Origin of the sequence: Synechococcus sp. WH 7805 (genome assembly GCF_000153285.1) — a bacterium.
Lineage (GTDB): Bacteria > Cyanobacteriota > Cyanobacteriia > PCC-6307 > Cyanobiaceae > Synechococcus_C.
This window is the reverse complement of record NZ_CH724168.1, coordinates 920,586-974,831: the sequence shown is the minus strand read 5'-3', so window position 1 is coordinate 974,831 and position 54,246 is coordinate 920,586. Positions and strand designations below refer to the sequence as shown.

Sequence of the window (54,246 nt, the reverse complement as noted above, 5' to 3'; positions counted from 1 at the left end):
TGGAGCGCATGCAGCGCTTCCCCTTCCTGTCCATCTATGAGAATCACACTCCATGAGGACAAGTTTTTTACGATTGCTCATCAATGTGCTTGAGCCATTATTGTGGTTTTTGGCTTGGTGACGTATGTCAATTGCCTTCGAAAATTCTAACGTTGAGTTGTCCGGTAATTAATTGAGTTCTTCCCGGATTCCAATTTGAGTCGGTCGGGAAGTGGCGAGAGCATCTGGCCGGCGACGTTTGTTATCGCTATGAATGCAGCGAACTTAATGATACCGTTTGATGATTGTTAGTATCCGTATTTTTGATGTCAAGGTTATGAGTATTGTGGGAATGCATTGTCTTGAAGATTAGGGAGTCCACTGCACATCGGTGATTCACAGCTTTGCTCTCCAAGAGGCGAACGATCACCGCCTTGACATCCCATGAGAAGTATCCTTGTTGAAGGTTCCAGAATGGTTTTGAGCCTCTGGTAACTCTTGAGCCTGTCAAGAATCCGGTGTGATGTCTGCTTCCACTTCTCCTGAATCGTCTTGGCGTCCAGTGCCTGATCAGGAGTGGAACAGCAGAACAAGCCCCACGCTGACCTGGTGAAATTCTCTTTCTTCGCGACTGAGGTCCAGTCCGACTTCCAATCCCTCTTTCAACGCATCTTCAAAAGGGGGCGTCAGAGGCTGAACGTTGGATTGCCAGACCGCGGCGATGCCCACAGGTGTGGCATGCCATCGAAAGTGGCCGGTTTCCCCGATTGAGGGCTCCTCGAGGGACTCCTCGAGCAGGCTGTTGAGAGAAGTGCTGGTCATTGGCATGACCCAAGCTTCGGGACGGGACGCGCAGTCGGCAATTTCCTGAGAAACTTCGTGATGAAGCTGTCGCGCTGTGAGACGCCTTGATGCTGGTAAAGCGTTGCAGCATTCGCTCTGTGCCGTTGCAGTTACTGGCACTTCAGCGCTGACGGATCGCCTGCACTACGGTTGATTGGGATGAGACACAGGGGACAGGGATTGCTCAGCGCATCAGGGCGATCTGTCTTGAAGTCTTCGGCCTCAGGGCTCAGGCGTCGCGCATCGCGACGGCATCTTCAGCTGATTGCCGCTCCTCCCTCAAGCCTGACGGCGCTTACCCTCGTTCGCCGGCAAAGCCGAGTCGGGCGAACCATCAAGCGCAGTGGTGATGTTTTGTTTTCACTGGCTGTTCTCACGTTGGGTGCCCCGCTGTTCGGATTGTTGGCAGCACTCGTGAAACTCAGCTCTCCTGGGCCTGTGTTTTACGTGCAGAAACGTGTTGGTCGGGGATACCGGCGCTTCGGCTGCATCAAATTCCGCACCATGCGGGCTGATGCGGACTCCGTGTTGGCTCAGGTGTTGGAGCGATCGCCAGCCATGCGTGCTGAATTTGAGCGTGATTTCAAGCTGCGGGACGATCCGCGGATTACTCCGATTGGTCGTTTCCTCAGGCGATCAAGTCTTGATGAACTTCCACAGTTTCTCAATGTGTTGCGTGGAGAGATGAGCGTGGTGGGTCCTAGGCCGATTGTGGACAAGGAAATTGAGCGCTACTCCGACTACATGGATGAGGTGCTGGCCGTTCGCCCAGGATTGACTGGGCTTTGGCAAGTGAGTGGTCGCAATAATCTCAGCTACGCCAAAAGGGTTCGATTGGACCTGGCCTATGCCAGAGGCCGTTCATTCCGGCTTGATTTCGCCATCATCCTGCGCACGTTTGGAGTTCTTCTGCTGCCGATGGACCGGGGGGCTTATTGATCCTTCTCCGTTCAGTCATTGCTGCGTGAGCAGGCTCAGTCCCCCCGCTGCAACCAGCCACCCCCATTGAAGTCGTGCCGACAGGCTCAGGATGGTTCTTACTCCGTGCGGGTTGGCTTCATTCCCTCCAGCCTTAAGGAGTGGTTTTGTGATCCAGGTGTCTCCATAACGGTTTCTGCCTCCCAACTGAACCCCGGCGCAATGGGCGTAGATCGCTTCAGACCGTCCCGCATTGGGTGAAGGATCCAGAGCTCCATCTCGTTCTGCTGCCAGCACTAGAGCAAGCCATAATCGCCAGCTGCGGCTGATCAGCGGCAGTGTCAACATCACCAGCCGGCATGGCACCCAGGTGAGGGCATCGTCCAAACGGGCGCCTGCTGTTCCTAACCAGCGCAACCTCCCGCGTTTGTAGCCCAGCATTGAGTCAAGGGTGCTGCTGGCCTTGAATCCCCAGGCCAGTGCGAGAGGGCCAGGACTTTGGAGCAAGCCTGCGCTCCATAGAACAACGCCAACGAGCATCCAGAACAAGGGCGCGAAAACGCCATCAACGGCATTTTCACTGGCTGTTTCCGCAGCTGCTCGCAGAATTTCCTCGCGGCTCAGCTGCTTCGTATCGCGGCCCACAATCCAGCTGAGACGTTCTCGTGCAAGGGACGGCTCTTCATCGTCCTTGGCTGGGAGGGCTTTGACGACGGCCATGACACCATCGTGGAGGCTGCGTGCTGCAAGAGCACTCGCTAGCGCCACAACCAGGAGCAGACCAGCGGCCCACCGCCAATGTCCGCTGGACTGCAGCCAAAGGCGCTCAATCAGCCAACCAGCGGCAACGCTGGTTAAAACCAGCACAGAGGTGATCAGATAACCGCTCAACCGGAGTTCCCTGGGACGGTCTCCTGCCCAGTGTTCCATCTGTTGCCTGAGACGTTCGATGCCCAGGCCCATCCCAACAACGGGATGGGGAGACCAGAGGGGATCGCCGATCAACCAGTCGAGACCGGCAGCGGCGATCACCAGGACAACGGGCTGAATGGTCCTGAGCTCAGGAGGCCTTCAACCAGCTGAACATCGACCGCAGACCCTTGCCCACTTCTTCAATTTTGTGGCCACGGTCCTTCTCGCGGATCTTGTTCATCTCGGGCTTGCCGGCCTCGCATTCAGCGACAAAGTTTTTGGCGAAGGTTCCGTCTTGGATGTCGCTGAGGATGCGCTTCATCTCCGCTTTGGTGTCGTCGGTGATCAGGCGTGGACCACTGACGTAGTCACCGTATTCGGCGGTGTTGGAGATGGAGTCACGCATCGCCGACAGACCACCCTTCACCATCAGATCCACAATCAGTTTCACTTCGTGCAGGCATTCGAAATAGGCCAACTCGGGTTGATAGCCAGCTTCCACCAGGGTTTCGAAACCAGCCTTCACCAGTTCGGAGAGGCCGCCGCAGAGTACGGCCTGTTCACCGAACAGATCAGTCTCGGTTTCCTCCTTGAAGTTGGTCTCCAGAATTCCTGCTCGGGTGCCACCGATCCCTTTTGCGTAGGCCATGGCAAGGCCTCTGGCTTGGCCTGAAGCGTCCTGCTCGATGGCGAAGAGAGCAGGAACACCTTGACCGTTCTGATACTCCCAACGCACGGTATGCCCTGGGCCCTTGGGGGCGATCATCACCACATCAACGTCGGCAGGCGGCTGGATCAGACCGAAGCGGATGTTGAAGCCATGGGCAAAGCTCAGCACCTTGCCGGCTTTCAGATGCGGTGCAATCTCCTTGGCATAAACGTCTTTCTGGAATTCATCGGGCAAGAGCACCATGATCCAGTCGGCTTTTTCGGCAGCTTCCGCCACAGAGAGAACCTCGAGACCGTCGGCCTTGGCTTTCTCAGCGGAGCGGCTGCCTTCGTACAGACCCACCACCACGTCAACGCCACTGTCCTTGAGATTGAGGGCATGGGCATGGCCCTGGGAGCCATAGCCGATGATGGCTACCGTCTTGCCGCTGAGTAGCGAGAGATCGGCATCGGTGTCGTAGAAAAGCTGAGCCATCCGGACGGTGGTTGTGGAGCTTGGTAACGACTGAGCTTACGCAAGCACCGTGTTTAAACCTTTGAGGGAGCGTCGGGACTTGTCTGACGCGCAACGTTTGAAGCCCTAGTTTTGGTTTTAATTGCGATCGTTATGGATCCTGTCCTTAGTTGCCTGGATCCCGCCGCTGCGGCTGCTTCATCTCTGTTCGATGCACATATGCGTGCAGAAATGGACTCGGACCTTGACGGGACCATGGCAACGATGGTGAAACATCCCCATCTGCTCAACTTGGGTTCAGGGACTGGTGGACAGGGTGCTGAGGCAGTCCGACGTTTTTATGCCGAGCAGCTGATCGGTCAGTTTTTTCCGCCGGATGCTGAATTCATTCCGATCTCGCGCACGACCGATGCGAACCGTTTGGTGGATGAAGTGGTGATCCGCTTCACCCATTCTCAAATCATCAGTCATCTGCTGCCAGGGGTCCAGCCAACAGGACGACGAGTAACCCTTGCTTTAGTGGTTGTGGTTGGGTTGTCCGAGGGCAAAGTGTCGTTCGAACACATTTACTGGGATCAAGCCGGACTGTTGGTTCAGCTCGGATTGCTCGATGGGACCGGATTGCCCATTGATCCCAGTACAGGCGAGCGCCTGCTTGCGCTCATGAATGACAGCTCACTCAGGCCTCGTTCGGATGAGCGATCACACGATCGATGAGGCCGTAATCCATGGCTTCCTGGCTGCTGAGGAAATAATCACGATCAGTGTCCTTTTCGATTTTCTCAAAGCTCTGGCCGCTCATCTCCGCCATGGAGCGGTTGAGCATCTCCTTCATGCGCAGGATTTCCCGGGCTTCGATTTCGATGTCGCTGGCCTGCCGTTGCGCTGTCCCGCCTAGGGGCTGGTGGATCATGATTCGGCTGTGAGGGAGAGCCAATCGCTTGCCCTTGGTACCCGCTGCAAGAAGAAAAGCGCCCATGGAGGCGGCGAGGCCGACGCAGATCGTGACAACGTCACTCTTCACGTACTGAATGGTGTCGTAGATGGCTAAGCCAGCCGTTACCGAGCCACCTGGAGAATTGATGTAGAGGTAGATCGGCTTGCCGCTGTCTTCAGAGTCGAGGTACAGCATCTGAGCCACCAAGCTATTGGCGACGGCGTCATTGACTTCTGAGCCAAGAAACAAAATCCTCTCAACTCCCAGACGGGTGTAGATGTCGACCCAGCGCTCCATTTGGCTGCCGGGAAGGCGGTAAGGGACGCTCGGGGTTCCGATGGGCATGGATCCTGGGGGATGAAGAGTGGGAAGAGTGGAGGAAGAAGGGTGTTAGGCCGCGGGAACCGGAGATGGAAGATCTTTGCGACTGGTAAGAACCCGGTCGATCAGTCCATAGTCCTTGGCTTGATCCGGAGTGAGGTAGCTCATGCGGTCGGAATCCTTTGAGAGTTCTTCCACAGAACGCCCTGTGTTGGCGGCGAGGATTTCAAGCATGGCGCGCTTGTTGTGAAGAACCTCTTTCGCTCGGATCTGAATGTCCGTGGCTTGGCCGCGGGCACCGCTACGAGGTTGGTGCAACACGATCGAGGAATGCGGAAGCGCTGCGCGCTGCCCTTTGGTACCGGCAGAAAGGATCACGGCCGCTGTGCCCATGGCCTGACCGATGCAGATGGTGTGGACAGGAGGTTTTACGTAGCGGAGGGTGTCGCAGATCGCGAACGCTTCTGTTTCGAAGCCGATGGCATCTCCGGTGTACCAGGTCGTTCCTGTGGAATTGATGTAGAAATAAATTGGCTTGTCGGGATCATCAAATTCCAGATAAAGGAGCTGGGCGATGATCAGCTCAGTGACATCGATACCCACTTGACGCTTGGTGTCATCGTCGGAAAAGAGTGGAAGACCCAGATAGACGATTCGCTCCTTCAGTAGCAATGAAGGAAGATCCGGCGGTGGTGTTCTCATCACCGACGAGTCTCCGTAATAAGGGGCTGATGTGGTCATCCGCTTCTCATCAACTGTCGTGAGAGGGAGCTTAGCGGGATTCCGGTGTCGGACGTTCGTTGTTTTTGCTCTTGCGTGCTGGCTGAGCGTTTCGGCTCTCTTTGCCTCCACCCACCGGCGCACTGTCCTTGTTTAAACGGGCAAAAACCATGCGACCACTTGGGTTCTGTAGGGCGCCAGTAATCACGATCGGACGGCGTTCTCCAATCGCCGAACGGGCGTTTTCCACGACCACCATCGTGCCGTCCTCGAGGTAGGCCACGCCCTGGTGATCCTCCTTTCCCTCACGCACGATTTTCAGATTGAGTTCATCCCCAGGTTGTACTTCTGGACGCAGCGCAATGACCAGTTCGCTGAGGTTCATCACCTTCAGGCTCTTCAGCCGTGCCACCTGGGCCAAATTGAAGTCAGCGGTCACCAGGGTGCCACCGGTGTCCTCGGTCAACTGGAGTAGACGATCATCAGTTCCGGCACCGTCGTAGCGGGTGGTGTTGATGACCAAGCGGCGCTCATAGGCTTCGCGCAGTTCATTGAGCAGCTTGAGTCCACGACGCCCTTTGCCGCGTTTTTCGAGGTTGTTGGAGTCTGAAAGCTGCTGCATCTCATCGATCACGGTCTGCGCCACGATGACTTTCCCTTCGAGCAGGCCGCAGCCGATCATTCCGCGGATACGACCATCGATGATCACGCTGGTATCAAGAATCTTGGCTGTCGCCGGTGTGAGAACTCCGTCGGCCACCAACAGTGCTTCCGTTGAGGTTGGATTGAAGAGCCGAAGCAGGGTGCGTCCGTGCACTTCGGCCAGGTTGTACCCAAGCACGCCGAAGAATCCGTTGCTGAGAATGGCTGCGAGGGGTTTCACCAGGGAGCTAGCCCCTGCCAGGGGGAGCAACAGGATTGGTGCCAGCAGCAAGTTGGCCACCAGAAGCCCCAGGATGAGGCCAACAGCTCGGCTTACGAGCAGGTCGGTCGGCATGGTCCGCACTTGCTGCATCAGCTGTTGACGCAGTCTCCGGAACACCAGGCCGGCCACGATGCCAATGCCCGCGCCCGTGGCTGTGAGCCCGAGACGCACCCACTGGGCATTCACGTCATCGAGTAGCTCCTGTGGCAGGAGGTGGACCCCCATCCAGCCTGTGGCTGAACCGGAGATCAGAAACAGAATGAGAATGAGCGCTTCCACCATCGTGTTGGATCCCGGCTGCTCACCCCGTTTGAAGGCAGCATGCATCATCGTCGATCGTTTGGCCCGGGATGATGTCCGCACTTGCGCCCAGAAGTGCGTATCTCCATATTCCCTTCTGCCATCGCCGCTGCTTTTACTGCGATTTCGCAGTGGTTCCTCTTGGCGATCGCGTCAATGCCCAGAACGGTCCCGGCAGTCTCACCATCAAGGCTTATCTGGAGCTGATTCTTAAGGAGATCCGCTCGTCGCCACCAGGTCCTCCCTTGGCGACGATCTACATCGGCGGCGGCACGCCATCTCTGCTCACGCCTGATCAGGTGCGATGTTTGCTCGACGCTCTCGCTGATCGGTTTGGCGTGCAGAGAGGGGCTGAAATCACGTTGGAGATGGATCCAGCCAGCTTCTCTCTTGAGGAACTCAGGGCGCTGGTCCGCCACGGCGTGAATCGGGTGAGCCTTGGTGGGCAGAGCTTTGATGACGTTGTTCTCGCTGGGCTGGGACGCCGGCATCGCCGCAAGGATGTGCTTGAGGCCTGCCACTGGATGCAGCGGTTTCTGCAAGACGGACGTCTTCGGAGCTGGAGCCTTGATCTGATTCGAAATCTCCCGAATCAAGATGATGAGGCCTGGGCTGATGTGCTGACGCAGGCTGTGGAGCTGCAGCCTCCGCATTTATCCATTTACGACCTCAGCGTTGAACCCGGCACCGTGTTTGCCAGGCGCGAGCAGCAGGGGGTGCTCATGCTTCCCGATGAGGACGGTGCGGCCGATCGGATCGCTTTCACGACGCAGTATCTCTCTGACGCGGGCTATTGCCGCTACGAGATTTCCAATTTCTCCAGACCGGGGCACGCCTCCCGCCATAACCGTGTGTACTGGAGCGGTGCCGGATGGTGGGCTTTTGGCCTTGGCGCTACCAGTGCACCCTGGGGAGAGCGTTTCGCCAGGCCGCGCACCCGGGAGGCTTATGCCGAGTGGCTTAACCGGCAAGAACTGGATGGGCCCCATTCCTCTCTGTTGTCACAGAGTGCCACTCCGCTCTCGTTGGAAGACCGACTATTGGTGGGGCTGCGTTGCCGAGAAGGGGTGGATCTGCAGCAGCAGGCTCAACACTGTGGGTGGACTGCCCATCGCTGTTCTTTGCATCTTCCCCAGCTGGCAGAACGCTGGGAGCAGTTCCTGAACCAGGGCTTGATGGAGAGACGAGGGGGACGCTGGCGACTCACAGACCCCCTTGGCATGGCCCTCAGCAATCAGATCCTGGTGGAGGTGGTGCAGTGGTGGGAGTCGTTGCCGATCCACGCTGACCCTCCAACCAGGACCGGAGTGCTTCGACGCCCAGAGTCCTCCCCTCCAGGAGTGCAGGGCTGAAGGGTGGCTGCGTTGGAGTCAGCCCCAGCAGATCAGCTGTCACGCTCACCTGGCCATCGCAGTCCTGCCCAGCGCCGATTCCAATCACAGGGATTTGAAGGTTTCGCCGCACCTGACCCGCCAGCCCTTCCGGAATGTGTTCCAGAACCAACGCAAAGCAGCCGGCCGTCTCGAGGTGGCTGGCGTGGCGCAGTAAGCGCTCCTGGCTAACTGGATCCTTCGCTTGGCGGCGGTACCCCAGCTGATGCACTGATTGGGGTGTCAGTCCTAAGTGGCCCATGACTGGAATGCCCATGCGCACCAGCCGCTCGATCACTTTCACCACCTCCGGTTCGGCGCCTTCCAGCTTCACGCCGGCTGCAGAGGAGTGCTTCAGCAGGTGCCCTGCAGCAGCCACGGCACGATCAAGACCGCACTGGTAGCTCAGAAAGGGCAGATCCGTAATTACCAAAGGTTGATCGGATGGAGGCTTGCGCAACCCTCTGCAGACCGCCTGGGTGTGCTGCAGCATCTGCTCAAGGGTCACAGGCAACGTGGTGGCGTGACCAAGGCTCACCATGGCTAGGGAGTCCCCGACCAGCACGATGTCAGCTCCTGCTTCTTCAACGACAGAGGCACTGAGGGCATCCCAAGCCGTGAGCATGGCGATGGTGCGACCGGATTGTTTGAAGCGGATCAGATCAGAGGTTCGCAACCCCTTCCTCGGTTCAGGAGAAGTCCATTGCTAACATCTTGAACGACTCGGACCCATGCGGTTCAGACGCCCAAACCTGGTCAGATCCGGAAGGCAGCAGCCACACGGGATGCTCGGGACAGGCGTGGATTCCGGGTCACCCCTTATAAAGCCGACGGCATCGTGGGACGCTCACAGGGATGCCCGCATCATTCTGATTGATCAGTGCGGGATTGACGCTGACGCAAAAACTCGGGAATCCTTGCTCCAGCATCCATGGGTTCAGGGGACACATAAGGCATGGCTGCCGGTTTTGGAATGCTTCGCTCACTGCGATAGGGCTGGCCGCTTTCAAAACCCGTGGCAATCACAGTGACGTGAATTTCCCCTTCGAGAGCTTCGTCCACCACGGCTCCCACGATGATGTTCGCTTCAGGATCCACCACGTCGTAGATCACTTCTGAAGCGCTGGTCATGTCTTCGAGGGTCATGTCACGACCACCACTGATGTTGATCACACATCCCTTGGCACCATCGATCCGAGCCGCCTCGAGGAGTGGACTGTTGATCGCAGTCTGAGCCGCTTCGATGGCACGAGAGCGACCGGATCCGACGCCGATACCAAGCAGAGCTGTACCGGCTTCGGTCATCACCGAACGCACGTCGGCAAAATCAACATTGACAAGGCCTGGGCAAGTGATGATGTCGCAAATTCCCTTCACACCCATTCGCAACACGTCATCGGCACTGCGGAATGCTTCCTGAAGAGGAGCTGCTGCAATGGCATCTCTGAGCCTGTCATTGGGAATCACGATCAGCGTGTCCACATGTTCAGCAAGACGTGCGATCCCTTCATCGGCTTGACGCATCCGGCGGCGACCTTCAAATCCAAAGGGTTTGGTGACGATGCCGACTGTGAGCGCACCACTTTCCTTGGCGACCTCAGCGACAACGGGGGCTGCGCCAGTTCCGGTTCCGCCGCCCATGCCTGCGGCGATAAAGACCAGATCAGAACCCTGAATGGCTTGCTGAAGATCAGCTCTGGATTCTTCTGCTGCTTTCTGGCCGATGCTGGGATTGCCACCAGCGCCGAGCCCCCGGGTGAGGGTTTGACCGAGTTGAACACGATGAACGGCCGCGGACTGGATCAGGGCTTGGGCATCGGTGTTCAGCACCCGATAGGTCACTCCCTCGAGATCGCTGATGATCATGCGATTGACAGCATTGCTTCCACCACCACCAACGCCGATGACTTCAATGCGCGCTGACTGACTTGGAAGAATTCCTTCTTCAGCTGGAGACGACGACTGCTGACCGTTCACTATCTCCATCGTTACTTTTGAGCCGTTGTGCTGCGTTTGCATTATGTCCCTGCGAGTGACGATCGCCGACAGTGCCGACACACTCGGTTTTCTTCAGGAAGAGCGCAACCGGTGGTCAGGATTTGCTCGCTTTCTTCGGGGGAGGTGGAGGCAACTGCAGTTCAGGTTTGCTGGGATCCGATAAATCAATTGTGCTGTTGTTCTGACCTCGCAGCTGTGGAGGCAGGCTGCGTGTCAGCTCAATCACGGTGTTGATCTGCTGGTCCAGCAAGGCCGCGTTAGACCCGAGTTTCACGAGGCCGAGAGAGGCCATGCGCACACTGAGATCTCCATCGGGAGCCACAAGAACCACCTGCAGAGGGCTGCCAAGTTGATCCCGTTTCTCGAGGAGTTTTGCGATGGTTGCGCGACGAGTCAAAGTCCAGCCCTGAACGCGGACATCGCTTTCAGGGGTTTCTTCTGCAAGGGCTGCTGTCATAGGCATCCAAAACCCTTCACGATCGACCATCCCTCTCTCGATGCCGCCAGCTGCGTTTCGCGTGGCTGCCGCGATCGGACGTCGATCCATCAGTTTGATCTCCAGGCCAGGTGGCAGGAGCCGGCGATGGATAGAGACAGACTGCACCGGCAGTTCGTCCATCAAGAGTCGCTCGAGGTTGCCCGGCTGGAGTGACAGAAGTGGTATTGGGAAACGTAGGTCCCCTGCTTCGACAACGCTCTCCGCCCCCACCCGGTCGCTTCCGCTGACTCGAATTTGATCGATTGAGCGGAGGTTCCAGCCGGAACTCAGCAAAATCCAGGCCAGCGCAGTGGTTGAACCGGCAAAGAACAGGATCCGCCATGCCTGAATGATCCGTTCGCGCAGTTTCTCTTGCCGAAGCCTTCGGCGGCGCTCGATGTTTGGAGGCAGTGGGGCCGAAGGGTTCGGCGTTGGAGAGGGTGTTGACGGGGTCTGAATGCTGGCCATCACAGGTCACATCGGGCCTTGGTCATCAGCTGCTCCATCCAGCGACGGGCCCGTTCCGCATCCGAGAAGGGCACGTCCATCTGCTGTCCCTCGCCGATCAGTCGAAGACGGCACTGTCCCTGGGATTCCTCAGACAGTGGGGTGTCTCCAGAGGCAAGGGACATCAGCTCAACGAGCTCCAGGGTCTTAATCACAAATCGACCCTCTTCTCGGAAACTCCCGGCATGAAAACTGCTCCAAGTGAGTTCCCCATCCTTCAAACGAGCCGCCCCACACCCGTCGAGTTTGGCGAGTTCGGCCGACAGACTCCACTGCCTGAAGAGGTTCTGTCTGCGCCGCTCGAGCCAACCGAGTGCTGCAAGCAGCACAAACATTAGGAGCAGTGGTAGCCAGAGAAGTCCGTGCATCATTGCCGCTTTCCCTGAATCACTCGACTCATTCTCGCGCTGTGTCTACCAGCTGCGCCACCAATTGCGGTAATGGGATACCTGTGGCCTCCCAGAGTGTGGGATACATGCTTTGGGAGGTGAAGCCTGGGAGGGTGTTGATTTCATTGAGCCAGATCTGGCCCGATGTTTCGTCGTAGAACACATCCACGCGCGCCTGGCCATAGGCATGGACGGCCTGGCAAGCCCGGATCGCCATGGCTTGAATCTGCTGGCTCACTGATGCTGGAAGTGGAGCGGGAATCAGCGTTTGACTGCGCCCCTCGGTGTACTTGGTTTCGTAGTCATACCAGTCGGCGTCAAAGCGGATCTCACCCACCACAGAGGCCCGCAAATGACGACGCCCTAATACGGCGCATTCGAGCTCTCTGGCTTTGACACCTTGCTCCACAAGCAATCTGGTGTCGAGCACAGCAGCCTGGTGCAAGCCATCCAGTAGCTCATCTCTCGTTCGGGCCTTCGTGATGCCCACAGATGACCCAAGGTTGGCGGGTTTAACGAAACAGGGGTATCCCAACTCCTTCTCCAACCTGGTCAGAAGCTGCTCAAGCCGCTCCGGTTCCTCCAGGTCGATCGCATTCAATCCCAGATAGGGAACCTGGGAGAGTCCTGCTGCCGCGAATGCGGCTTTCATCGCGAGTTTGTCCATTCCCACTGCGGATCCGAGCACCCCGGAGCCCACGAAGGGTTTGTTCATCAGCGTGAACAGACCTTGCACCGTGCCGTCTTCACCGTTGGGACCATGCAAAACCGGATACCAGATGTCCACCGTGTCGGGATCCACCGGCCACTGACGCAGCCCTGGAGCGGGCAGAGGTTGGGGCAGGTCTTCGGAGTTGATGGCGTGGTTCTGGTCGAGAACGCGCTGGGCCACTGTCGGGCCCCACCAGCGACCCTCGCGATCGATGTAAACCGGAATCACCTCGAACCGATCTTGATTGTCCGGGGCGATTAATGCCTTGATCACCGTGAGGGCCGATTGGATCGATACGGCATGCTCTCCGGACTCACCTCCGAACACCACGCCAACGCGGAGAAGGGAAGTCGGCATGGGCTCGGAGTTGGCAGTTCGGGTTAACCCGCAACGTATCAGCTGTTCAGAGGAGTGCCACTAAGCGAGAAGGATCGAACGGCATCGATGCGCACCTGAACCAGATCACCGGCACTGAAGCGGCGGCCATTCCCATTCTCAGAACGGAAAAATGTCAATCTGTTGGTGCGGGTGCGCCCCATCAACTGGGACGGATCCTTGGGATTGATGCCTTCAGCCAGCACCTCTTCCACGCGGCCGGAGTAGCGCTCGTTGCGTTCCCGCGCGCAGCGCTCCACCAGCGCATTGATTTCTCTGAGTCGCTCCACTTTGGTGTCTTCAGAAAGCTGGTTGTCCCAGTTGGCGGCTGGGGTGTTCGGGCGTGGTGAGTAAGCGGCTGTGTTCACCTGGTCGAAACCGATCTCCTCGATCAGCGCCAGGGTGCGCCGGTATTGGGCATCGGTCTCACCCGGGAAGGCCACGATCACATCTGCACTCAGAGAGGCATCGGGCATTCGATCCCGAATTCTGTCGATGATGCGCCTGTAGCGCTCCACGGTGTAGCCCCGAGCCATGGCCCGCAGCACGTCGTTGTCACCGCTTTGGAACGGGATGTGGAAGTGCTCGCAGAGTTTGGGAAGGTCGGCGCAGGCATCAATCAGGCGCTCGGTGAAATAGCGGGGGTGACTGGTGGCGAAGCGGATCCGCTCAAGGCCCTCCACGGAGTGGACGTGATGGAGCAGATCGGTGAGGGTGTGCTGCCGGCGGCCCTCGGGCGTGATTCCCGGCAGGTCACGTCCGTAGGCGTCGATGTTCTGCCCCAGCAGGGTGATCTCTTTGAAGCCTTGGGCCGCGAGTCCCTCCATCTCAAGCCTGATGGCATCCGGGAGCCGTGACTGCTCCTTGCCCCGTACCGAGGGAACCACACAATAGGTGCAGCGCTCGTTGCAGCCGTAAATCACATTCACCCAGCCGCAGATGCTGCTGTCGCGTCTGGCGGTGGTGATGTCTTCAAGGATGTGGTGCTCTTCGGTGGCAACCACTTGCTGCCCGCTGTCCACCTGCTGAAGCAGCGTTTCGAGCCGGTTGGCGTGCTGAGGTCCCATCACCAGGTCGAGCTCCGGCACCCGTCGCAACAAGGATTCGCCTTCCTGCTGCGCCACACAGCCCGCCACTACCAAGGTGAGATTTGGGTTCGTGCGTTTGCGTTGGGCCTGACGTCCCAAATAGCTATAAACCTTTTGCTCTGCGTTATCGCGAATGGTGCAGGTGTTGTAGAGCACTAGATCGGCATCCAGTTCGCCGCTCGCTTCCCGATAGCCCATGGATTCGAGAATCCCCGCCATGCGCTCGGAGTCGGCCTTGTTCATCTGGCAGCCGAACGTGGTGATCCAGTAGCTGCCACGCTCCCGGTTCGGCAGCATTTCGGTGGTAGGTGAAGCGGTTACGGTCAAGGCAAAGAGCCGTCCGAGGGATCGGCGGCGTCGAACGCTGCTTTCAGTGTCGGATACGGCGGTGCTGTGCCAGCTTGTGGACTGGTGCTCGCGGGCCATGGGTTGGAGTCTGCGTCGATTTCCGCTCACGAAGGCGGTGCCTCTGGCAATCAGCAGGGGAACCACGTCCGTTGTGGAACGCCTGGAACTTCGCCTGGACCATGGCGGGACTGTGGGGTTAGGGGAAACCGGCGGGCTGGATACGGGCCATCGCGCCTATGCGCTGGAGGGCATCGAGGCTGAACTCCAGGCCCTGTTGCCGACTTTGGAGTGCCTGAATCCTCAGGACCGTCATGGCCTGGCACCGTGGCTGGCCACCCTGTCTCCGCCGGCTCGGTGTGCGGTGGATCTGGCCCTCTGGGACTGGTGGGGGCGGCAGCTGGGGCAACCGATCTGGAGGCTGTTGGCGTTGGATGGAACCAGCGAGGTGGCCACGAGCGTCACCTTGGGTCTCGCCTCTGTTGAGAAGGTTCTTGAGCGTCTTGATCGCTGGTGGAGGCAGATGCCAGCCACCCGCATCAAGCTCAAACTCGGCAGTCCCGAGGGACTGGATCATGACCGTGCCCTGTTGCAGGCGGTGGCTATCGCCCTTCAGGAGCGCTCCCAGCGAATGGCGGTGGCGCATGAACTTCAGGTGGATGCCAACGGCGGCTGGACTCTCGAGCAAGCCAAGGCGATGCAAGCACCGTTGGAGCAGGCGGGGGTGGTGTTGCTGGAGCAGCCGCTGCCCGCTCGCGTTGATCTGGAGGAGGATCTGGAGGGATTTGCAGCGCTACGCCCAGATTGCAATCTGCCCTTGGTGGCTGATGAGAGCTGTTGGGATCTGAAGGACCTACTCAGGCTTGCGCCACACGTGGACGGCGTGAATCTCAAGCTGCTGAAGACTGGAGGTCTGACTGAGGCCTGGCTGATGGCCCAGGTAGCTGAGCGGCTTGACCTAGATCTGATGGTGGGCTGCTATTCCGACAGCACACTGCTTAATGCGGCAGCGGCTCAATTGCTGTCTCTGATCCGCTGGCCTGACTTGGACAGCCACCTCAATTTGGTGGACGATCCTTACAAGGGTTTGCCGCTCAAAGGGGATCAACTTCTGCCACCGCAGGGAAGCGGCTTGGGCGTTACGCCGGTGGAGGCCTCCTGATGCTTGCTGACCAGGATCCTGTGGTGCTTCTTCAGCACGGTGGGCTGGACAATCTCATGGGCAAGACCGGCCTGGCGATGTTGCGTCATCGGCGTGGGCCGATCGTGGCTGTGATTGACCCTGAGCATGCCGGTCGAACGCTGGAGAGCATCACGGGTATTCCCAGGCCTGTGCCTGTCGTCAAGGATCTGGACGATGCGCTTCCCTATCGACCGTCCGTGGCCGTGGTCGGCCTTGCTCCATCTGGTGGTGTGCTGCCTGCGGCCCTGCGCTCGGATGTGTTGTCTGCACTCCGTGCGGGGCTGTCGGTGGCCAGTGGTCTTCACACCCATCTGGCGGATGATCCGGAGCTCAGCGCGGCGGTTCAGCCTGGATGCTGGATCTGGGATCTCCGCTGCGAGCCCGAGGGACTCAGGGTTGGCCAGGCCAGGGCTGCCGCTCTGCCTTGCAAGCGCGTTCTGGCTGTCGGAACCGATATGGCTGTCGGCAAAATGAGTGCCTGTCTGGCCATTCAGGACTCAGCCCGCTGCCTTGATGTGCCGGCCGTTTTTGTGGGGACAGGACAGGCGGGAATCCTCATCAGTGGCCAGGGAGTGCCCCTGGATGCGGTGCGGGTTGATTACGCCGCTGGTGCTGTAGAGGCGGCTGTGCTCAGCGCAGCGTCTTCAGTACCTGGAGATGCTCTTCTTCTCGTGGAGGGACAGGGATCGCTTTGCCATCCAGGCTCGACAGCCACACTGCCCTTGATGCGCGGCAGCCAGCCAACGGCGTTGCTGATGGTTCATCGTGCCCGGCAGACGCAGATCCATCGCTTGCCCGATATTGCTCTGCCACCACTTGAGGATGTGATTCAGCTGTGTGAAGGACTTGCCTCCATCGGCCGACCGCGAGGAGCCGGCCCGCCACCTCTGGTGAAAGCTGTGGCGCTGAACACCGCAGGCCTGACTGATGAGGAATGCGAGCGCGAAACAGCAGAACTCAGCCAAAAACTTTCCCTCCCCTGCTCTGATCCGATCAGACAAGGTGCAGATTCCCTCACGAGGGGATTGATCGCTCCGTGAATCTCACAAAGAAAGATGTGTAGGGCGAGCGAGGGGATTCGAACCCCCGAATAGCGGCGCCACAAGCCGCTGCCTTAACCACTTGGCGACGCCCGCCGCGTCGGTAAGAATCTACCAATCCGCCCTCCAGGCCCTGCGTACGTCACCTGCACATTGGCGCTGGCCTCCGGCGACAGCGATCGCCATGTCGCTCCTGCTCGGAGGGAGTGTCGCCGCTCTCGTGATCACCAATCCCACCAAGGAGGACTACACCGCCCATGCCGGAACACAACTTGTGAGCCTGGCCACGAACGAGCTCTGCTACCAGCGCACACTGCCTCTGGTGTTGCAGATCTGGATTAAGGATTGTCCCCGCCTGATCGCGGACCAGGAAGTGACGCTTGCCTCTCTCGCCAGCCAGTTCACACGACGGTGGAATTTAGGATTGGCCAGTATTTACCTGACCACTGTGGGGGGGCAGGATCTGCTCCCTACCTTGCGTCTCCCCCGCTACTCCGTCACCACCTTGGGGGTTGCGGGTCGATTTTTGGTCCTGAAAACCCAGTCCGATGCCGGTCGGATGGAATGAAGCCGAAGGGTGCGGGATCTTTGCGAAGCCGATGCCCGGCGAGCCTTCTGGAGTTGCCTTCAGGGGTTGCGCTGGAGCCATCTGCAGATGGCTTGCTCTCCGTTGAGCTGCGTTGGAAAGATGGCGAGCTCACGTCCGTGTTACCTGCTGAGGACGCCCAGGGCCTGGTGATGCCGCGGTTGGCCGAGCCCCATGCTCACCTTGATAAAGCCTTCTCTTGGCCAGACCACCCCAATCTTTCGGGGACCTACGCCGGAGCGATGGAGGCCAACATGCGAGAACATCGCACCCGCACCGCAGATCGGGTGCATGAACGCAGTGAGCGAGCTCTGGAACTGGCCTGGCGCCACGGAGTGCGAGCCGTTCGATCGCATATTGACAGTCTTGGACCAGGGGCTGCCTGCAGCTGGGAGGTGTTGACGGAGACCCGTCAGCGCTGGCGGGAGCGCCTCGAACTCCAGTTGGTAGCTCTCGTGCCAGTCGAGCATTGGTCCACTCCTGAGGGAAAGCATCTGGCGGCCCAGGTAGCAGCGGCCGAAGGGGTGATCGGTGGCGTGATCGAACCTCCTTGTCCTGGGCGGGCTCCACGTCGAGCGTTGCGACGCCTGCTGGAGCTGGCGGAGGACCTCGGATGCTCGGTTGATCTGCACATCGATGAGGCGTCGGAGCATCCTGCTGCCGGGGTTCGCCAACTGCTCAGGGTTCTCAGCACGATGACCGTGTCGGTGCCGATCACCTGCAGCCATGCCAGCAGCCTTTCGCTGCTGAATTCAGCCTCGCTACGGCGACTGGGGGAGCGGATGGCGGAGCACCAGCTGCAGGTGGTGGCTTTGCCTCTCACCAACGGATGGCTGCTGGGGCGTCGAGGGCAGGCCACGCCGGTGCAACGACCTCTTGCACCGATCCGACAGCTGCAGGACTGCGGTGTATGTGTTGCTGTGGGGGGAGACAACGTGCAGGATCCTTGGTTCCCTGGCGGAAACCTGGATCCCCTGGCTCTGATGGCGATGAGCATCCCACTGGCTCAGCTCGCTCCCTGGGATGAGGCGGGGATCGCACCATTCAGCAAGGATGCCGCTCGTTTGCTGGGCCTTGCTTGGGATGGGGTGCTGCGCCTTGGTGCTCCCGCAGATCTGATCCATCTGCACAATGGCGGCTGGCCCGAGCTGTTGTCGGCCCCTCCGCGCCGCAAGGTGCTGGTTGGTGGCGTCTGGGTTCAGGATTGAAAGGTTGTCCTGATCGTGGCTCCCGTGGTTCTTGAGACGTTGCGTGAGGAACTCGAGGCGGTGCCTGACCTCACCGTGCTGGAACGTCCGGAGGATCTTGATCGGTACTCGAAGGATGCCTACGACTACTCACCGGTGTTGCGGGAGCGTTTGAGGTTCTGTCGGGCAGCGCTGGTGGTGCGTCCGGAAACGGTGGATGCCGTGGCCTGTGTGGCTGCGGCCTGCTGCCGTCATGGCATTGCGCTCACCCTGCGGGGCGCAGGGACGGGCAATTACGGACAGAGCGTCCCCCTTGATGGAGGGGTGGTGATGCTGATGGGTCGCCTGCGTGCCGTTCGCACGATCGAGGCGACCACCGGTGTCGTCACGGTTGAATGCGGTTGCCTTCTGAAAGATCTCGATCAGGTGCTGCGTGGCCACGGTCGTCAGCTGCGCCTGCTGCCCAGTACGTGGCGCAGCGCCACGATCGGCGGCTTCATTGCCGGCGGCTCCGGTGGCATCGGTTCGGTGCGCTGGGGCTTTCTGCGCGATCCGGGCCATCTTCTCGGTCTTGAGGTGGTCACGATGGAGCCGGAGCCAAAGCGGCTCCAGTTGGAGGCCTCTGACGCGGAGGCGCTGAATCATGCCTACGGGACCAACGGGATCATCACCGCATTGACGCTCGCCACAGCGCCAACAGTGGATTGGCAGGAAGTGGTGATCGACTGCGTTGACTGGCCATCCGCTGTCGAGCTGGCGCGACGCTGCTGCGGATCGGCGTTGGACCTGCATCTCTGCACTGTGCTGGAGGCCGAAGTGGTGGCTCAGTTACCGGTCTGGGACTTCCCGGACACAAAGGCTGACCGTGTGCTTTTGCTGTCGGCCCCCGATGCGGTCAGCACGTTGGAGCGGTTGGCGGCCGACTGCGGTGCTGACGTGGTGTATCGCGGTGAGGAGATGCACCATGCCGGCCATGGCTTGCGTGAACTGACCTGGAACCACACCACCCTGCATCTGCGCCAGCACGACCCTGAATGGACGTACTTGCAGATGCTGCTTCCGCAACCTGAACTGGACTGCCTGCAAGCGCTGAAGCAGACCTGGGGCGGGGATGTGCTCATTCACCTGGAAGCCGTGCGCCAGCAGGGTGTACAGCGGCTTGCAGCCTTGCCGCTCGTACGCTGGCGCGGGGCTGAAGAGCTGGAGCGTTTGATGCAGCAGTGTCGCGAACTCGGGGCTCTGATCTTTAACCCTCATGTGTTGACCGTTGAGGGCGGAGGACTTGGCGTCGTGGATGGTGATCAGGTGGCCGCCAAGCGGCGTTTGGACCCGGCTGGTCTGCTGAACCCCGGGAAGCTTGGCGGTTTCAGCAGCTGAGGCTGTCGCGGGTCAGCACTCCAGTGGTGGGGTTCAGGCCTTCGGCCTCCTGGCAGAGTTTGCGCTGGTCATCTCGGTCCAGCAGGGCATCGCTGAAATCGGCGCCATCCACCTGAGCCCTGGCGAAGCTGCTTCCGGAGGCGATCACGCCGATCAAAACGGCGTCCCGCAGATCCGTTCCTGTGAAATCTGCACGATCCATGAGGGCATCACTGAGGTCGGCGCCCCGGAAGTTGGCATCGGCAAACGCACCCTGCGTGAAGATCGCCCCTTGCAGATTGGCCCCGCTGAAATCAGCTCCTTTGGCCGCCGCGCCGGCAAAGGAGGTGTTGCTGAGGGCCTGATCATGAAAATCAGCGCCGTTTTGATTGGTCAAGGTGTAATCCACCCGTTCCTGAAACAAGGCCCTGTCCTGGAGGCCCACCCCTGCCGAGGTGTCGAGTGCAACGGCGGGATCACATAGGAAGCCGATCACCAGGGTGATGGCGGTGATGACTTTCAGCAGCGGAGGCATGAACGACGGGCACAGCATCGAATCACTCTGCCTGCAACTGATGCGTCTCCAGCAGATGACCGATCAGATACAACGAACCGGCCACGACGGGGGCTGCCTGCGGCCATCCGTTGTTCTCGAGCTGGTTGAGCGCCTCAGCTGCATCTCCGGCGCCCCTGAGCTGGTGGGCGAACTCCGGCGCGTCATGCTGCAGTTGCTCCACGCTCCAGCTGCGGTGCTCTGGAACGGGAATGATCCAGGCCAGATCGTTGGGCTGCAGCAGGTGCTTCAGCATGGCCGGAGCCTGTTTATGCGCCTGGATCGCCAGCACCCAAATCTGCGGTTGATCGGCGGCCATCCAGCGACAACGTTCGTTGGCTAATGCCTCTGCAGCCGGTGGGTTGTGGGCTCCATCAACGCGCACGCGTCGTCCTTCCCACTGCATCCACTGCAGCCGGCCTGGCCAGCGGGCTGCCGCAAAGCCATCGCGCATGGCATCGACCGTGATTTCTTTGCCGTCGCGAGCCATCCATTCCAGGGCAGCTCTGGCCACGCCTGCATTGCTTCGCTGCAGATCTCCGGTTAAGCCGAGCGTCCAATCATTGGCAAGCGGTTCCACCCAGCGAAGGCTGGCGTCCATGGCTGAAACAGCGCGCTCCAGCACCCGCTGCACCTCCGGAAGCTGCGCCCCACTCACCACATGGCTCCCTGGTGGAATGGCCGCGGCTTTCTCAGTGGCAATCGCTTCCAGGGTCGCCCCGAGATGTTCCCGGTGGTCCAGGCCGATCGAGCCCACCGCAATCAGCCGTCGACGTGGATGGGCTGTGGTGGCGTCCAACCGGCCTCCCAAGCCAGCCTCCAGGACTAACCAGTCGGGGCGCTGGGCCTCAAAATGCACCAGGGCTGCACAGATCAGCTGCTCGAATGGGGTGAGCCGGTAGGTGGTCACCACCGACTGCAGGGTCTGGAGCAGGCAGCGAAGCTCTTCGATCGTGATCAGACGCTCGTTCACGCGGATGCGCTCGCACCAGCTCACGAGGTGGGGCGAGATGGTGAGGCCGGAGCGCAGTCCCGCGGCCATCAGTGCATGGTGAATGAAGCAGGCGATGGATCCCTTGCCATTGGTCCCCACCACCTGCACCGCGGGGATCGTGGCAGCCGGCTGCTGCAGTTCCCCCAGGGCCTCCTGCACGCGATCGAGGGAGAGGTCCATCCCCCTGAGATCGAAGCGCGGCAGCAGATCACTCAGATCATCTCTGCCGGATCCAGAGGGGAGGGGATTCACATCAGGTGCTGCAGAGCCCGATCCAGTCGGGTGAGCAGGGTTTGGATTTCCCGGGGACCAATCACCAGGGGAGGCACCATGCGCACCACCGCAGCGCCGGCAGGCACCAGCAGCAGCTGCTCTTCAAGGGCGGCCTTCACAACATCAGCAGCTGAAAATCCGCAGTTGTCTTGGAGAACCAGACCCTGCAGTAGTCCCCAGCCGCGGCTCCCCGCTAGGTGGTCGGGATAGCGCTCCACGAGGTGGGTCAGTCCTTTATGCAATTGCTTTCCCCGCGTCTGGACGTTTTTGAGTAGATCGCGTCGCAGCAATTCGTTGGCCACGGTGAGCCCCGCACGGCAGGCGAAGGGATTGCCGCCGAAGGTGCTGGCGTGATCACCAGGTTCAAACACGTCGGCGTGCTGACTGACTAGCAGGGCTCCGATCACGTGGCCTCCTCCAAGGCCTTTGGCCAGGGTGATGGCATCCGGTGTGACGCCGAGTTGTTGATATCCCCAGAGCGTGCCCGTGCGGCCCATGCCCACCTGGACTTCATCAAAGATCAGCAGGATGTCGCGCTCGCTGCAGAGCTTGCGGATGCGCTGCATCACAGCGGGATCGCCAGGATTCACACCGCCTTCGCCCTGAAGCGGTTCAATCAGAACAGCAGCCACCCTGGGGCCGTTCTGTTCCAGCTGTATCAGCAGCTGCTCGAAAGCGTCGCCGTCGTTGTAAGGAAAGAATTCGAATCCTTCCACCATGGGCTCGAACCCTTGGTGGTATCGCGGTTGACCGGTGGCACTCACCGCTGCCAGCGTCCGGCCATGAAAACTGGCTGCGGCCGTGATGATGACCGGGCGTTCGATCCCACGGCGCCTGTGGCCATGCTTTCGTGCCAGTTTGATCGCGGCTTCGTTGGCTTCAGCTCCTGAATTGCAGAAGAACACGCTGTCAGCGCAGCTGTTGACCACCAGCCATTGAGCGAGTTGTTCTTGTTCGGGGATTTTGTAAAGGTTGGAAACGTGCTGAAGCGTTTTCAACTGGCGGGAAAGGGCTCGCCGCAGGATGCGATCGCTGTGCCCGAGGGTGCAGGTGGCGATTCCTGCAACGGCGTCAAGGTGTCGTCGGTTCTGGTCATCCCACACCCAGCAACCGCGACCCCTCACAAGCGTCAAAGGAAAGCGGTTGTAGGTGCCCATCACCGCTGAGGACATTGAATCAGCCTTGGGCTCCACCATGACGCTGTGGCATTGATACTCCCTAGGGGAGCGTTAACGGGTCAGTGTTTTAGGGGTTAATAGAGAGTCTTCGCCAGCTGACGTGCATTCACTGGCTGGGTACTCACACGCTGGAAGTGAAGTAGGAGCGGTGGGACTTGAACCCACATGCCCGAAGGCGCTCGATTTTGAGTCGAGTCCGTCTACCAATTCCGGCACGCTCCCCTAGTGATTGATCCTAAGCGACCAACCCCAAACCCCCGCTCAGGAGAGGAGCCTTTCAAGCACGGCACCACAGGCGCGCAGTTTGGCTTCGATACCGGCGTAGCCCCGATCCAGATGGTTGAGGCCACGCACCTGGCTGCTGCCTCGGGCGACGAGGCCAGCAAGCACCATGGCGGCTGCAGCTCTCAAATCAGTTCCGTTCACAGGGGCGGCACTGAGGTTTGAAACACCTTCAACGACAGCGGTGTTTCCCTGGATGCGGATGGATGCGCCCATTCTCTGGAGCTCAGCCACATGTTGCATTCTGTTTTCGTAGATCTTCTCCGTAATGACGCTCGTGCCATTGGCTGTGGCCAGCAGAGCCATGAACGGAGCTTGCAGATCGGTCGGGAAGCCAGGAAATGGCTGGGTGGTGATGTCGACGCCCTTGATTTCTCCTGGGGTGATCGTGATGCCCTCCTCGTCGATCTCGAGCGCACAGCCGCAATCCCGCAGTTTTTGAAGCACGGCACTCAGGTGGTCGGGAACGACCGGTGCAACACGGAGGCGAGAGCGAGTGATGGCCGCCGCAAGCAGAAAGGTTCCAGCTTCAATTCGATCCGGAATCACTGAGTACTCACACCCGTGCAAGGTTTCCACTCCTTCGATCGTGATCGTGGGGCCACCGGCGCCGGTAATCCGGGCCCCCATGGCGTTGAGCAGGTTGGCAAGATCCTGAACCTCGGGTTCTTGAGCAGCGTTTTCAATCACGCTGATGCCTTCCGCCAGGGTTGCTGCCATCAGGATCGTTTCCGTGGCGCCCACGCTCGGGCAGTCCAACACGATGGAGGCCCCTTTCAGTCGCTTGCTCTCACCGGGGACTGCCGCTGTCACGACCCCGTGTTCCACAGTCACCAAAGCACCCAAGGCTTTCAATCCCCGGATATGCTCGACCACTGGTCGTGCACCGATGCGGCATCCGCCAGGAAGGGGTACTTTGGCGTAACCCATTCTGGCGAGGATGGAGCCGATGGCAAAAAAGCTGGCTCTCAATCCATTCACCAGTTCATAAGGAGGTTCAGCGCTCGTGAGACTGGACGCTTGAAGCTCAATGGTTTCCGAACGACGTCGAACCTTCACTCCGAGAGACACAAGGATGCTTTCCATCCCATCGATGTCGGTCAGGGGTGGAACGTTATGGAGGGTGAGACGCTCTGAGGTGAGTAGTGATGCTGTCATCAGCACCAGAGCCGAATTTTTAGCTCCGCTGACCCTCAGTTCACCTTGAAGCTTGTGTCCCCCAGCGATGGCGAGATGCGGCTTGAGAATGTCTTGAGACGGAGGCGCCGCTGTTGTCATTCCTCGCTTTCACCGAAATGTGCGCCCATCTTGACGAGATCGCGTGAGACCGTCTAGACGGCCGGCGCTCAAACTGGCTTGACAGCTCCTGGAGAGACGGCCCTTCGATGGCTTATGGTCAATTGGTCGCCTACGCGACAAACGCCAGCGGATGTGGCGGAATTGGTAGACGCGCTAGTTTCAGGTACTAGTGGCAGCAATGTCGTGGGAGTTCAAGTCTCCCCATCCGCACTATGTTGTTAGAGCTTGAGCTCTTAACTGCTGACCATGATCGTGCTGAAGATTTCCAACTCTTCCGAGGTGGTTGCGTCAAAGGTCGGCAAATTCCTTGAGTTTTTGACACCGGATTCCATCGATCAATCAACGGTTGAGGATCAGGTGATTAAAAAAATGGTTGAGAACCTTGCCGCAGAGGGACTTAAGGGCGAGATTGCCGCGGTGAAAGGTTTTGATATTGAAGGAACGGATCTTTCCATTCATGGGGAACTGAAGGTGCGAAAGCACACAACCTTCTGACGTGTCGGCGATTTCAGGGGCTGAGGGTGAACCGATTTCAAGTCGGCGCAATCCCCTGATCAAGCGGATTCGCTCTCTGCAAAGCAGAACAGGTCGAGAGAAGGAACAATGCGTTCTGCTTGAGGGAACGCACCAGGTGCAGGAACTTCTCGCGCAGGCCCTGCCGTGGACGGATCCATTGCAGGTTCTGGCCACACCGTTGTGGTTTCAGAACCATCAGGCTCTGCTTGCAGGCTTGCCAGGGCCAGTTCAGTTGCAGTTGATGAGTTCAGAAGCGCTCGGCGCCGCTCTGTCCACCGTGCATCCCGATGGGGTTGCCTGCCTTTGGCCGTTCAACCGTTTGCCTTCACCCGGTCCCCAACCAAACTTCGTTCTCGCCCTCGATCGTCTGCAGGATCCAGGCAATGTGGGAACCCTGCTGAGAACAGCCTTGGCAGCCGATGTTGAACAAGTCTGGATGGGGGCAGGGGCTGATCCACTCGGCTCGAAGGTCGTGCGGTCTGCTGCGGGAGCGATTCTGACGCTGCCGTTGCGCCGCTTCGGTTTGACGGATGCACAGGGGGTTGAACAACTGGCAACCGCCCTCAAGGAGGCCAGAACCAGAGGACTTCAGGTGGTGGCAACCCTTGTCCCAAACGCTGCAACAGGTCTTCAGGTGGAGCCGTATTGGCAGTTGGACTGGTGTCGTCCCACTGTGCTGGTGCTCGGCAATGAGGGATCAGGTTTGCATCCCCGTTTGCTGGCCTGCTGCAGCCATGGGGTCACCCTGCCTCATGGCCGGAAAGTGGAATCCTTGAATGTGGCAGCTGCCGCTGTTCCGCTTCTCTTGGAACGACGACGAGCGACAATGACGGCTCCCATGCAGCAGTCCGGGTGAGTGCAGCCAGTTTCGACTTCGATGTGATCGTGATCGGTGCCGGTTACGGCGGTTTCGATGCAGCGAAGCATGCCGCTGAGCATGGCCTGAAGGTCGCGATTATCGAGTCGCGCGACATGGGCGGGACCTGTGTGAATCGTGGCTGCGTTCCGTCCAAGGCTCTGCTCGCCGCTTCAGGTCGTGTCCGCGAGCTGGCGGATGCGGAGCATCTAGCGGGTTTCGGAATTCATGCGGCCCCGGTGCGCTTTGAACGCCAGAAAATCGCTGATCACGCCAACCAACTGGTGGCCACGATTCGCGGAAACCTCACCAAAACGCTGGAGAGGTCGGGGGTGACGATTATTCGTGGTTCCGGTCGTCTGGAGTCGGCTCAAGCCGTGGGCGTGCGGGAAATCAGTGGTGTGGACAGGGTGTTGACGGCCAAGGATGTGATTCTGGCGACAGGATCAGATCCCTTCGTTCCTCCGGGTATCGAGACCGATGGTCGCAGCGTGTTCACCAGCGACGAGGCCGTGAGTCTGGAGTGGCTTCCCCGCTGGCTCGCCATCATCGGCAGTGGTTATATCGGCCTTGAATTTGCAGACGTCTATACCGCTCTGGGCTGTGAGGTCACGATGATCGAGGCTCTTGATCGGGTGATGCCGACCTTTGACCCCGATATCAGCAGGATCGCCGCGCGCCACCTGATTGATGGACGGGATATCGATGCACGAGCAGGGGTTCTGGCCCAATCGATCAAACCGGGTGCGCCGGTTCAGATTGAACTGGTCGACATGCAGACACGTGAGCCTGTTGAGACCCTCGAGGTGGATGCTGTTCTGGTTGCCACCGGTCGTGTTCCCAGCAGCCGCACCCTCAACCTTGAAAAGCTCGGAGTGGAGACCCAGCGTGGGTTTGTGCCCATCAACGATCGCATGCAGGTGCTCGCCAATGGTCAACCGATTCCGCATCTTTGGGCGGTTGGTGATGTCACTGGAAAATTGATGCTTGCTCACACCGCTGCCGCCCAGGGAACTGTGGCCATCGACAACATCCTTGGCCACAACCGCGAGATCGATTACCGCAGCATTCCAGCTGCCACCTTCACCCATCCAGAGATCAGTTCAGTGGGACTCAGTGAAGCCGATGCCAAGCAATTGGCGGCTGATCAGGGATTTGAGCTGGGTGTGGTGCGCAGTTACTTCAAGGCCAATTCCAAGGCTCTCGCTGAATTGGATAGCGATGGACTGATGAAGCTTCTCTTTAACAAGGTTTCAGGAGAGGTGTTAGGAGCGCACATCTATGGGTTGCATGCCGCTGATCTGATCCAGGAGGTGGCCAATGCCGTGGCACGTCGTCAGAGCGTACGTCAGTTGGCCAATGAAGTGCACACACACCCAACGTTGAGTGAAGTCGTAGAAGTTGCTTATAAATTAGCTTTATCTACTATTGCCTGATCAATCAGATGATCAAGGCACGTTTTGATTATGTCCAGAATAAAGCAAGTGCAGTGATGCCTAAAGAAAAAATGCCTACGATCTTAATTGACGATTCAGTTGGCTTCTTTTCTCGTGCAACAAGCCAAATCATTGCCAATGTCAAAATAAGCTTTAACGCGATTTTTGAGTGAGGAAAGTCTGGATTCACTCCGGCAAGGTAGGTTTCACTGAGGCCGACCATTGCTATTCCGGTCAATAAAGACAGGAAGGACGCAAGGAAAAGTGTCTTCCTAAGATTTTTTTTAAGAGGGGATACATTTAATACGAAGGTGCCAATCAGGATTGACATTCCAATCAGATGCCCATATTTAAAGCAGTTATAGATAAAAATAGTCACTAGCCTAGGAGAGCTTGCGGTGAAGCATTGGTCTGACGAGGATCAATGTGGATATGGTGAGGGTGAAGAGAATCCACAGACATCCAGCCACGTTGACTGAGCCAAAAGGTGCTTGTAGAACGACTGTGTTAAGAGATGCGTGGCCAAGATAGCTGGCTCGTATTGGTTCAATCGCGTATGTGAGGGGGTTAAGAGAAGCGAGCCATTGCATCGGTGCTGGCATGAAAGAAAGCGGAGCTAGTGCTGTGCTTGCAAATAACAAGGGTAAATTGATCAAGAAGGTAACTGCCAGAAGCTCTACATGTCCTGGAAGTGTAAAGGCGAGACCCAGGCTAATCGCAGTGACGCCAAGGATAAGCATCGATAAAGTTGTTAGGGCAATGATGATTCCGCTCCCGACAGGCCAGCCGTATCCCAGTAATCCTGCGGCAGCCATGATGACTACGCTTTGAATGAGGCTGATCATCCAGATATGTATTACTGACGCAAATACAACTGAGCTGCGCGATCTCAGTGGGGCCACTAAGATTCTGTTTAAAAAGCCAAATTCGCGATCAAACATGACAGCTAAACCGGCATTGAGTGCACCGCTGAATGCTGTAAATACGATTAGCCCTGCGGCTATAAAGTTGCCGTATCCTTGGTCGGCTGGTAAGAAGTTTTTTGGCGCATTACTGAATAGTGCGCTAAAAAGAATCAGCCACATCAGTGGTTGGACGACTCCGACGACAAATGATGATGGTCGGCGCTTCAACTGGAGAAATTGTCGCTTGCTAAGGGCCATTGTTTCTTGCCCTCTTTCTCTCAATTGCTGCATTAACGTCGCAACAAAGGATCCTCTCTGTGGGCGACGTGTTTCGTGCCACGTTTGGTTTTGAAAGGCGTTTTCGATGCTTGTCATGGCTTTTAATAAAAGAATTAAAGGTTTTCAGCGCATTGCTTCTTTGCGCTCTTTGCGTAGATCTCTTGCCCCTAATGCTGAAAGTTCGGCATCTGCAATTGTTGATCCCGTAGCTTTGAGATAGATATCGTCAATCGAAATACTACTTCTGGCGCAGGAAAAAATAGGGAATCCCTGTTTTTGCACCTCGTTGACAATCTCGTCGCTATTGGCTTCTTTGGCAGTGATCAATGTCAATGAGTAACCCTGAGAAGGGTTGATGATGATGTTGTCGATGTCAGCGCGCCTGATCAAGGCATCACTGGTGGCTTTTGCTTCGGTTTGGTTGCTGAACTCTCTGATTCGTAAGGTGAGTTTTTGACCTCCTATTTTTTCCTTTAATGTTTTTGGTTTTCCTGCCGCAATTAATTTCCCATGATCGAGAATTGCCAGTTGGTCGGCAAGTTGCTCGACTTCTTGGAGTTGATGGGTGCTTAAGAGTACGGTTTGGCCATTCTCAACTGAGGCTTTTAGAACCTCCCAGATCAATTGTCTGCTCTCGGGATCTAGGCCTACACTAGGTTCATCTAATATAAATATTTTGGGCTTATGTAATAGTGCGCATCCAAGCTCAAGTCTCCTGCGCATGCCTCCAGAATAAGTTTTGGTTCGTCGATAGACCCATTCACTCATATTCAGTTGCTCAATGACCTCGTCAATGCGTTCTTTTTTTATTTTCCTCGGTAGGTGGTGAAGATCAGCGGTGAATGTTAAGTGCTCGTAGCCGGTGAGTATTTTATCAAGACTACTTTCCTGAGCGACATAGCCTATCTGCGTTCTTGCTTCCCTGGGTTTTTTGAGCGCGTCAATGCCATTAATCCATACTTCTCCTGAATCAGATCCCATTAGAGTGGCAAGAATTCTGATTAAACTACTTTTGCCAGCTCCGTTTGGCCCGAGGAGAGCATAAAAACAGCCAAAAGGAATATTCAGGGAGAGATTGTTAAGAGCCTGCGTATTTTTGTAGCTTTTGCTTAGGTTTTTGATTGAAATTGCGGGATGATCAATGCCCGCTTCGGCGTGATTTGAGTGCATTGATTCGGTGTGCGAAGGGGGCAGTTGATCTTTCTCTTCAAGCTTTTATTGATCGTCTAAATCAAGGTAATCCCCTTTGAAGTACGACACAATCTGTTTAAATGTATGCTGTTGTTGAATCAGCGCGGCCATCGGTGAGCTTGGCCTGTCCAGGGGGATCAATGCAGTTCTTTTTAGGCTGCGTGGTTGGTGTTTGTGCGTATGTGTCATTGGGCTATGGCGTCGGTACGCGCAGAGCAACGTTCGGTTTTCTCTGCTCATTTCGAACCTAGTGGTGGATGAATCGATTCTGTCTTGAGTGCTATGGGATTGCCCTTTCCGTACAGTTGCCTCTTAATTCGGATAGTTCTTCTGCCTGTTTCTAAGCTTGAAGAACTGTATGGAAAAAGCAACCGTTACAAGTTTGATTCATTGACTAACTCCTTCGTCGTCTCGTCAAGGGCATAAAATCACAAGATTCCGTTACGCAGCCCGATAACCTCTGTGGAGATCCGTCGCCGACCGCCCAACCCCAAGGTTCAGGTAGCCCATCTTGAGTACGCCATTCCCCACCAAGACGGTGAACCTCGCAATATTCTCGAGAAGATTGTCTGGGAAAAGGATCGGGAGATTGAGTCAGCCCGCCAGCGTATGCCTCTGGTGCAGCTGAAAGCACAGGTTGCAGACCTGCCATCGCCGCTGGATTTCTTGGGAGCCTTGCGACAGCCCCCTGTGGCACCTGCCGTCATTGCTGAAATCAAGAAAGCGAGTCCTAGCAAAGGTGTGATCCGTGAGGATTTCGATCCCGTCGCCATTGCCAAGGCCTATGCAGCTGGAGGGGCCAGTTGTCTGTCCGTGCTCACAGATCGAACCTTTTTCCAGGGCGGATTCGATGTGCTGGTGGCCGTGCGCGAAGCCGTGGACTTGCCGCTGTTATGCAAAGACTTCATTCTCAGTCCGCATCAGCTTTATCAGGCGCGTGCTGCTGGTGCTGATGCAGCTCTGCTCATTGCAGCCATTCTTTCGGATCAGGATCTCGCCTACCTGCAGAAGGTGGCAGTCACTCTCGGTCTCACCGTGCTGGTAGAAGTGCACGATGCTGAGGAGATGGAGCGAATTCTCACCCTCGGAGGCTTCCCTCTCATTGGCATCAACAATCGCGACCTCACCAGCTTTGAGACGGATCTGGCTACGACGGAGTCGCTTGCAGAACGGTTTGGTGATCGCCTGCGCGAGCAAGGTGCCCTTTTAGTGAGTGAGTCAGGTCTGTTTGCTCGTTCCGATTTGAATCGCGTTCAAAGCAGCGGTGCCGGTGCGGTGCTCGTGGGAGAAGCGCTGATGCGCCAAGACAATGTTGAACAGGCTCTGCGCGATTTGATCAAAGGCTGAGGCCACTCCTTGGATCGAGGCATCAAAAAGCCCCCGCAGAACGGGGGCTTGATGGTGGATCAACGTCTGATCAGGAAGCTGCCAGGTTGGCGGCTACAAAATCCCAGTTCACCAGCTTGTCTAGGTAGGTGCTGATGTAATCGGGGCGGCGGTTCTGATAGTCGAGGTAGTAAGCGTGCTCCCACACGTCCATGGTGAGCAGAGCCTTCTGGCCGTGGGCGAGGGGGAGATCAGCGTTGGCGGTTTTGGTGATCTTCAGAGTGCCGTCCTCGATGATCAGCCAGGCCCAGCCGCTGCCGAACTGGGTGGCGCCAGCGGCCTTGAACTGCTCCACGAAGGCGTCGTAGCTGCCGAAGTCAGCATTGATCTTGTCAAGAAGGGCACCCGTGGGCTGACCACCACCACCGGGCTTCATGCACTGCCAGTAGAAGCTGTGGTTCCAGACCTGAGCTGCGTTGTTGAACACGCCGGCTTTGCTGGAATCACTGGAAACAGCTGCAATCACCTCTTCCAGGCTTTTTCCATCGAGATCCGTTCCCTCGATCGCCTTGTTCAGGTTGGTGACGTAGCCGTTGTGGTGCTTGCCGTGGTGAAACTCGAGTGTGGAGCGGGAGATGTGGGGCTCCAGTGCATCGAGGGCGTAGGGCAGCGCAGGGAGGGTATGGGCCATGGGGAGGGCAACCGAGCAGCGGGATCCTAACGACAGTGCGTGAGCTTCAGCTGTTGCCCCCTTGGAGTGCTCAGCCTTTCACTTCAAGCAACTCCACTTCAAAAATCAGCGTGGCGTTGGGAGGGATGACACCACCAGCTCCGCGGGCGCCGTAGCCCAGATCGGGAGGAATCACCAGCTTGCGCTTGCCGCCCACCTTCATCCCCTGGACACCTTCGTCCCAACCCTTGATCACACGGCCGGCACCGAGGGGGAAACTGAACGGGGTGCCGCGGTCGTAGCTGGCGTCGAACTGACTGCCGTCTTCGAGAGTCCCGCGGTAATGCACCACGACGGTTTGTCCTGAAGTCGCTTCGGCTCCGGTGCCCACCACGAGATTGGTGATCCGCAGTCCACTGGCTGTGATTTCAGGCTTTTCAGCACTCATCGCGCCTCCGAGAGCGGACGCATCAGCCTGGTTGGAGTCGGGTGCCATGGCGAAGAGGGTTGGGTTGGTCTCGTCAGGGTCCAGTTCCATCGCTGCGGAGGCCTGCACGTCAGCGGTCTGAGCGGCGGACGCCTGAACGGTGGGTGAGGGTGGTGCCGCAATCACGGTGGATGGTGACACGATCTGACTTACCAGCGCCACCACCAGGCACGCCACACACACGGCAGAACTGATCAGAATGTCTCGCACTGGAGCTCCTTTTGTTCAGAAAGAGTCTGGCAGGTTCAGTCCTGGCGTTCGCGCTGGCGGAGTTGCTGCTCCAGTCGGTCGATCCGGCCGCGCAGCTCATCAACTTCCTTCTGGCTGGGGAGGCCCAGATCTTGCAAAAAATTGTCGCGGTTGCGCTCCAGATTCCGCCCCATCTGCTGCTCGAGTTCAGGGGTTTCCCCCCTTAATGCTTTCAGAACGTCGTCCACCAGAGCCGAGGCTTGGCTGGCATCGAGACGGCCACTGCTTACCCAGTCCTGGGTCACGCCACGCAGGCGTTCGGCCACCAGGGTGGTGGTGCCGAGGCCTCGCAGCAGTAACTGTTGGAGAGGGTTGGCGGTCTCCATCGCGGATGTTGAGCGTTGTGATTCCAGGATGACGTCAACCTCTGGGGGGCACCATGGGCAATGACCGATCCCAGATCCTGCTTCGGGCTTTGCTGGGAGGTGTGCTGGCGGGCACCGGTCTGAGCTTGTCGGGGCTGTGGTGGATGCTGCCTGCGCTGGCCTTGCTGTGGTCTGTGGCGTTCAACCCGCTGGCCGCAGCACTCTGGGGGGGGCTTGCCGTGGCGATCAGCCATCGCTGGTTGCTTGCCCTGCACCCACTCACCTGGTTAGGGGTGCCAGAACTCCTCAGTCTTCCTCTGGCTGCAGCGGTTTGGCTGGGCTGTGTGCTGGCTGCGGTGTTGCTGTTGAGCGGCTGGAGTCTGTTGGTTCGTCTGCTGCCAGGGCGGGGTGGTGCGATGCAAGCGCTTGTTCTGTCTTTGATCTGGGGCCTTGGAGAAACCCTGCTCTCTCGAGGTCCACTGTTCTGGATCGGCGTAGGAGGGAGCGTATTTCCCGCGGACCCTGCCCTTGGCGGATTGTCGCGCTGGTGTGGCGCCGGAGGTCTGGCGGCCTTGCAGGTGTTTCTGGGCTGGTGCTTATGGACACAGGTCGCCAGTGCTGATTGCGACCGCAAGCGTTTGCGGCTGCTGGGTGCTGGAGTGCTTGGCTTGGTCGTCCTGCATGCTCTCGGTGCTGCGGCACTGGTCGGGATCGACCGTCCTGATGTCTCCAGGGATCCTCTGAACCTGGCTCTCTGGCAGCCCGCGATTCCCACCAGAGAGAAATTCAGTGCGGAGCGTCAGCGTCAGTTCCCTCGACTGCTGCGCGCGGCACTGACCAGAGCTGAAGCTGATGGGGCTGATCTGCTGATCGCTCCGGAGGGAACGTTGCCGCTGGATCGGGGAAACTTGCTGGCGGAGCCTGTCCCTCTGATCAGCGGTGGCTTTCGCTGGGTGACCGGCCGTCAGCGTAGTGCTCTGCTGTTGCTGCAAGGCGATGATGCAACGCCTGCCGCTGTGATTGACAAGCATCGTCTTGTCCCCTTGGGGGAATGGACTCCGGCCTTGCCAGGCCTTGCGGGGCTTTCAGCAGTGGGAGGCCTTGAACCTGGGGGGGCGTCCAGGCTCTGGCGCTGGGGAGGTCCGCCTGCCCAGGTCGCGATCTGTTACGAGATCTCCAACGGCACGGCCCTCGCCCGGGCGGCGGCAGGCGGAGGGCAATGGATCCTCACAGCGGCCAATCTGGACCCTTATCCCTTGCTCTTGCAGCACCAGTTTCTGGCTCTGGCGCAATTGCGCAGTGTGGAGACGGCCCGACCGCTGGTGTCGGCAGCCAATACAGGTCCTACGGCTGCGATCAATGCGCATGGACAGGTCACATCGCGTTTGACAGCGATGCGCCCTGGCGTGCTGACCGTGCAGGTACAGCCCAGCACCGTTATGACCACCTACGCACGACTGCGTGAATGGCCCTTGGTGGGTCTTCTTTTGATTGCCGCCGCAACGCTGTTCAAGTCGCGGTCTGGATTAGTCCTCCCCCCAGAACCGCGTCACCGTCGTAGAACACCGCCGCCTGTCCAGGAGTGATCGAAAACTGGGGCTCGTCAAAGTCAAGCCTGCAGCGATGGGGGCGTTCGGCTTCAGCATCCGATGCCTCCGCATCCATGGTGGTGAGTTGGGCGGGAACAGGAGCACTGCGGTAGCGCACCTGTACGTGCACCTTTTGACGCTGCCCTGGTGCTGGTGGAGCGATTGAGACCCAGTTGATGGCGCCCACAACGCAGTGGTCGCGACCCGCCTGATCGCGAGTGGCGACGACGACGCGGTTCATCGCGGCATCCAGGCGGACCACATGCAGGGGCTCGCTCCAGGCGATGCCAAGTCCTTTGCGCTGCCCGATGGTGAAGTGCTCGATGCCGTCATGCTCTCCGACGACCGTTCCATCCTGGAGAACAATTTCCCCCTGACGCGGCGGCAGGTAAGCATCCAGAAAGGCCCGCATCGATCCATGGTGATCGGCAAGGCAGAGGTCTTGGCTTTCCGGTTTCGCCGCCGTGCGCAGTCCATGGCGAGCAGCCTCCAAACGGGTGTCGGGCTTGGTGAGTTCTCCAAGGGGGAACACCACGCGGTCGAGCACCTCCTGGGTGAGGTCGTAGAGGAAGTAGCTCTGATCCTTGCGTGCATCGAGACCGCGCAGCAGTCGCCATCGGCTGGAGCTGTCGTCAAAACGGAGTCGGGCGTAATGCCCGGTGGCAATCCTGGCGAGACCGCGTTCCTCCTGGGCCCAGCGCAGCATTGGCGAGAACTTCACAGCCCGGTTGCAGCGTGAGCAGGGCAAGGGCGTGATGCCGGCCTGGTAGCCCTCAATCAAGCCATTCACGATTTCGCGCTGAAAGGTTTCGCGTGAATCCACCACGTGGTGCGGAATCTCGAGTTGCTCGCAGATCCCAGCAGCGTCAACAAGTCCTTCCGCACAACAGGCTCCCTTTCCGCTCATCAACCACAGGGTGAGGCCTTCTACGTCCCAGCCGGCCTCGACAAGCAGCGCTGCGGTCAGTGAGCTGTCCACACCACCGGAGAGGCCGACGGCAACACGGTGCTCCCCTGGCCAATGGCGCAGTCGATCCAGGGCCTCCGCTCCGGCGATCGTGGCGGCTGTGACTGGAAACGCGGCCGGCATGGGCTGACGGACAGGAATGGGCTTCTTTCTCCATAGTGAGGTCCCATGGGCCCCCTCCATGCATTGGCCAGCTGTTGATGCTGATCATCTGCTGGTTCGCAGTGACCAGATGCTGGAGCTGGAGCAGCAGTGGCTGTCCAGTGGATTGCCCGTCGCTGCCTTGATGGAAACGGTTGGCCAGAGGATGGCGGAGTGGTGTCTGCAACGTCCTGATCGTCTTGCTCAAGGGGTTTTGGTGCTTGTGGGGCCCGGACATAACGGAGGCGATGGCCTTGTCCTGGGGCGAAAGTTGTTGGAAAAAGGCATCGCCGTGCGTCTTTGGGCACCGTTGCCCCTGCGGCAGGCCCTGACCCATGAGCACTGGCGACACCTGCTGTGGCTCGGGGTGCCTGTGCAGGAGTTCGAGCCTGACCCGGCCGATCCATCCCTTTGGATCGACGCTCTCTTTGGTCTTGGCCAGACCCGACCACTCCCAGATCAGGTGACGCAACTGTTGCAACAGCGTCAGCTCTCCGCACCCGGACAGTTGATCAGCCTGGACTGCCCAGCAGGTCTTGATAGTGATTCAGGGACTCCGCTGGGCACCGCCGTTGCCGTGGCCTCTGACACCCTCACCGTGGCTCTGATCAAGCGAGGACTGGTCCAGGACGCGGCTTTACCCTTTGCCGGCAAGGTGCATCGCATCGATCCAGGGGTGCCGCCGCGGCTGATGGCCTCTCTGACGTCTCCCCTGGTGTTTCAGGTGGGGGCTTCAGACCTCAAGACCCTGCCGGTTCCTGCTGAGAAAAGCACGGCGATGAAGTACGAACGCGGACGTTTGCTGTTGATCGCTGGCAGCGAGCGTTATCGCGGTGCGGCTCACCTTGCAGTGCGGGGGGCCTTGGCCAGTGGTGCCGGCAGTGTGCGGGCCGCTCTACCGAAAGTGGTGGATCAACAGCTCTGGCAATGGGCCCCGGAAGTGGTCTCGGAGCCTGCTCTCGAGTCTGATGACAGCGGATCACTGCTTTGGGGGGCAGCTCTGGAGCGGAGCGATCTCAGCCGGTTGGATGCCTTGTTACTGGGGCCAGGTCTGGGACTGATGGAAGGGGTCTGGCGAGGCTGGGCCGAACCGTTGCAGACCTTCCGGGGCCTGTTGGTGCTTGATGCCGATGCGCTCAATCAACTGTCCGGGGACGTTGAGGGGTGGCGATGGTTCCTGAAGCGGATGGGACCGACTTGGATCACCCCCCACCCCCAGGAATTTGAACGTCTTTTTCCCTTTTGCGATCAGGGGTCTCCGCTGGAACGTGCTGCAGCTGCTGCCGAACGCAGTGGTGTCGTGGTGTTGCTGAAAGGTGCTCACAGCGTGATCGCCGACCCTTCTGGATCTGTGCGTCAGTTGGTGGGCACGGATTGCCAGGTCGCTCGAACCGGGCTCGGGGATTTGTTGGCCGGCCTGGCGGGGGGATGGGGAGCTCGACTGCAGGCTGCCGCGAGCCCTGCGGATGGGGCCGCTCTGGCAGCAGCGGGGTTGCTGCATGCTCAGGCCGCTTGTGGCTGCAGCCGCAGTAGCGGAGCACTCACAATCGCTGATCAACTCACACAATTGGTGCGATCTGTGACACGAATGAGTGATGAATGAAGTATTTATTCAGGTTTCAACACGTGATGACGCAATCGCGATCGGTTTGTGTCGTTTTCAACGTACGAATCTGAAGGGTTGCTGAAAACACATCCAATTAAGTGAATTTCGTAGGACAGTCGCACCACGTCATAAGTCCATCCCCATGCCCTCAGCCGCAGCCGGGGTTTCTGAAACCCAAAGACGACGAAGCAGTGATCCAATCAGTTGGTACCTCGCAACGATCGGAAGAATTCCGTTACTGACGCCCGCCGAGGAAATTGAGCTTGGAAACCAAGTTCAGAAGTTGATGCAGCTCACTGAAGATGGTTCGATCGCAGCGGATAGCGAGCTTTTTGATAGCAAGCAGCGCCGCTTGATTCGGGTAGGCCAGCGTGCCAAGCAGCGGATGATGAAAGCCAATCTTCGATTGGTGGTTAGCGTCGCCAAGAAGTATCAGGGCAAAGGTCTAGAGCTTCTCGATTTGATACAAGAAGGATCTCTCGGTCTTGAGCGTGCGGTTGAAAAATTTGATCCCACCCGCGGTTATAAATTTTCGACTTATGCCTTCTGGTGGATTCGCCAGAGCATGACCCGAGCCATTGCTTGTCAATCGCGGACGATCCGTTTACCAGTTCATCTCAGCGAACGTCTCACCAGCATCCGCAAGGTCAGTTTGGATTTGGCTCATAAGCTTGGAGCCATGCCAAGCCGCCTCGAAATCGCCGAGGCGATGGATATGCCCGTTGAGGAGCTTGATTCCCTGCTCAGGCAGGCGCTCACCACCAGCAGCCTTGATGCACCGGTGAATGGGGAGGAGGGTCGCAGTTTCCTTGGAGACCTGATCGCTGATTCATCCCTTGAGGAGCCTCTCGACCGAGTGGAGCAACGTATTCATCACGAGCAGCTCGGTCGTTGGATGAGCCACCTCAGTGATCAGGAACAGCACGTTCTCACGCTGCGTTTCGGCCTGAATGGCAATGAACGACATACGTTGGCGGAAATCGGCCGGCTTCTCGACGTGTCTCGCGAGCGAGTGCGTCAAGTTGAGCTCAAGGCTTTGCGCAAACTTCGTAATTTGACGCGCCGGGTAGCTCCCACGTTCTGAGTCTTGTCTTGCAGACTTCAACGATCGAATCGATCCGTTGAAGCCACCGCTTGTTTATCACGAGGCCTACAGCGCACCGCTGCCCAGTAGCCATCGTTTTCCGATGGCAAAGTTTCGGGAACTCGAGCGCTGCCTCTTCGACTGTGGACTGGCGGACTCCAGCCAGATGCATCGCCCTCTGCCTGTGCCGCGACGCTGGCTTGAGCTTGTGCATCAGAGGGCTTATCACGAAGCCTTTGCCAGAGACCGACTGGATCGGCAGGCGCAGCGCCGGATTGGTTTGCCCGCTACAACCCCTCTGGTTCGACGCACCTGGATCGCTGTTGGTGGAACTCTGCTCACGGCCAGGCTTGCCTTGCGCCACGGCTTGGCTTGTCATCTTGCTGGCGGCACTCACCATGCCTTTCCCGATTTCGGCAGTGGATTTTGCATTTTCAATGATCTCGCTGTCTGTGCGCGGGTTCTGATCGAACAGGATGGTCTCCAGCGGGTGCTTGTCGTTGACCTGGATGTGCACCAAGGGGATGCCACCGCCCTGATCTTCAGTGGTGATGAGCGTGTGTTCACCTTTTCAGCGCATGCTGCTTCAAACTTTCCCTCCCGCAAGCAGGTCAGTGACCTCGATCTATCACTGCGCGATGGGCTCGAAGACTGGGACTACCTGCAAACGATCGGAGATCATCTCCCTGAACTACTGGATCGTCAGCGTCCCCAACTCGTGCTCTACAACGCAGGTGTAGACCCCCACCGCGATGACCGCCTGGGACGTCTCTGCTTAACCAACCTCGGACTTCTCCAAAGGGATCATCTGGTTCTCGATGCCTGCCTGCGACGGGGAATTCCAGTGGCCAGCGTGATCGGTGGGGGCTATGACGCCATGATTCCCCTTGTGAAACGCCACGCCTTGGTGTTTCGCGCTGCTGCGGATCAGGCGCGGCTGCACGGGTTGTGAATCAGTCGTCAGCCCAGATGTAACGGGTGAGTTCGGACCCATCGGGCTCAGGAGCGCTCAAGGCAAAGTCCACACAGTCTTGTACTTCGGCATCGATCTCCTTTTCGATCGCCCGAAGCTCTTCGGCGGTGACCAGATTGGCCTCCAACAGCTCCCTCTCCAGGGCTTTCAGAGGATCGCGTTTGGCCCAGAACTGCTTTTCTTCCTCGGCCCTCAATTCGTCTGGATCAGCAAGGGAGTGCCCTCTGAATCGATAGGTCAGACATTCCAGAACGGTCGGCCCTTCTCCGGCCCTTGCTCGTTCCACGGCCCTCTGTGCTGCGGCGCGGACGGCCAGCACATCCATGCCATCGACTTCCTCTCCTGCCATGCCGAAGGAGCTGGCCTTGCGCCAGATTTCAGGATCGCTCGTGGCGCGATCATGGGCCATTCCAATGGCCCATTTGTTGTTTTCAACCACGAAAAGGATGGGCAGCTTCCAGAGTTGCGCCATGTTCAAGCACTCGAAAAACTGGCCGTTGTTGCATGTTCCGTCACCGAAGAAGGCCGCTGTTACGGCATTGCTACTGGAATCACCAAGAGCATCACGCTTGTAGCGGCTCGTGAAGGCGGATCCAAGAGCAACGGGGATTCCTTCTCCAATAAAAGCGAAACCTCCCAGGAGATGGTGCTCTTTGGAAAACAGGTGCATCGAGCCGCCGCGCCCCTTGCTGCAACCTGTTTCCTTGCCGAACAACTCGCTCATCACTTCTCGGGCTGGGACTCCGGCACTCAGGGCATGGACGTGGTCCCGATAAGTGCTGCAGAACCAGTCATGCTGGCGCTTCATGGCACCGATTACCCCCGTGCTCACGGCCTCTTGGCCGTTGTACAAGTGCACAAATCCGAACATCTTGCCGCGGTAATACATTTCTGCGCACTTGTCCTCGAAACGCCGTCCGAGCGTCATGTCTCGATAGAGCTCCAGCCCTGTGGCGCGATTCACTGTGGCCCTCTGGGCCGTTACCAGGCTGGAAAGACGTTCCGCGTGGGCTCCGATCTGAGCGCTCTGGGAATTCGTGCGTACTTCAGTGCCAACTGCGGTGTCTTTGCTCATGGCACGACTTAATCGATCGTCAAGCTTAAGGGGCCGCGGTGAATCAGTGGGCAGAAATCCATATTCTCCCTACCGTATTGCCCCAGGCGCTTGCTTCTTGGTGGATCTGCCCATTGACCATTTCCGTCTGCTGGGTGTCAGTCCCACCGCTGATGCCGAAACGATTCTCAGGACTCTTCAGCGACGTCTGGATCACGCTCCTGACCAGGGTTTTACCCATGAAGCTCTCACCCAGCGTGGCGAACTTCTAAGGCTGTCTGCCGATCTCCTCAGTGAACCTCTGCGTCGTCAGGATTACGAGGCAAAGTTGCTGGAGCTTGGGCGTGATCATCCCGAGGAAAAGTCCGGTTTGGAGATCGTGCCTAGCAGCGAGGTTGCCGGGTTAATTCTTCTCTGGGAAGCCCATTTCCCCCACGAAGCCTTTCAGTTGACCCGTCAGGCGCTCCAGCCACCGCAAGCTCCGGCCCTGGGGAGCGGCCGTGAGTCGGATATGTCGCTGTTGGCTGCTCTTGCCTGCCTGGATGCTGCTCACCAGGACAAGGACCAGCGTCGCTACGAATCTGCAGCAACCCTGCTGAAGGAGGGGATGCAGCTTCTGCAGCGTATGGGCAAGTTGCCTGATCAACGTCGGGCGATCGAAGCCGCACTGAGCCAGCTGAGGCCTTACCGAATCTTGGATCTGCTCAGTCGCGATCTCGCTGAGCAATCCGCGCGTCAGGAAGGCCTCGCGATGTTTGAAGCGTTCATTCTTGAACGTGGAGGACTTGAAGGTGGCTCAGGTGACGGTGAAGGTCCTGGCGAGTCCCCAGACACCATGGATCAGGGGTCCTTTGAGTTGTTTTTTCACCAGATTCGACGCTTTTTGACAGTTCAAGAGCAGATTGATCTTTTCGGTCATCTGCAGGACAACGGGTCGCTTGAAGCTGCTTTTCTTGGGGTGATGGCGCTGGTCGCGGCTGGTTTTTCTCAACGCAAGCCCGAACGTGTTCAGGATGCACGCAACAAACTGAAGGGGCTGGCGCTTGAGGGCTTCGATAAGAAGCCACTTCTGGGCTGCCTTGATCTTCTCCTTGGGAATGTGGATCGCGCTAAGCGCCGTTTCCTCAACAGCGCCAGCTCTGACCCAGCATTGAAATCCTGGATGGACAACCATCCTGGTGATGTACTGGCCTCAATGTGTGAGTACTGCCGCACCTGGCTGGGTCGGGATGTACTCCCGAACTATCGGGATGTGGATGCTGACGCCGTTGATCTCGACACCTGGTTTGCCGATCGCGATGTTCAGGCTTACGTGGAAAGCCTGGAGAGACAACAAGCAAGGCAGGCACCCTTCACCGCTTCACCGCTCGAGGATGAGACTCCGTTGGAAGGCGGTCTTGGCAAGACCTTCTCGATGCCGATTGCTGTGCCCGCGGGGACTGACGAGGTCATCAAATCCTCAGAGGAAGTGGCGGAATCGGAACCTTCTGCTTCGAGAACGGTCCCCTGGTCAGGTTTTCCGCGTGTGAGCTGGCCAACGTTGCCCAGTCTGTCTGTCTCGGAGATTCCGCATCGGAGCCGTTTCCTGCTGGTTGGATCAGGAGTGTTCGCCGCGTTGGTCGTGGTGGTGGCTGTCTGGAGCCTGATCGGTCTGCGCGAGGAGGTGGATTCGAATCCGGCTGACGGCCAGTCGTCGGCTCCAGCCAAGGTGAAGCCCCTGCCGAAGGCCAAAGCCCCCTCTTCAACGACCACCAAACCTGAAGTGTCTGAATCCTGGACGGCAGGCAAAGCAGCATCCTTGCCACTTAAATCTGAACAGCCCACGGCGGATGAGCTGCAGCGCCTGCTTCAGAGTTGGTTGGACGGAAAAGCCGCTGTTCTGAGCGGTGAAGGGACAGCACAGTCAACCCTGCAGTCGATTGCCCGTGCTGGCTTGATTAACCAGGTGCAGCAGCAACGCGATGCCAATCAGGCAGAAGGTTTGAAGCAGGCGATCGATGCTTCAATCAAATCGGTACAGCTGGTCAGCGAGACGCCACAGCGGATCGAATTAAGAGCTGAGTTGAACTACCGCGACCAGACGACGACTCAGGAGGGGCGCGTCGTCGATGAGACGCAGCCCTCGGCGATTCTTCTGACTTACATCTTTGGCCGGGACGCTGATGGAGGATGGCGCCTTCAGGCTTTCGAATAAGCCGGATCAGGATTTATCCGGAAGGCCCTGACGGCTTGATGCAGCTTGGGGAACAGCCAGGGTTAAAGATGGGGCTGTTCATACCCATTGCGTTCAATCCTCGTAGGAATTCGGTGCGGCGTCCGGCGATCACCAGGCGGATCCCCTCGGAGGCCAGGAAGTGGTTGGCATTGAAGAACACCAGTGGTGCGTTGAAGCGGAACAGCAGCAGTCCAGAAAGTCCCTGTCCATCCACATGGGGCGGGCCCTGTGTTTCATAAAACGAATAACCGCGAGCGCCACGGTGATCAAAATTCCGTTGATCGCTCCCAGGCTGACCACCCCCAGGGATGTGATCAAGGACAGAACGAATTCATTGCAATCGAGCGTCCAGAGACGCTTCAGGCTGGCCAGATCGAGCAGGGAGTAAGCCGCCAGCATCAGCACCGCCCCGAGGGCTGCCACCGAAAGGCCTGCCAACAGATCGCGGAACGATCCTGAGATGGGCGATGGTTCCGCAGTGCAACAAGGCCTGGTGCCAAAGAAGCGAGTTGCATGGCATCACGCACTGCTGCCAGCCTAGAAATCACTACTGAACCCGGTCACTTTTACGATCAGTGATCTGAAACCGCCGCGTCACCGATGTTCGATGAGCTGTCAGCCCGCTTTGAAGATGCGGTCAAGGGGCTGAGAGGTCAGGACAAGATCTCCGACACCAATGTGGAGGGGGCCCTCAAAGATGTGCGTCGCGCCCTGCTGGAAGCGGACGTAAGCCTTCCTGTTGTGAAGGACTTTGTTGCCGATGTGCGCGAGAAGGCCGTTGGCTCCGACGTGGTGCGTGGCGTCAGCCCGGATCAGAAGTTCATCCAGGTTGTGCACGAGCAGCTGGTTGAGGTGATGGGTGGCGGTAACGCCCCGCTGGCCCAGGCCGAGGAGGCACCCACCGTTGTGTTGATGGCCGGTCTGCAGGGGGCTGGTAAAACCACGGCCACGGCCAAGCTCGGCCTGCATCTCAAGGATCAGGGGCGCCGGGCTCTGATGGTCGGCGCCGATGTGTACCGTCCGGCTGCCATCGAGCAACTCAAGACCCTTGGTGGTCAGATCGGTGTGGAGGTTTTCAGTCTCGGCGCTGATGCCAAACCCGAAGCCATTGCAGCTGCCGGTTTGGCCAAAGCGAAGGAGGAGGGTTTCGACACCCTGCTGGTGGATACAGCGGGTCGACTCCAGATCGACACCGAAATGATGGAGGAGATGGTGCGAATCCGCACCGCCGTTCAGCCGGATGAAGTGCTGCTGGTGGTGGATTCAATGATCGGTCAGGAAGCGGCTGAGCTCACCCGTGCCTTCCATGAACAGGTCGGTATTACCGGAGCGGTGCTCACCAAGCTGGATGGCGACTCCCGAGGTGGTGCAGCGCTGTCGATCCGGAAGGTGAGCGGCCAGCCGATCAAGTTCATCGGAACGGGCGAAAAGGTGGAGGCTCTGCAGCCCTTCCACCCGGAGCGGATGGCCAGTCGCATCCTCGGTATGGGCGATGTGCTGACCCTGGTGGAGAAAGCTCAGAAGGAGGTGGAGCTGGCTGATGTCGAAAAGATGCAGAAAAAGCTGCAGGAAGCCACGTTCGACTTCTCAGATTTCGTGCAGCAAATGCGCCTGATCAAGCGCATGGGATCGCTGGGTGGCCTGATGAAGATGATCCCGGGGATGAACAAAATCGATGACGGCATGCTCAAGCAGGGCGAGCAGCAGTTGAAGAAGATCGAAGCGATGATCGGTTCCATGACACAGCAGGAACGGGAGAATCCCGATCTGCTGGCTGGTCAGCCGTCCCGTCGCCGCCGGATTGCCCGGGGAAGTGGTCACCAGCCCGCCGATGTGGACAAGGTGCTGGCGGATTTCCAGAAGATGCGTGGCTTCATGCAGCAGATGACCCAAGGCGGAGGCATGCCTGGAATGGGCGGATTCCCTGGGATGGGTGGCGGTATGCCCGGCATGGGTGGCGGTATGCCCGGGATGCCGGGTGGAATGCCGACGGGACAGGCTGGGCGCGGGGGCGGAACCCCTCGCCGGCAGCGTCCGGTCAAGAAGAAAAAAGGTTTCGGGCAGCTCTGATCCCCCGACAAGGTAAGTTGGTTGTTTGGCGCTCGTTTCACCTGCGCCGATTGTTTCCACCTCAGCAAGCGCCACGATGATCAAGCTCCGCCTGAAGCGGTTCGGTAAGAAGCGGGAAGCGAGCTTCCGCCTTGTGGCGTGCAACAGCACTTCCCGCCGCGACGGACGCCCCCTACAGGAGCTCGGGTACTACAACCCCCGTACCAAGGAGACCCGTCTCGATGCCGAAGCGCTGCGTGAGCGTTTGGGGCAGGGTGCCCAGCCCACCGATGCGGTGCGCACTCTGCTCGAGAAGGGTGGCTTGATCGAGAAAACGGTGCGTCCGGCTGAGATTGTCGGCAAGCTCAAGCAGGCGGCGAAGCGTGAAGCCGATGCCAAGCAAGCAGCCAAGGAGGCTGCTGAAGCCAAAGCAGCAGCGGAAGCCGAAGCTAAGGCTGCAGCCGAAGCCGAATCTGGCGACGAGAACGCGGAAGAAGCACCTGCCGAATCCTGATCAGCAGCATGTCCGAGGCTGCCTCAGACGGTTGCTTCGTCTTTGACTTACCCCACACGGAAGCCGCTCTTGCTCTCGCAGGTGGCCCCTCTGGTCAGACCCTCCGGCAATTGGAGGCTCTGACGGGTTCATCTCTTGTGATTCGCGGATTGCAGCTGGTGATCCAAGGCCGTCCAAGCCAGTTGGAGCGCACGGCCGCAACGGTGGAGTTGCTCCGCAAGTTTTGGCAGGCGGGTGAGCCGATCTCTCAGGTGGATCTGCAATCCGCTTTGCAGGCCCTTGACACAGGGCGTGATCGCGAGCATGACGCCATGGGTCAGCAGGTGCTGGCCAAAAATCAACGGGGTGCACTGTTACGTCCGCGCACGTTGCGTCAGAAGACCTACGTGGAGGCGATGGAGCGCAACGATCTCACGTTTGCTCTCGGGCCAGCGGGCACAGGCAAGACGTTCTTGGCCACGGTCCTGGCCGTGCGCATGCTCACGGAGCGCAAAGTGGAGCGATTGGTGCTCACCAGGCCTGCGGTGGAGGCCGGAGAGCGACTGGGCTTTCTTCCCGGAGACCTTCAGCAGAAGGTGGATCCCTACCTGAGGCCTCTCTACGACGCGTTGCACATGCTTCTGGGCCCCGAAAAAACGGCCGCAATGCTTGAAAAAGGGGTGATTGAAGTGGCCCCGCTGGCTTACATGCGCGGCCGCACGCTGGCGGAATCCTTCGTGATCCTCGATGAGGCTCAGAACACCACGCCGGCTCAGATGCGCATGGTGTTGACCCGTTTGGGGGAGCGATCGCGCATGGTGGTCACCGGTGACATCACCCAGGTGGACCTCCAACCAGGACAGCTGAGTGGTTTGGTGGAAGCCTCCGAGGTGCTCGATGGCGTGGAGGGTGTGGCGGTCTGCCGCCTCACAGCCGCCGATGTGGTGCGTCACCCCCTCGTCCAGCGGGTAGTGGAGGCCTATGCCCGTCGTGACAAAACCCATCCCCGCCGGGAGGGTCCTCCCGCGCGACGCTCGATGGGGAGATCCGCACCGAGGTAGATCCCACAACCCTGTTGCAGCTGGCAGGATGATTCCAGTGATCTGGGGCGTTATGCCAGCCAGCAGCAATTTTCAAGACGCCATCCGCGAGGCACAATCCAGTGCCCTCGTCGGCCCCAATGTTGTGAACAAGGCCCTCCCTTATGTGGGAGGAGGCATGGCCCTGACGGCAGCGGGGGTTGTGGGTGGTATGGCCACGATGGCCTCCATCGGCTTTCAGGCCTTCAACGGGTTGTCGCTTGTCGCGATCATCCCCTGGTTCATTCTGTTTTTCGTGGCCCAGAATGCGGCCAGTAAAGGGAACAACGGCACAGCGTTGCCCCTCATGGCGGCGTTCAGCCTTCTCACGGGCTTCACGCTCACCGGTCTGGTTGTGCAAGCGATTGCCGTGGCGGGTGTGGCCTCAATCGGCATCGCAGCTTTGGCCACAGGTCTCACGTTCGTGGTCGCCTCTGTGGTGGGACGCCGCATGAGCGACAGCGTGGGTCAGGCCCTCACAGCTGTGGTGGGCCTCGGTTTGATGGGGTTGATCATCGCCATGCTCGGCATTTTCGTGGCCGGTTTCTTTATCCCTGGCATCTACGCCGCAACCAATCTCGCCATCGCGGGTTTCGGCACCGTGTTGTTCGTCGGCATGGCCTTTGTCGACTTTTACACCATGCCTCGCACCTACAGGGATGATCAATATTTGGCGGGCGCTCTGGGGATGTATCTCACTTACATCAACCTGTTCATCTTTATTCTCCGCCTTGTGATCGCGCTTCAGGGTGGTGGTCGCCGCGACTGAGGTGAACGCCCTGCTCGAGGCCTTGATTTGTCGCAACCCCGGCCTTGAGCCGGGTTTTTTTTGTTGGCCGTGCGTTCTTTGGAGCGACCCGAAGCCAGGCAATAAAAAACCCGGGAGAATTCCCGGGATCCGAACCGGCTGATCCCCATCACCCGGCCCTCGGACCACAACGATAGGACGCTCATTACGGGATGCGTCTCAACTTCAGATTGGCCTAATAGTGCTGCAAAACGTTCCTTCATCTTTGCTGCCACCAGATGTGGTGCTGGTCTTTGACTGGATCTCTGGCTATGGTCAAGTTTCCCCATCACCCGGCCCGGAGCTTTACGCCCCGGGCTTTTTTACTGGCGAGTCACACCAGATCTAGCGTGGACGGTTTTAGGGCCGTCCTGTCTCTGCTACGGCATGAACGGCCTCGCCGATGGCCTCTTTTTGATCCTTGTTGTACCCCCAGCGCTCAAGAAAGCTGAGGTCGTCGCCACGGCTGTGGCTGGCAGCTTCCAGCAGGGTCTCAAGTCGCTCCTTGACTCTCTGGCTGTCGAGCTGGCGCAGCAGCTCGGTGCAGCGTTGATTGACCCGCTCTGACCCCATGGCTTGCGCCTCATCGCCGTTGTTGCGGTGATGCACCACCATCGCCGCGCTCATGGCCAGGTTGCGTGCAGTGAGATCCACCACCCCGTCGCCAGCCTCACGCAACTTGATCACAAGAGCGTCAGGCAGTCGGTCCATCAAAGTGCTCTCGCCGGCGAGACTCACCACGAAGAACCCCCTGGCTCCGTCGCGGCTGGCAAGAAGTTCTGCGGCGCGATCAGCCATTACCTCATCGCTGATCTCCTCTTCGTCCCACTGTTTTAACCAGGTGGCGGCGATCTCCATTGCCTCCTGGAAGTTGGGATTTCTGTTTGTCATGGCCAATTGGTGCCCGCCCCATCAGGCTATTTCTCTGAATCAGGCAGGTCCGTGACCCCGCAGACTGAGATTATGCAAGTCACTCCATTGGCTGACGGTCACCGCTCCGGCTTTGTGGCCCTGATCGGGCGTCCCAATGTCGGTAAGTCCACGCTGGTGAATCAGTTGGTAGGTGACAAGGTGGCGATCACGTCTCCCGTGGCGCAGACAACGCGCAACCGCCTGCGCGCGATCCTCACCACAGCGGAAGCACAGCTGATTCTGGTGGATACCCCGGGCATTCATAAGCCCCATCATCTGCTCGGAGAACGCCTGGTGCAAAGTGCCAGGTCGGCCATTGGTGAAGTGGACCAGGTGCTTCTGTTGCTGGAGGGCTGTGAACCTCCAGGCCGAGGGGATGCCTTCATCGTCAATCTCCTGCGTCAGCAGCGGCTGCCGGTGCAGGTTGTGCTCAATAAATGGGATCAGGTCCCCACGGCGCGACGACCGGAGGCGGATGCTGCTTACCGCGATCTGTTGGCGGAGTCAGGGTGGCCCATCCACCACTGCTGCGCGCTCACGGGTGAAGGTTGCCCCGAGCTCGTTCGGGCCGTCAGTGCCTTGATGCCGGAGGGGCCTCAGCTTTATCCGGCCGACATGGTTAGTGATCAACCTGAACGGCTGTTAATGGCCGAACTGATTCGTGAGCAGGTGCTGCTCCTCACCCGGGAGGAGGTGCCTCACAGTGTTGCGGTCAGCATCGACAGGGTGGAGGAGATGCCATCCAAAGGGAAGGGATCGGGCCGAACTGCGGTGCTGGCCACCGTCCTTGTGGAACGCAAAAGTCAGAAAGGCATTCTGATCGGAAAGGGTGGCGCCATGCTCAAGACCATCGGCCAGGGGGCGCGCTTGCAGATGCAGACCCTGATTGATGGTCCGGTGTATCTGGAGTTGTTCGTGAAAGTGGTCCCCGACTGGCGCAGTAAGCCGCAGCGGCTGGCAGAACTGGGATATGCCGAAGAGGGCCGCTGAACCATGTCCTGCGAGGATGGATCCATGGATGAAACCGCTTTCCCCCCGGACGATCTAGAAGCCTTTCTGCAGTTGTGTGCAGGCCGTTGGATGAGTCTGCGCAGTCGGTTTGATCTTGAGGGTGCCGAGGACCAATGGCATACCAGCGACCGTGGTGAGGTCACGGTGAAGGCGGCGCGCCAGGATTCAGCCTGGACGCTCACGGTGGAGGCGGCGGATGGCGCGTCCAGTGAGCTTCTGTTTGCGGCGAATGGTGAGTTGATGCTGCGCTCGCAGGCCTCACAACGCCAGGGGTACTGGCAGTTCCGCCCCGACGCCAGTGTCGAGCTGGAGGTGATGGAAGGCGACACCCGGGTGCTTGAGCGCATCTGGTTCATCAAGCCCAACCTGCGGCTGCGCAGCACCACAGCCACGGCGCCGGAGGGGACCCCCGTTCAAGCCCGTTTCTGCTCCGAGATTCGGCGCGTGTCAGCGCCACAGCCCTGATCCGCAATGGCTCCGTACCGGCTGGATGTTGTGACTCTGGCTCCGCAGGCCTTCGCGCCCATGCGCGAGCTGGGGGTAATCGGGCGTGCTTTTTGCGCTGGTCGCGTCGAGTTGGTTCTCCATAATCCGCGCGATCACGCCACCGATCGCTACCGCAAGGTCGACGATGAGCCCTATGGCGGTGGTGCGGGGATGGTGCTCAAGCCTGAACCGGTGTTTGCGGCTTTCGACGCGATTCCTGTTTGTGGGCGTCGCCGAGTGCTGCTGATGACGCCTCAAGGCCATCCGTTGCAGCAAGCCGATCTGCAGCGTTGGGCCAGTGACAACGATCAGCTTGTGCTGCTCTGTGGCCATTACGAGGGGTTTGACGAGCGCATTCGTTCCCTCGCTGATGAGGAGGTGTCGCTCGGCGACTTTGTGCTCACCGGCGGTGAGTTGCCTGCCATGACGATCATCAATGGTGTGGTGCGCTTGCTTCCGGGTACGGTCGGCAGCTCAGAATCACTCGTGGAGGAGAGCCACAGCGATGGCCTGCTTGAGCACCCGCACTACACCCGTCCAGCCGAGTTTCGAGGGATGGGGGTGCCCGAGGTGTTGCGCAGCGGAGACCACGGTGCCATTGCCCGCTGGCGTCAGCAGCAGCGGGAGCTGCGAACGGCAGATCGCCGACCGGATCTGATGCAACGCTGGCAGGAGCGCGTCGGCGCTGACAATGAGTCAGAGAACAGGGCCTGAATGACGCTTCGCATCGGCAACGGCTACGACATTCATCGGCTGGTGGACGGCCGGCCGCTGATTCTTGGCGGCCAGCGCCTTGAGCACCCTGACGGTGTTGGGCTCGATGGCCATAGCGATGCTGATGTTTTGGTGCACGCAATCATGGATGCCCTCCTCGGGGCGTTGTCCCTGGGGGATATCGGCTTGTATTTCCCGCCTACGGATCCCCAGTGGAAGGGGGCTGACAGCCTGGAGCTGCTGCGCCAAGTTGTGGCGCTTATCCAGCAGCGCGGCTGGCAGGTGGTGAATGTGGATTCGGTGGTGATCGCTGAGCGCCCCAAACTCAAACCGCACATCGAGGCCATGCGTACAGCCATCGCCATGGCGATGGGGATTGCGCCTGACCAGGTCGGTGTGAAGGCCACCACCAATGAACGCCTCGGTCCGGAAGGTCGCGAAGAGGGCATCGCCTGTTATGCCGTCGCCCTGCTGGGCCAATGATCACGTTCCCTTGGATCGGGCTGCGACGAGTTCTGTTTAACCTTTCAGGGCTTTGTTTGGCTCTGGTGATCGCGTTGGCTGGACACGATGATCTTCGCCTGATCGCCTTCGCAGACCCCGAAGGTGGTTATGACGTTGCCGTGGTGGAGCATCTGCGTATTCAGGTGCCTGATCAGGCGCGCGACGCCTGGATGGAGGCTGAACGGGGGAGCTGGGAGCCTTGGCTCACTCAGCAGAAAGGTTTCCTTGGTCGGGATTTGCTCTGGGATCCCACCAGCCAAGAGGGCACGCTGTTGATCCGTTGGAGCAGTCGAGAGGCTTGGAAAGCGATTCCTCAGGAGGAGGTGGAGGCCGTACAGCAGCGGTTTGAGTTGATCGCCCGTCAGGCTTTGGGGCAGGTCGAGGGGAATCCCTTCCCACTGGTGTACGAAGGGGAACTCCTACCCCCATGACCGTGGACGAGGCTCGTCTCGATCTTCAGCGCCGTCAGCGCCTGGGGATGGTGGAGGCCGTTTGGGGCCAGCACAAGAGTTCCGAGCAGATCGCGTCCATCCTGCGCAGCATGCGTGCTGCGGGTGAGTTGGCGCTTGTGACCCGGGTGAGTCCTGACAAGGCAGTCGCGGTTATGGACGCTTTGCCAACTGTGGAGTGGCATCGCGATGCAGGATGTCTGACGGATGGATCTCTCCCGAACCCTTCCCAGGATGTAAGGGTGGGCGTGCTTAGTGGTGGCACAAGCGATCGACGCGTTGCTGCCGAGGCGGAACTCTCTCTAAAGGTGCATGGGGTGGCGACCAAGGTGCTACTCGATGTGGGTGTGGCTGGCCTGCATCGTCTTCTGGCTGTACTGCCATCGCTTCAGCAGCTGGATGTGATCATTGCCTGCGCTGGGATGGAAGGGGCCTTGCCCACGGTGCTGGCCGGGCTGGTGCCCCAGCCAGTGATCGGTGTGCCTGTATCCGTGGGGTATGGCGTCAGTGCTGGTGGGCGTGCCGCCCTCGATGGCATGCTGGCGAGCTGTGCACCTGGTCTGACGGTTGTCAATATCGACAACGGCTACGGAGCTGCAATGGCCGCCTTGCGCATTCTCCAGGGGAGAGGCGTTTAATCCTGGGCAGACAATGCTGAAGAATTAATCCGTCGACGGATGGGGCAGGAGGGTTGCGACGGAGTCTTCAGGTTCCAGTTCCAGCGTGGCTTCGACCCAGAGACGTAGGGAACGGGGCAGACGACCCTGCTCATAACGCTGAAGGGCTTCCATCAAAACGCTGGAATTGACCCAAGAAGGGGATCTGGCCGACATTCAGCAAGTGCAGCAACCGCAAGGTGCTTGGAGCCTCGAAAGCGGGCAAGAGGGACGGTTGAAGATCTGGAATTGATTTAGGACGCTTGTTCGTACTTGGTCCCCAGTCGCCAGAGCTCATTGCTGTGGGTCGGTGATTCGACGTCCCTGAGCGTGCGGACCAGTTCAAAAAGATCGTTGCGGTCAAGCTCTCCGTTCGTCTGCCACTGCATTACTCGTGGATCTGGTCGGGATGCAGGGGCCAATGAACTGGTGCGTTAGTAGTCATTTCAACCTATCGATGTCATCCGCTTTTTACGCGTTTGATGACATCGATTCTGTGGAAGATTTTCTTAAACCTGCTTCAGAGGTGTTGAAGGTTGGGATACGCCGTCACCAGTTCATCAGCGCTGAGAACATCACCAGCGCCATCGGGCTGCCAGATCACTTCGAGAGCGATGAGATCACTGGAAGCCGTGGAACCGAGGATGCGCAAGGACTCTCGCAGGTCTTCACCGTTGTCGGCCTGTTTGAGATTCACTGATCGACGGCTGGCCACCAGGAGCGTGACCACAATGAATTCATTGGTCGCATCAGCATCGCCACGGCTGGCGGTGTCCTCGCTGTTGGATCGAACCCCGCCCACATTGGTGGTGAGCTCTTCACGCAGCTTGCTGCGCTCTGTCATGGACAGGCGGTTGAAGGTTGATTCAGCTGCGTTGAAGGGAACGCTGCCCGATTCGGCATTGGCGTAAACCCAAAGATCAGGCTGGCGCAGAAGGGCCAGCGTGGTGTCCTGAAGCACCCGCTGAAGTCCGGCTGGAGAGCTGGTGTCGGCGGATGAGGCGAGGGCACGTAAATCAGATTGAAGATCCTTGGCACTTGCAAGTAGGCCGATCTGCAGTTGAAGCAGCGACACAGGACCCATAGGAATTTCCCGAGGGCTGTCATATCCACCAACTCCACCGCCGATAGCGGGACGGTTTCCGGCTCCACGGAATGCATTCACCAGCACCCCGACGATGGCCATCAAAACGAGGAATCCAAGCAGTCCGCCGCCGCCGAAGCCGAAGATTGGAATGATGAAGGGGAAGCCGAAACCGCCGCCAAAGCCTCTGTTGTAGCCGCCGTTGTAGCCCCTCCTGACTCCACCGCCGTAGCCGCCGCTCCGGGGCATGCTTGGTGCCCTGAAGCTGCCGCCTCCGATCCGGCCACCACGGGCCGCATCACTGGGAAGGGGATGGATTAAGAGAAGACCCACCAGCAGCACTGGCACCATCAAGCCTGATAGCCAGCGGTGGATCGCTCGGTTGGTGAGGCGATTCGGCGAATGGGCCAAAACGACGTAAAAAACTGAGGTGATCCTAGGAACCACCACCAACAATGGTGACGATCTCAAGGCTGTCACCTTCTTGAACCGGCTGGTTCCCCCAGCGTTCGGGGGTGAGGATCAAACCGTTGAATTCAACGACAACCAGCCTGGGGTGATGGCCAAGGGCGTCAATTACTTGATCCAGATGGGTGAGGCCTCCGTCGATTTGACGTGCTTCTCCATTGACGGTGAGTTGCATGTTGAATCGACGGTCTAAAGAAGCAAGTCCAGCAGCTGCCGGCTGGCGAGTGCTGGATCGTCGGACGCCATGATCGCGCTCACCACGGCCACCCGGCTGGCGCCGGCCTCACGCACCTGGGGCAAGGTTGTGGCTGTGATGCCACCGATGGCGAACCAGGGAATGTGAGCTGCTGCGCAGGCTTCCTTCACCCAGTTCAGTCCGGCGGGTTGCCGATCGGCTTTGGTGGCTGTGGCGAACACCGGCCCCACGCCTGCATAATCCGCCCCTGCCTGTTGCGCCTCTTGAAGCTGCCCCAGCGCGTGGGTGCTGCGTCCGATCAGCTTCTCGCTGCCGAGGAGACGACGGGCCTCGTTGTGGGGCAGATCCTCCTGACCGAGATGAACACCGTCGGCATTCACGAGCAGGGCGAGATCGATTCGGTCATTCACGATGAACAGAGCGTGATGCGATTGGCAGAGCTCCGCCAGCTGCTTTGCTTCTTGCAGCCGCAGCCCATCGGATCCATGCTTGCGTCGGTACTGAACCAGAGTGACGCCTGAATCCAGGGCCGCGTTGACGTGGCGGACAAGCCGTCCGCTGTCGTCGTCGGTACTTGGATCTGTGATTAGGCAAAGCTTGGCCTCCTCCAGCTGTTGCTTGCGGCGGTTGTGTCCGCAGGCTTCAAGAATTCGCACCTCATGGTCGTAAAGCGAATAGCGCACTTCGGCTGCCGTTTGGGCAAGAACGGCATCAGCCGTGCGGGTGAATTCCTCAATCACCCGAAGTGCTTCTTGCACGCGGCTGGCATTGGCCTTCACGATGGCGACGCTGTTGGTGCGGCTGTTTTGGGCCGGATGGCCCAACCCTGCCGCGGTGTCAGTGGCGGTGGACCGGGCCTGTCGGTAAGCGTCGTCATGCAGCTGGCCGAGCTGTTGCCGCCAGTCCTTGAGCGGCACAACAAGGTCATGACGATCGAGACCGAACCGACACCAGTCTTCGATCACGCGCAGTCCCTCACGGGCTCGATCGAGGTTGGCATCGATCAGCCTCGCCACACGGGGATCAGTGCTGGGGGCGACAGGCATCGATTCCATGGCACTCTAGGCAGGATCTCATGCCTAACGCGGCGATGGAGAACGGCGGATCTGACAGCACAATGCACGTGCTGGTGTGGGGAATCATTTTGCTTGGAGGAATCGGCGTCTTCATTGTCTGGGGTTTGGCCAACGCCTACCCGGCCTGAGCCCTGAGCGTTTCTCTGGCTGCATCGGCATCACGTTTGATCTGATTGCTGAGCTCCTCGAGCCCAGCAAAACGCTTTTGGCCGCGGAGACGCCGCACCGGTTCCACTCTGATCGTGCGGCCCACGAGCTCCTT

59 protein-coding genes, 3 tRNA genes, 1 other RNA gene and 1 pseudogene (2 of these 64 running past the window's edge) are annotated in these 54,246 nt (G+C 58.9%); 32 read left to right on the top strand and 32 right to left on the bottom strand.

Going from position 1 to position 54,246, the window contains the following annotated elements; translation table 11 throughout:
• On the top strand, nt 1–56 hold the final stretch of the coding sequence (locus tag WH7805_RS05240) for a sulfotransferase (protein ID WP_232198957.1). 772 nt of this gene lie to the left of the window's left edge; only the last 56 of its 828 coding nucleotides appear in the window; its start codon lies beyond the left edge, outside the window; its stop codon occupies nt 54–56.
• A 493-nt stretch (nt 57–549) separates the two neighbouring features.
• Here WH7805_RS05240 and WH7805_RS05235 read toward each other — a convergent pair whose 3' ends face one another.
• On the bottom strand, nt 550–807 hold the full coding sequence (locus WH7805_RS05235) for a hypothetical protein (RefSeq protein WP_038004440.1): 258 nt from the start codon (nt 805–807) through the stop codon (nt 550–552).
• A 195-nt stretch (nt 808–1,002) separates the two neighbouring features.
• On the opposite strand from WH7805_RS05235, the gene WH7805_RS05230 reads away from it, so the two are divergent.
• Nucleotides 1,003–1,761, top strand: a complete 759-nt coding sequence (locus tag WH7805_RS05230; protein ID WP_006041965.1) for a sugar transferase — start codon at nt 1,003–1,005, stop codon at nt 1,759–1,761.
• Between the two features lie 15 nt (nt 1,762–1,776).
• On the opposite strand, the gene cbiB is transcribed toward WH7805_RS05230, so the two are convergent.
• Nucleotides 1,777–2,790: an adenosylcobinamide-phosphate synthase CbiB gene (cbiB, locus tag WH7805_RS05225; protein WP_156783621.1), complete on the bottom strand. Its 1,014-nt coding sequence runs from the start codon at nt 2,788–2,790 to the stop codon at nt 1,777–1,779.
• A gap of 10 nt (nt 2,791–2,800) precedes the next feature.
• Nucleotides 2,801–3,796 (bottom strand): ketol-acid reductoisomerase, encoded by a 996-nt coding sequence (ilvC, locus tag WH7805_RS05220; protein WP_006041963.1) that lies wholly within the window; start codon nt 3,794–3,796, stop codon nt 2,801–2,803.
• 132 nt (nt 3,797–3,928) lie between these two features.
• On the opposite strand from ilvC, the gene WH7805_RS05215 reads away from it, so the two are divergent.
• The gene (locus WH7805_RS05215) at nt 3,929–4,492 is read left to right on the top strand and encodes a hypothetical protein (protein WP_006041962.1); all 564 of its coding nucleotides are present in this window, start codon (nt 3,929–3,931) and stop codon (nt 4,490–4,492) included.
• Here WH7805_RS05215 and WH7805_RS05210 read toward each other — a convergent pair.
• The 3 genes from WH7805_RS05210 to WH7805_RS05200 are packed head-to-tail and all read right to left on the bottom strand — an operon-like array spanning nt 4,455 to nt 7,008.
• Nucleotides 4,455–5,057, bottom strand: a complete 603-nt coding sequence (locus WH7805_RS05210) for an ATP-dependent Clp protease proteolytic subunit (RefSeq protein WP_006041961.1) — start codon at nt 5,055–5,057, stop codon at nt 4,455–4,457. The genes WH7805_RS05215 and WH7805_RS05210 overlap by 38 nt on opposite strands.
• A 45-nt stretch (nt 5,058–5,102) precedes the next feature.
• Entirely contained in the window at nt 5,103–5,774 is a 672-nt protein-coding gene (locus tag WH7805_RS05205; RefSeq protein ID WP_006041960.1) for an ATP-dependent Clp protease proteolytic subunit, read from the bottom strand.
• Nucleotides 5,775–5,805: 31 nt separating this feature from the next.
• Nucleotides 5,806–7,008, bottom strand: a complete 1,203-nt coding sequence (locus WH7805_RS05200; protein ID WP_006041959.1) for a PIN/TRAM domain-containing protein — start codon at nt 7,006–7,008, stop codon at nt 5,806–5,808.
• 23 nt (nt 7,009–7,031) lie between these two features.
• Here WH7805_RS05200 and hemW point away from each other — a divergent pair.
• A pseudogene (gene hemW / locus WH7805_RS05195) lies at nt 7,032–8,324 on the top strand (radical SAM family heme chaperone HemW); the annotation flags it as partial.
• On the opposite strand, the gene panB reads toward hemW, so the two are convergent.
• Nucleotides 8,206–9,024, bottom strand: a complete 819-nt coding sequence (gene panB / locus WH7805_RS13805; protein WP_071933680.1) for a 3-methyl-2-oxobutanoate hydroxymethyltransferase — start codon at nt 9,022–9,024, stop codon at nt 8,206–8,208. The pseudogene hemW and the gene panB sit on opposite strands and share 119 nt — an antisense overlap.
• 44 nt (nt 9,025–9,068) lie before the next feature.
• On the opposite strand from panB, the gene ffs reads away from it, so the two are divergent.
• Nucleotides 9,069–9,165: signal recognition particle sRNA small type (gene ffs / locus WH7805_RS13800), an RNA gene on the top strand.
• Nucleotides 9,166–9,212: 47 nt separating this feature from the next.
• On the opposite strand, the gene ftsZ is transcribed toward ffs, so the two are convergent.
• The 5 genes from ftsZ to miaB all read right to left on the bottom strand — a co-directional run bounded on the left by ftsZ (nt 9,213) and on the right by miaB (nt 14,192).
• Nucleotides 9,213–10,367, bottom strand: coding sequence for a cell division protein FtsZ (gene ftsZ, locus WH7805_RS05190; protein ID WP_038004437.1), 1,155 nt, complete (start codon nt 10,365–10,367; stop codon nt 9,213–9,215).
• 73 nt (nt 10,368–10,440) lie between these two features.
• Nucleotides 10,441–11,292, bottom strand: a complete 852-nt coding sequence (locus tag WH7805_RS05185) for a cell division protein FtsQ/DivIB (RefSeq protein ID WP_006041955.1) — start codon at nt 11,290–11,292, stop codon at nt 10,441–10,443.
• Nucleotides 11,292–11,702, bottom strand: a complete 411-nt coding sequence (locus WH7805_RS05180) for a hypothetical protein (protein ID WP_038004434.1) — start codon at nt 11,700–11,702, stop codon at nt 11,292–11,294. The genes WH7805_RS05185 and WH7805_RS05180 overlap by 1 nt, the downstream gene beginning before the upstream one ends.
• A gap of 25 nt (nt 11,703–11,727) precedes the next feature.
• The gene (locus tag WH7805_RS05175; protein WP_006041953.1) at nt 11,728–12,789 is read right to left on the bottom strand and encodes a D-alanine--D-alanine ligase family protein; all 1,062 of its coding nucleotides are present in this window, start codon (nt 12,787–12,789) and stop codon (nt 11,728–11,730) included.
• A 38-nt stretch (nt 12,790–12,827) separates the two neighbouring features.
• Nucleotides 12,828–14,192: a tRNA (N6-isopentenyl adenosine(37)-C2)-methylthiotransferase MiaB gene (gene miaB, locus WH7805_RS05170; protein ID WP_038005078.1), complete on the bottom strand. Its 1,365-nt coding sequence runs from the start codon at nt 14,190–14,192 to the stop codon at nt 12,828–12,830.
• 127 nt (nt 14,193–14,319) lie between these two features.
• Between miaB and WH7805_RS05165 the strand changes: the two genes are divergently transcribed.
• A complete protein-coding gene (locus WH7805_RS05165) occupies nt 14,320–15,402 on the top strand; it encodes an enolase C-terminal domain-like protein (protein WP_006041951.1) in 1,083 nt (360 codons plus the stop codon).
• On the top strand, nt 15,402–16,463 hold the full coding sequence (locus WH7805_RS05160; RefSeq protein WP_006041950.1) for a DUF1611 domain-containing protein: 1,062 nt from the start codon (nt 15,402–15,404) through the stop codon (nt 16,461–16,463). Before WH7805_RS05165 ends, WH7805_RS05160 begins: the two co-directional genes overlap by 1 nt.
• A gap of 23 nt (nt 16,464–16,486) precedes the next feature.
• Here the strand turns inward: WH7805_RS05160 and WH7805_RS05155 are convergent.
• A tRNA-His gene (locus WH7805_RS05155) sits at nt 16,487–16,559 on the bottom strand.
• Between WH7805_RS05155 and WH7805_RS05150 the strand changes: the two genes are divergently transcribed.
• The 3 genes from WH7805_RS05150 to WH7805_RS05140 are packed head-to-tail and all read left to right on the top strand — an operon-like array spanning nt 16,546 to nt 19,613.
• A complete protein-coding gene (locus tag WH7805_RS05150; protein WP_156783620.1) occupies nt 16,546–17,031 on the top strand; it encodes a DUF4359 domain-containing protein in 486 nt (161 codons plus the stop codon). The two genes, WH7805_RS05155 and WH7805_RS05150, sit on opposite strands and share 14 nt — an antisense overlap.
• Nucleotides 17,028–18,257, top strand: a complete 1,230-nt coding sequence (locus WH7805_RS05145; protein ID WP_006041948.1) for an amidohydrolase family protein — start codon at nt 17,028–17,030, stop codon at nt 18,255–18,257. The genes WH7805_RS05150 and WH7805_RS05145 overlap by 4 nt, the downstream gene beginning before the upstream one ends.
• A 24-nt stretch (nt 18,258–18,281) precedes the next feature.
• The gene (locus tag WH7805_RS05140) at nt 18,282–19,613 is read left to right on the top strand and encodes an FAD-binding oxidoreductase (protein WP_006041947.1); all 1,332 of its coding nucleotides are present in this window, start codon (nt 18,282–18,284) and stop codon (nt 19,611–19,613) included.
• Here the strand turns inward: WH7805_RS05140 and WH7805_RS05135 are convergent.
• From WH7805_RS05135 to murA, 5 genes are all read right to left on the bottom strand, one after another.
• Nucleotides 19,603–20,127: a pentapeptide repeat-containing protein gene (locus tag WH7805_RS05135; protein WP_050751979.1), complete on the bottom strand. Its 525-nt coding sequence runs from the start codon at nt 20,125–20,127 to the stop codon at nt 19,603–19,605. The genes WH7805_RS05140 and WH7805_RS05135 overlap by 11 nt on opposite strands.
• 22 nt (nt 20,128–20,149) lie before the next feature.
• Complete coding sequence (locus WH7805_RS05130; protein ID WP_006041945.1) at nt 20,150–21,391, bottom strand: folylpolyglutamate synthase/dihydrofolate synthase family protein; 1,242 nt, start codon at nt 21,389–21,391, stop codon at nt 20,150–20,152.
• Nucleotides 21,388–22,608 carry an aspartate aminotransferase family protein gene (locus WH7805_RS05125; protein WP_006041944.1) on the bottom strand — a complete coding sequence of 407 codons (1,221 nt, stop codon included), beginning with the start codon at nt 22,606–22,608 and terminating at the stop codon, nt 21,388–21,390. The genes WH7805_RS05130 and WH7805_RS05125 overlap by 4 nt, the downstream gene beginning before the upstream one ends.
• Before the next feature lie 122 nt (nt 22,609–22,730).
• Nucleotides 22,731–22,812, bottom strand: a tRNA-Leu gene (locus WH7805_RS05120).
• Nucleotides 22,813–22,851: 39 nt separating this feature from the next.
• Nucleotides 22,852–24,150 (bottom strand): UDP-N-acetylglucosamine 1-carboxyvinyltransferase, encoded by a 1,299-nt coding sequence (murA, locus tag WH7805_RS05115; protein ID WP_006041943.1) that lies wholly within the window; start codon nt 24,148–24,150, stop codon nt 22,852–22,854.
• Nucleotides 24,151–24,297: 147 nt separating this feature from the next.
• Here murA and WH7805_RS05110 point away from each other — a divergent pair.
• The 5 genes from WH7805_RS05110 to WH7805_RS14380 all read left to right on the top strand — a co-directional run bounded on the left by WH7805_RS05110 (nt 24,298) and on the right by WH7805_RS14380 (nt 27,152).
• Nucleotides 24,298–24,381: transfer RNA gene (locus WH7805_RS05110), tRNA-Leu, on the top strand.
• Between the two features lie 36 nt (nt 24,382–24,417).
• The gene (locus tag WH7805_RS05105; protein WP_006041942.1) at nt 24,418–24,666 is read left to right on the top strand and encodes a hypothetical protein; all 249 of its coding nucleotides are present in this window, start codon (nt 24,418–24,420) and stop codon (nt 24,664–24,666) included.
• A gap of 1 nt (nt 24,667) precedes the next feature.
• Nucleotides 24,668–25,543: an RNA methyltransferase gene (locus WH7805_RS05100; RefSeq protein WP_006041941.1), complete on the top strand. Its 876-nt coding sequence runs from the start codon at nt 24,668–24,670 to the stop codon at nt 25,541–25,543.
• Complete coding sequence (gene lpdA / locus WH7805_RS05095; protein WP_006041940.1) at nt 25,540–26,979, top strand: dihydrolipoyl dehydrogenase; 1,440 nt, start codon at nt 25,540–25,542, stop codon at nt 26,977–26,979. The genes WH7805_RS05100 and lpdA overlap by 4 nt, the downstream gene beginning before the upstream one ends.
• Before the next feature lie 8 nt (nt 26,980–26,987).
• Nucleotides 26,988–27,152, top strand: a complete 165-nt coding sequence (locus tag WH7805_RS14380) for a hypothetical protein (protein WP_156783619.1) — start codon at nt 26,988–26,990, stop codon at nt 27,150–27,152.
• Nucleotides 27,153–27,362: 210 nt separating this feature from the next.
• Here the strand turns inward: WH7805_RS14380 and WH7805_RS05085 are convergent, their stop codons facing one another.
• A complete protein-coding gene (locus WH7805_RS05085; RefSeq protein WP_038005074.1) occupies nt 27,363–28,175 on the bottom strand; it encodes an ABC transporter permease in 813 nt (270 codons plus the stop codon).
• A 111-nt stretch (nt 28,176–28,286) separates the two neighbouring features.
• Entirely contained in the window at nt 28,287–29,333 is a 1,047-nt protein-coding gene (locus WH7805_RS05080; RefSeq protein ID WP_006041937.1) for an ABC transporter ATP-binding protein, read from the bottom strand.
• Between the two features lie 483 nt (nt 29,334–29,816).
• Between WH7805_RS05080 and trpC the strand changes: the two genes are divergently transcribed.
• On the top strand, nt 29,817–30,701 hold the full coding sequence (gene trpC / locus WH7805_RS05075; RefSeq protein WP_006041935.1) for an indole-3-glycerol phosphate synthase TrpC: 885 nt from the start codon (nt 29,817–29,819) through the stop codon (nt 30,699–30,701).
• 70 nt (nt 30,702–30,771) lie between these two features.
• On the opposite strand, the gene WH7805_RS05070 is transcribed toward trpC, so the two are convergent.
• The 3 genes from WH7805_RS05070 to WH7805_RS05060 all read right to left on the bottom strand — a co-directional run bounded on the left by WH7805_RS05070 (nt 30,772) and on the right by WH7805_RS05060 (nt 32,412).
• Nucleotides 30,772–31,371 (bottom strand): superoxide dismutase, encoded by a 600-nt coding sequence (locus tag WH7805_RS05070; protein ID WP_006041934.1) that lies wholly within the window; start codon nt 31,369–31,371, stop codon nt 30,772–30,774.
• A gap of 70 nt (nt 31,372–31,441) precedes the next feature.
• Nucleotides 31,442–32,047 (bottom strand): FKBP-type peptidyl-prolyl cis-trans isomerase, encoded by a 606-nt coding sequence (locus WH7805_RS05065; RefSeq protein WP_006041933.1) that lies wholly within the window; start codon nt 32,045–32,047, stop codon nt 31,442–31,444.
• 35 nt (nt 32,048–32,082) lie between these two features.
• Nucleotides 32,083–32,412, bottom strand: coding sequence for a phasin family protein (locus WH7805_RS05060; protein ID WP_006041932.1), 330 nt, complete (start codon nt 32,410–32,412; stop codon nt 32,083–32,085).
• Nucleotides 32,413–32,465: 53 nt separating this feature from the next.
• Here WH7805_RS05060 and WH7805_RS05055 point away from each other — a divergent pair, with 53 nt between their 5' ends.
• Entirely contained in the window at nt 32,466–33,977 is a 1,512-nt protein-coding gene (locus WH7805_RS05055) for an apolipoprotein N-acyltransferase (RefSeq protein ID WP_006041931.1), read from the top strand.
• On the opposite strand, the gene mnmA is transcribed toward WH7805_RS05055, so the two are convergent.
• Nucleotides 33,901–35,070 (bottom strand): tRNA 2-thiouridine(34) synthase MnmA, encoded by a 1,170-nt coding sequence (gene mnmA, locus WH7805_RS05050; protein ID WP_038004429.1) that lies wholly within the window; start codon nt 35,068–35,070, stop codon nt 33,901–33,903. The genes WH7805_RS05055 and mnmA overlap by 77 nt on opposite strands.
• A gap of 58 nt (nt 35,071–35,128) precedes the next feature.
• Here mnmA and WH7805_RS05045 point away from each other — a divergent pair, with 58 nt between their 5' ends.
• The 3 genes from WH7805_RS05045 (at nt 35,129) to WH7805_RS05035 (ending at nt 38,730) form a co-directional block, all read left to right on the top strand.
• Nucleotides 35,129–36,691, top strand: coding sequence for a bifunctional ADP-dependent NAD(P)H-hydrate dehydratase/NAD(P)H-hydrate epimerase (locus tag WH7805_RS05045; protein WP_006041929.1), 1,563 nt, complete (start codon nt 35,129–35,131; stop codon nt 36,689–36,691).
• 145 nt (nt 36,692–36,836) lie between these two features.
• Nucleotides 36,837–37,778 (top strand): RpoD/SigA family RNA polymerase sigma factor, encoded by a 942-nt coding sequence (locus WH7805_RS05040; RefSeq protein ID WP_006041928.1) that lies wholly within the window; start codon nt 36,837–36,839, stop codon nt 37,776–37,778.
• A gap of 37 nt (nt 37,779–37,815) precedes the next feature.
• Nucleotides 37,816–38,730, top strand: coding sequence for a histone deacetylase (locus WH7805_RS05035; RefSeq protein ID WP_006041927.1), 915 nt, complete (start codon nt 37,816–37,818; stop codon nt 38,728–38,730).
• Nucleotide 38,731: 1 nt separating this feature from the next.
• Here the strand turns inward: WH7805_RS05035 and pdhA are convergent, their stop codons facing one another.
• Complete coding sequence (gene pdhA, locus WH7805_RS05030; protein ID WP_006041926.1) at nt 38,732–39,826, bottom strand: pyruvate dehydrogenase (acetyl-transferring) E1 component subunit alpha; 1,095 nt, start codon at nt 39,824–39,826, stop codon at nt 38,732–38,734.
• 100 nt (nt 39,827–39,926) lie between these two features.
• On the opposite strand from pdhA, the gene WH7805_RS05025 reads away from it, so the two are divergent.
• Entirely contained in the window at nt 39,927–41,999 is a 2,073-nt protein-coding gene (locus tag WH7805_RS05025; RefSeq protein WP_006041925.1) for an ARC6/PARC6 family protein, read from the top strand.
• 129 nt (nt 42,000–42,128) lie between these two features.
• Here the strand turns inward: WH7805_RS05025 and WH7805_RS05020 are convergent, their stop codons facing one another.
• On the bottom strand, nt 42,129–42,458 hold the full coding sequence (locus tag WH7805_RS05020) for a hypothetical protein (RefSeq protein WP_006041923.1): 330 nt from the start codon (nt 42,456–42,458) through the stop codon (nt 42,129–42,131).
• Nucleotides 42,459–42,620: 162 nt separating this feature from the next.
• Between WH7805_RS05020 and ffh the strand changes: the two genes are divergently transcribed.
• The 4 genes from ffh (at nt 42,621) to WH7805_RS05000 (ending at nt 46,410) form a co-directional block, all read left to right on the top strand.
• On the top strand, nt 42,621–44,090 hold the full coding sequence (gene ffh, locus WH7805_RS05015; RefSeq protein ID WP_006041922.1) for a signal recognition particle protein: 1,470 nt from the start codon (nt 42,621–42,623) through the stop codon (nt 44,088–44,090).
• A gap of 76 nt (nt 44,091–44,166) precedes the next feature.
• Nucleotides 44,167–44,583 (top strand): 30S ribosomal protein S16, encoded by a 417-nt coding sequence (gene rpsP, locus WH7805_RS05010; RefSeq protein WP_038005070.1) that lies wholly within the window; start codon nt 44,167–44,169, stop codon nt 44,581–44,583.
• Between the two features lie 8 nt (nt 44,584–44,591).
• A complete protein-coding gene (locus tag WH7805_RS05005; protein WP_006041920.1) occupies nt 44,592–45,623 on the top strand; it encodes a PhoH family protein in 1,032 nt (343 codons plus the stop codon).
• A 52-nt stretch (nt 45,624–45,675) separates the two neighbouring features.
• A complete protein-coding gene (locus WH7805_RS05000; RefSeq protein ID WP_006041919.1) occupies nt 45,676–46,410 on the top strand; it encodes a Bax inhibitor-1 family protein in 735 nt (244 codons plus the stop codon).
• A gap of 378 nt (nt 46,411–46,788) precedes the next feature.
• On the opposite strand, the gene WH7805_RS04995 is transcribed toward WH7805_RS05000, so the two are convergent.
• A complete protein-coding gene (locus WH7805_RS04995; protein ID WP_006041918.1) occupies nt 46,789–47,319 on the bottom strand; it encodes a hypothetical protein in 531 nt (176 codons plus the stop codon).
• Between the two features lie 72 nt (nt 47,320–47,391).
• On the opposite strand from WH7805_RS04995, the gene era reads away from it, so the two are divergent.
• The 6 genes from era to larB are packed head-to-tail and all read left to right on the top strand — an operon-like array spanning nt 47,392 to nt 51,142.
• On the top strand, nt 47,392–48,330 hold the full coding sequence (gene era, locus WH7805_RS04990) for a GTPase Era (RefSeq protein ID WP_006041917.1): 939 nt from the start codon (nt 47,392–47,394) through the stop codon (nt 48,328–48,330).
• Nucleotides 48,331–48,354: 24 nt separating this feature from the next.
• Entirely contained in the window at nt 48,355–48,816 is a 462-nt protein-coding gene (locus WH7805_RS04985) for a phycobiliprotein lyase (protein WP_038005068.1), read from the top strand.
• A 6-nt stretch (nt 48,817–48,822) separates the two neighbouring features.
• Nucleotides 48,823–49,551 carry a tRNA (guanosine(37)-N1)-methyltransferase TrmD gene (gene trmD, locus WH7805_RS14935; protein ID WP_006041915.1) on the top strand — a complete coding sequence of 243 codons (729 nt, stop codon included), beginning with the start codon at nt 48,823–48,825 and terminating at the stop codon, nt 49,549–49,551.
• The gene (gene ispF, locus WH7805_RS14930; RefSeq protein WP_006041914.1) at nt 49,552–50,034 is read left to right on the top strand and encodes a 2-C-methyl-D-erythritol 2,4-cyclodiphosphate synthase; all 483 of its coding nucleotides are present in this window, start codon (nt 49,552–49,554) and stop codon (nt 50,032–50,034) included. It abuts the gene before it with no gap.
• A complete protein-coding gene (locus tag WH7805_RS04970) occupies nt 50,031–50,486 on the top strand; it encodes a TIGR03792 family protein (RefSeq protein ID WP_006041913.1) in 456 nt (151 codons plus the stop codon). Before ispF ends, WH7805_RS04970 begins: the two co-directional genes overlap by 4 nt.
• Entirely contained in the window at nt 50,483–51,142 is a 660-nt protein-coding gene (gene larB, locus WH7805_RS04965; RefSeq protein WP_006041912.1) for a nickel pincer cofactor biosynthesis protein LarB, read from the top strand. Before WH7805_RS04970 ends, larB begins: the two co-directional genes overlap by 4 nt.
• Nucleotides 51,143–51,166: 24 nt before the next feature.
• Here the strand turns inward: larB and WH7805_RS14695 are convergent, their stop codons facing one another.
• The 4 genes from WH7805_RS14695 to WH7805_RS04950 form a co-directional block, all read right to left on the bottom strand.
• On the bottom strand, nt 51,167–51,337 hold the full coding sequence (locus WH7805_RS14695) for a hypothetical protein (protein WP_198005734.1): 171 nt from the start codon (nt 51,335–51,337) through the stop codon (nt 51,167–51,169).
• 343 nt (nt 51,338–51,680) lie between these two features.
• Nucleotides 51,681–52,655: a DUF1517 domain-containing protein gene (locus tag WH7805_RS04960; protein ID WP_006041908.1), complete on the bottom strand. Its 975-nt coding sequence runs from the start codon at nt 52,653–52,655 to the stop codon at nt 51,681–51,683.
• 25 nt (nt 52,656–52,680) lie between these two features.
• On the bottom strand, nt 52,681–52,887 hold the full coding sequence (gene thiS / locus WH7805_RS04955; protein ID WP_006041907.1) for a sulfur carrier protein ThiS: 207 nt from the start codon (nt 52,885–52,887) through the stop codon (nt 52,681–52,683).
• 14 nt (nt 52,888–52,901) lie between these two features.
• A complete protein-coding gene (locus WH7805_RS04950) occupies nt 52,902–53,963 on the bottom strand; it encodes a thiamine phosphate synthase (protein WP_006041906.1) in 1,062 nt (353 codons plus the stop codon).
• A 20-nt stretch (nt 53,964–53,983) separates the two neighbouring features.
• On the opposite strand from WH7805_RS04950, the gene WH7805_RS15075 reads away from it, so the two are divergent.
• On the top strand, nt 53,984–54,112 hold the full coding sequence (locus tag WH7805_RS15075; RefSeq protein ID WP_255344575.1) for a hypothetical protein: 129 nt from the start codon (nt 53,984–53,986) through the stop codon (nt 54,110–54,112).
• Here WH7805_RS15075 and WH7805_RS04940 read toward each other — a convergent pair.
• A protein-coding gene (locus tag WH7805_RS04940; protein ID WP_038005065.1) for a bifunctional riboflavin kinase/FAD synthetase crosses the window boundary here: on the bottom strand, nt 54,100–54,246 show its end. 780 nt of this gene lie beyond the right edge of the window; 147 of the gene's 927 nt are visible here — the last part of the coding sequence; its start codon lies beyond the right edge, outside the window — the gene reads right to left on this strand; it ends in the stop codon at nt 54,100–54,102. The two genes, WH7805_RS15075 and WH7805_RS04940, sit on opposite strands and share 13 nt — an antisense overlap.

What these genes read in the sequence shown, in the direction of transcription:
- ftsZ (WP_038004437.1), bottom strand. Translation starts at nt 10,367, where the DNA reads ATGCAAACGCAGCACAACGGCTCAAAAGTAACGATGGAGATAGTGAAC.
- WH7805_RS05200 (WP_006041959.1), bottom strand. Translation starts at nt 7,008, where the DNA reads ATGATGCATGCTGCCTTCAAACGGGGTGAGCAGCCGGGATCCAACACG.
- WH7805_RS04985 (WP_038005068.1), top strand. Translation starts at nt 48,355, where the DNA reads ATGGATGAAACCGCTTTCCCCCCGGACGATCTAGAAGCCTTTCTGCAG.
- era (WP_006041917.1), top strand. Translation starts at nt 47,392, where the DNA reads ATGCAAGTCACTCCATTGGCTGACGGTCACCGCTCCGGCTTTGTGGCC.
- rpsP (WP_038005070.1), top strand. Translation starts at nt 44,167, where the DNA reads ATGATCAAGCTCCGCCTGAAGCGGTTCGGTAAGAAGCGGGAAGCGAGC.
- ispF (WP_006041914.1), top strand. Translation starts at nt 49,552, where the DNA reads ATGACGCTTCGCATCGGCAACGGCTACGACATTCATCGGCTGGTGGAC.
- WH7805_RS05005 (WP_006041920.1), top strand. Translation starts at nt 44,592, where the DNA reads ATGTCCGAGGCTGCCTCAGACGGTTGCTTCGTCTTTGACTTACCCCAC.
- WH7805_RS05055 (WP_006041931.1), top strand. Translation starts at nt 32,466, where the DNA reads ATGGGCAATGACCGATCCCAGATCCTGCTTCGGGCTTTGCTGGGAGGT.
- WH7805_RS05000 (WP_006041919.1), top strand. Translation starts at nt 45,676, where the DNA reads ATGCCAGCCAGCAGCAATTTTCAAGACGCCATCCGCGAGGCACAATCC.
- WH7805_RS14380 (WP_156783619.1), top strand. Translation starts at nt 26,988, where the DNA reads ATGATCAAGGCACGTTTTGATTATGTCCAGAATAAAGCAAGTGCAGTG.
- mnmA (WP_038004429.1), bottom strand. Translation starts at nt 35,070, where the DNA reads ATGCCGGCCGCGTTTCCAGTCACAGCCGCCACGATCGCCGGAGCGGAG.
- WH7805_RS05175 (WP_006041953.1), bottom strand. Translation starts at nt 12,789, where the DNA reads ATGCCGACTTCCCTTCTCCGCGTTGGCGTGGTGTTCGGAGGTGAGTCC.
- WH7805_RS05205 (WP_006041960.1), bottom strand. Translation starts at nt 5,774, where the DNA reads ATGACCACATCAGCCCCTTATTACGGAGACTCGTCGGTGATGAGAACA.
- WH7805_RS05165 (WP_006041951.1), top strand. Translation starts at nt 14,320, where the DNA reads ATGGGTTGGAGTCTGCGTCGATTTCCGCTCACGAAGGCGGTGCCTCTG.
- WH7805_RS05040 (WP_006041928.1), top strand. Translation starts at nt 36,837, where the DNA reads ATGCCCTCAGCCGCAGCCGGGGTTTCTGAAACCCAAAGACGACGAAGC.
- WH7805_RS04970 (WP_006041913.1), top strand. Translation starts at nt 50,031, where the DNA reads ATGATCACGTTCCCTTGGATCGGGCTGCGACGAGTTCTGTTTAACCTT.
- trmD (WP_006041915.1), top strand. Translation starts at nt 48,823, where the DNA reads ATGGCTCCGTACCGGCTGGATGTTGTGACTCTGGCTCCGCAGGCCTTC.
- WH7805_RS05235 (WP_038004440.1), bottom strand. Translation starts at nt 807, where the DNA reads ATGCCAATGACCAGCACTTCTCTCAACAGCCTGCTCGAGGAGTCCCTC.
- WH7805_RS05185 (WP_006041955.1), bottom strand. Translation starts at nt 11,292, where the DNA reads ATGGCCAGCATTCAGACCCCGTCAACACCCTCTCCAACGCCGAACCCT.
- WH7805_RS05145 (WP_006041948.1), top strand. Translation starts at nt 17,028, where the DNA reads ATGAAGCCGAAGGGTGCGGGATCTTTGCGAAGCCGATGCCCGGCGAGC.
- WH7805_RS05045 (WP_006041929.1), top strand. Translation starts at nt 35,129, where the DNA reads ATGCATTGGCCAGCTGTTGATGCTGATCATCTGCTGGTTCGCAGTGAC.
- WH7805_RS05085 (WP_038005074.1), bottom strand. Translation starts at nt 28,175, where the DNA reads ATGCAGCAATTGAGAGAAAGAGGGCAAGAAACAATGGCCCTTAGCAAG.
- pdhA (WP_006041926.1), bottom strand. Translation starts at nt 39,826, where the DNA reads ATGAGCAAAGACACCGCAGTTGGCACTGAAGTACGCACGAATTCCCAG.
- WH7805_RS05210 (WP_006041961.1), bottom strand. Translation starts at nt 5,057, where the DNA reads ATGCCCATCGGAACCCCGAGCGTCCCTTACCGCCTTCCCGGCAGCCAA.
- WH7805_RS05180 (WP_038004434.1), bottom strand. Translation starts at nt 11,702, where the DNA reads ATGATGCACGGACTTCTCTGGCTACCACTGCTCCTAATGTTTGTGCTG.
- thiS (WP_006041907.1), bottom strand. Translation starts at nt 52,887, where the DNA reads ATGCAACTCACCGTCAATGGAGAAGCACGTCAAATCGACGGAGGCCTC.
- miaB (WP_038005078.1), bottom strand. Translation starts at nt 14,192, where the DNA reads ATGCTGCCGAACCGGGAGCGTGGCAGCTACTGGATCACCACGTTCGGC.
- WH7805_RS05060 (WP_006041932.1), bottom strand. Translation starts at nt 32,412, where the DNA reads ATGGAGACCGCCAACCCTCTCCAACAGTTACTGCTGCGAGGCCTCGGC.
- WH7805_RS15075 (WP_255344575.1), top strand. Translation starts at nt 53,984, where the DNA reads ATGCCTAACGCGGCGATGGAGAACGGCGGATCTGACAGCACAATGCAC.
- larB (WP_006041912.1), top strand. Translation starts at nt 50,483, where the DNA reads ATGACCGTGGACGAGGCTCGTCTCGATCTTCAGCGCCGTCAGCGCCTG.
- WH7805_RS05135 (WP_050751979.1), bottom strand. Translation starts at nt 20,127, where the DNA reads ATGCCTCCGCTGCTGAAAGTCATCACCGCCATCACCCTGGTGATCGGC.
- murA (WP_006041943.1), bottom strand. Translation starts at nt 24,150, where the DNA reads ATGACAACAGCGGCGCCTCCGTCTCAAGACATTCTCAAGCCGCATCTC.
- WH7805_RS05215 (WP_006041962.1), top strand. Translation starts at nt 3,929, where the DNA reads ATGGATCCTGTCCTTAGTTGCCTGGATCCCGCCGCTGCGGCTGCTTCA.
- ilvC (WP_006041963.1), bottom strand. Translation starts at nt 3,796, where the DNA reads ATGGCTCAGCTTTTCTACGACACCGATGCCGATCTCTCGCTACTCAGC.
- WH7805_RS05080 (WP_006041937.1), bottom strand. Translation starts at nt 29,333, where the DNA reads ATGCACTCAAATCACGCCGAAGCGGGCATTGATCATCCCGCAATTTCA.
- WH7805_RS05125 (WP_006041944.1), bottom strand. Translation starts at nt 22,608, where the DNA reads ATGGTGGAGCCCAAGGCTGATTCAATGTCCTCAGCGGTGATGGGCACC.
- WH7805_RS14695 (WP_198005734.1), bottom strand. Translation starts at nt 51,337, where the DNA reads ATGTCGGCCAGATCCCCTTCTTGGGTCAATTCCAGCGTTTTGATGGAA.
- WH7805_RS05160 (WP_006041950.1), top strand. Translation starts at nt 15,402, where the DNA reads ATGCTTGCTGACCAGGATCCTGTGGTGCTTCTTCAGCACGGTGGGCTG.
- WH7805_RS05105 (WP_006041942.1), top strand. Translation starts at nt 24,418, where the DNA reads ATGATCGTGCTGAAGATTTCCAACTCTTCCGAGGTGGTTGCGTCAAAG.
- WH7805_RS04995 (WP_006041918.1), bottom strand. Translation starts at nt 47,319, where the DNA reads ATGACAAACAGAAATCCCAACTTCCAGGAGGCAATGGAGATCGCCGCC.
- WH7805_RS04950 (WP_006041906.1), bottom strand. Translation starts at nt 53,963, where the DNA reads ATGGAATCGATGCCTGTCGCCCCCAGCACTGATCCCCGTGTGGCGAGG.
- ffh (WP_006041922.1), top strand. Translation starts at nt 42,621, where the DNA reads ATGTTCGATGAGCTGTCAGCCCGCTTTGAAGATGCGGTCAAGGGGCTG.
- WH7805_RS05070 (WP_006041934.1), bottom strand. Translation starts at nt 31,371, where the DNA reads ATGGCCCATACCCTCCCTGCGCTGCCCTACGCCCTCGATGCACTGGAG.